The following is a 55,622-nucleotide window of genomic DNA, read 5'->3' on the forward strand; positions in this document are numbered from 1 at the left end:
GGGCGCCGGTGTCGCTGTCGCGGTACTCCGAGGCGCGCGCGAGCCTGAGGATGATCTCCTCCTCCAGGAGCACCATCTCGTGGGTGGCCTTGCGCACCTCCGCGGACAGCCAGTCGGCCTTGTCGCGAAGCTTGTTCTGCATGTCCCGGAGGGCGGCGAGGTTGCGCACCCGCGCCTTCACCTCGGCCATGTCCACCGGTTTGGTGAGGAAGTCCGTCGCCCCGGCCTCCAGGGCGTCGTAGCAGACCTGCTTCTGGTCCACCGTGGTCACCATCACGATGGGCACGTCCGCGTAGTCCGTGAGGGCCCGGAGCGCGCGCACCACCTGCAGACCGTCGAGGCCCGGCATCATGTAGTCGCAGAGCACCATGTCGAACTGGACGACCTTCGCTTCCGCGAGGGCGGCGACGGGGTCGCGGAACGACACCACGTCGGCGATGCCTGCGTTCTGGACCAGCTTGCTCAGCATGAACAGGTTGGTCGGATTGTCGTCGATCAGAAGTGCTTTCATGGGGAACTGCCTGCCGTGTGGGCGACGTGACGTAATATGCATCAACAACAATGAAACAATACCCAAGAGGCTTGGCAAACCGATGCTTGAACACGATCGGCTGAATCTGGCGCGTCCTCTTCACACGTTCTCAACCATCGGGGCGAAAACGCGTCCTTGCGATCCGGATGGTGAAGGAAGTCCGACCGGTCCCCGCTGTTCTGCCGGGGCCGGGGCGGAAGCGTTCGCCAGCCGGCGCGATCGGTCCGGCGCCCGTCAATTTGGGTGTTTCGCCCCGGCCCCACGCTGGCTAGAAGCTTTCCTCGACAGCAGGGACCGCAATACCAAGATCAATCTCCTGCGAACCGACAGAAGCGGGTGCGAACGCCAGCACGCCACCCGACGACAACAACAGACCTGATCGCGGGCGGCGGAGTGAACGGCTCCGCCGCCCGCTTTTTTTTATCGTGTCATCCCCCTCATTCCATCACGCGGCCGAACGGAGCGCTGCGCTGCATCACGATTCCTAAACCTCGAGCGTCCATGAAGGGTCGATATCGAGGAGACGAGTGATGGAGTGGGTGTTGCGGCCGCCCCAGGTGCGCTGGCCTGTCCGGATGGGCCGTGGCCGCCTCGCGGGCGTTTCGGCCGCGGTCTTGCTGGTGATCGCCCTCTTTGCCGAAGCGGGCGGCGTGCTCGCCCATCGGGCCGCCGCCGCCCAGGCTGCCTCCGACGCCGCCCTTGCCGCTGCCCGGTCCGTGCGCGATGCCCGGCCCGCGGCCCTGGCGGCCCTCGCCGAGGCCGGCGTCGCGGCGTCCGATCTTGCCGTCACGGTCAGCGGACCGGGCGACACCGGCGGCCTGGAGCTCGGCCAGCCGGTCACCCGGATCGATCTCCGGCTGAAGACCCGGGCGCCTTCCGCGCTCCTCGGCTGGCTGCCGCTCGGTCTTTCCTGGCCGGCGACTACGCGCGCCGCCGCCGAGACCGTCGGGCAAGTGGCCCTCACCGTGCCGACCGATCTTGCCGCCGCGTCCGCGCCGCTGCGGGCCGCCCTCCTGGAAGCTCTCTACGGCCTCGATGCCGCCGACAGCGAGATCGTCGTCTCCGGACTGGCCGGCACGGCCGTGCCCCTCGACGACCTCCTCGCCCTCCTGGCGGACCAGGGCTCGCCGGGGGACGCGGAGGCCACGTCGGCGCCCGGCGATGGTCTGGAGCCGCCCTCCATCGGCGTGGAGGCGCTCTTCACCGGCCTTGCGGCGCGCGCCTCCCTGCCGCGCACCCGGATCGCCTTCATGCGCCTTGCCGCCCGCGCCGGCCTGTCGGAGGATCGCCTGCCCGTCGCCGGCCTGGTGGAACCGGGCCTTGCCGGCACCGGCTTCACCCCGTCCGTCTGGTCGATCGACGCGCTCGACCTCGTCGTCGGCGCCGGCCTGCGCGCCGCCGCCGCAACGCCGATCGACCTCACCGTGCCGAACGGGGGCCATCAGATCAGCCTGTCGCTCAGCCTGCCCGACGGCTTTGCCGCCACGCCGGTGGTGCGCCGGGTGGTGCTCGGCGACACGCTCCGGCTGCCGCGCATCAGGATCGGCCTTTCGGTCGGCATCGGCGGCGCGCTTCTGGCCGCCATCCCGTCGCTCACCTTGCCGATCGACGTGGATGCGGGGGGCGGCACCATCACGCCGCGCCGGATCGACTGCCGGGCCCGGGGCGGCGAAACCCTCGCGGCCCTCATGATGGCGCCCGGCCCGGTCGGGGTCCGCTTCGGCGGCGGAGAGGGCGGAGGGGAGGACGGCGGGGACGACGGCATCGCCACCTTCGACGCGTTCGACGGGCTCGTCCTGAAGGCGATCGGCAGCCGCGCCCTGGCGGCGCCGGATCCGCAGCCCGTCGCCTTCTCCGCCGTCGCCGCCGTCGCCCGGCGGGCCGAGGCGGCCCAGGGCACCGCCGAGATGGGCCCGGCGCTCCGCACCCTGCTCGCCACGGCCGACATCCGCCTCCGGATTGCCGCCACGGCGCCGGAGCCGCTGCTCCAGACCGGCGACGCCCGCGTCCGCGCTGCCGCCGCGCAGCTGCTCGCCGAGGCCGGCGCGCCGGCCGCCGCCGTGCTCGACCAGGTCACCGACGCCCTCGGCCTCGATCCGGACCGCGTCACCGCCATCGTGCTCGGGGTGGACTGCCGCGGCGCCCGCCTCGTCTCCGGCTGACGGGCGCCGCAGCCCGTCGGCCGCCCGATGATCGGCCGGGTGGCCCGAAGAAAACCCCGTGCTTGGCCCCGCGGCCCGGTTCGGGCTATCACCGGCGGGCCATGACGCCCGATCTCCTCGCCGACCGCCTCCTTTACCGCGACGCCCTGATGCTGGTCATCGACAAGCCGGCCGGCATCGCCGTGCACGCCGGCCCGAAGGGCGGCGAGACCCTGGACGACCACCTGGACGCGCTCCGCTTCGGCCTGCCCCGGCGCCCGTCGCTCGCCCACCGGCTCGACAAGGACACGTCCGGCTGCCTGGTGCTCGGCCGCCACCGGCGGTCCACCGCGGAACTCGGCGCTCTCTTCGCCGCCCAGAAGGTGCGGAAGACCTATTGGGCCGTGGTCTGCGGGGTGTTGGACGCCGACGCCGGCACCATCGAAGCCCCCCTCGGCCGGGTCGGCCACGACAGCCGCTCCTGGTGGATGCAGGTGGATCCCGCCGGCCAGGCGGCGGTGACGGACTTTCAAGTCCTCGGCCGCGGCGAGACGCTCACCTTCGTCGGCCTCAGCCCGCGCACCGGGCGCACCCACCAGCTCCGCGTCCACATGGCCCACCTCGGCCACCCGATCATCGGCGACGGCGTCTACGGCGGCGACCGGGCGCGCGGCGTCGACAAGCGGCTTCACCTCCATGCCCGCGCCATCGAGGTGCCGCTCTACCGCAAGAAGCCGCCCGTGAAGGTCGAGGCGCCGGTCCCCGCCCACATGATGCGGCTGATGACCCGCTGCGGCTTCCTCGGCGAGGCTCCGCCCGCCGCCGACGCGCGCGCCGAGCCGACGGGCCCGGGCGCGCCGCCGTCCGCATGACTGGGATCACCGTAAGCCGCGAGAAGGTCTCTTGCGCGCCGTCCTAAACTTGAGTATCAAACTCATGTTATCCGAAACCCCAGCCGGAGATGGATGCCATGAGCGCTGTCGCCACCTTGCCGAACCGCACCGCCCTCCTGCCCGACGTCGCCACCGCCGCGCGCGTGCTCACCAGCGCCGACATCCTGGACGGCTCAACCGAGGTGATGATCACCCACCGGGGCGAGATCTACCGGCTCCGCCAGACCAAGCTCGGCAAGCTCATCCTCACCAAGTGAACCGCCGCGCCACCGCCGCGCAAGGCACGTCGTGCGCCTGACGCGTGGATGGGGCAAGATGCGCCGGGAGCGATTCGACCGGCCGTCGCGTTGACGGTCGACATCACTCCAGGAGACAAGGCACGATGTTCACGCTCGAGATCGACGGCACTCCGATCGCGGTGACCGACGCAGACGAGGCCGGCGCCCAGGAGATCTTCGCCAGCGAGGATTTCCAGGAGGATCTGCGGACCCTCACCACCGACGGCAAGCCGCTCTGGAACGGCACCTCGGCCTTCACGGTCCGCGCCGCGTCCGCCGACGAGTCCGATCTCTTCGAGGAGGCGGTCGTCGAGGAGGACGAGGACGAGGACGACGAGGAGCCCGGCTTCGAGGTCATGTTCCTGGTGCCGGTCGACCAGTTCGGCGAGGACGACGAGGACGACGACGCCTGACGGCCCGTCGCCGCACCGTCGACGCGACGACCGTCCCCGGACGCGAAAAGGCTCCAGAGTCCGCACTCTGGAGCCTTCCACCCCGGCCTTCGCCGGCTTCCGCACCCGCCGGCCTTCGCCGGCTTTCACACCCGCCGGCCTTCGCCGTCAACCCGCCCCGCCGGCGGCCGCCGTCAGAAGAGGCCCGCGGGCGCGATGTCGGCGAGCCGCACCGATCCGCCCTCGCGCGCGCTCTTCAGCGCCGCCAGCCCCGTCAGCACCGACATGGCGCCCGCCCGCGAGCCGGCCCGCTGGCCGAGCGGATCCGCCTGCGCCCCCTTGAAGATCATGTCGCGCATCCGGTTGTCGCCGCCATAGTGGCCGCCCGCCTCGTGCGGCATCTCGATCCGCTCCACGCCGCCGCCGAAGCTCTTCACCACCAGGATCTCGTCGGCCCGCGGCATCTCCCACGGCTGCTTCTCGTACTGCCGTAGCTCGATCCGCCCCAGGTGCCCGTTGAAGGCGATGTGGTGGCCCTCCACCGGCATGTAGGTATTCAGCGAATAGCTCACCTGCGCGCCGCTTCCGTAGCGGATCACCGCCGTCATGGTGTCCGGGATGTCGATGTCCTCGCGGAACACGCAGGCATCGCGCACATAGCCGTCCTCCGCGGACGGGTCCTCGTAGAGCGCGTCGAGAAACGGATCGGCTTCCAGATCCAGAAAATAGGGGCACTCCGCCTTGTGCGGGCAGACCTTGCAGCGCGGCCCGCGGAACGGCCCCTTGGCGCCATAGTGGAGAAGCTCGCCGAAGGCCTTCACCTCCACCGGGTCGGAGCCCAGATACCAGTTCAAGAGATCGAAATGGTGCGTCGCCTTGTGGACGAACAGGCTGCCGGAGTTCTTCGTGTAGGCGTGCCAGCGGCGGAAGTAGTCGGCCCCGTGCCGGTTGTCCAGGTACCAGTGGAAGTCCACCGAGGTCACGGCCCCGATGGTGCCGGCGTCGATCAGTGCCTTCATCTTCGCCGCCGTCGGGGCGAAGCGATAGTTGAACGACACGTCCACCCGCCGCCCGGTGCGGGCCTCCGCTTCGCGGATGCGGGCGATCTTCTCCACCGTGGTGGTCAGCGGCTTCTCGCTGATCACGTCGGCGCCGGCCTCCAGCGCCTGCACGATCAGGTCGTCGTGGTTGTGGTCCGGCGTGCAGACGATCACCAGCGACGGCCGCTGCTCGGCGAGCAGCGTGGCGAAGTCCCGGTAGAGCGGCGCCTCGCCGCCGATCATGCCGCGCGCCCGCTCGGCCCGCATCCGGTTGAGGTCGCAGATGCCGACGAGCTCCACATGGTCGCTCCAGCCGGCAAGGAGCTCCGCGCCCCACATGGTCGTGCCGCGATTGCCTGTCCCGACCAGCGCGTAGCGGGTCCGGTTATGGGTGTTCGACATCAGATCCACTCCTCCGCCCGCCCGGTAGGACGGGTCCTCCACGCCGCCGCGCCGTATCCTGTCCGGCGCGCATGTCCCTATGCCTGCGGACGCGCCCTCCCATCCTTCCCCTCAGGGGAAGCCGGCGCGAGCCGGCCGGAAGGGGTCGTTTTTTCCTCTTGCCGAAGCGCGGTCCGCATCGTCGCCGAAAGGAAGGAACACAACCCCTTCCGGCCCTTACGGGCCACCTTCCCCTGAGGGGAAGGATCCCGCCCAGGCTCCGGCCCCACCTCCATCAGCACGCCGTCCGGAACCGCTCCACGCAGGTCGCCAGCACCTCGTCGCCCGGCTTCGCCCCCCAGACCTCGGAGAAGATCTCCACCTCCTGGGCGCCGTGGAAGCCGGCCGCTTCGATCATGGCCCGGAAGCGCTTCAGGTCGATGACCCCGTCGCCCATCATGCCGCGATCGTTCAGCACGTGGACGGTCGGCACCAGCCAGTCGCAGATGTGATGGGCGAGGATGCGTCCGCCGGCGCCGGCCCGGGCGATCTCGGCGTCCAGATCCGGATCCCACCACACGTGATAGACGTCGATGGCGACGCCGATGCCGTCCCCGAGCGCGTCGCAGAGGTCGAGCGCCTGGCCGAGCATGTTCACGCAGGCCCGGTCGGCCGCGTAGAAGGGATGCAGCGGCTCGATGGCGATCGGCACCCCCGCCGCCCGCGCGTGCGGCAGGATGGCGGCAAGCCCGTCCGCCACCATCGCCCGCGCGCCCTTGATGTCCTTGGAGCCCTTCGGCAATCCGCCCACCACCATCACCAGGCAGTCGGCGCCGAGCGCCGCCGCCTCGTCGATGCACCGGAGGTTCTCGTCGATCGCCGCCCGCCGGCCGGTCTCGTCCGGCGCCGGGAAGAAGCCGCCGCGGCAGACGCCGGTGACGGTGAGGCCGTTCGCCTTCACGATCCGGGCCGCCTCGTCGAGGCCGACCGCGTGGATGTGCTCCCGCCAGGGCGAAATGGCCGTGATGCCGTGCTTCAGGCAGCCGTCCACGATGGCGCCGAAGTCGCCGAGCTGGCGCACGGTGGCGAAGTTGATGGAAAGTCCGGGTACGGACATGGACGCTCCTCCGTCGTTTCTTGTCTCGATGCGCGGGGCGGCGGTCCGTCCCGCGTCGGCCATGCGCCCGATGAGGCGGATGCCGCGATCAGCCTTCCAGCGCCGCGAAGGTCGCGGCCGCCGCGGCTTCGGCGACGCCGATCCCGGGCGCCCGAAGCGCGCTGCCGAGACCGATCCGCCCGCTGTCGATCACGAGCCGCGGCCGGTTGTCCGGCCCCGCCCGGTAGAGGTCGCCGTGGGCGCCGAGCCAGGCCTTCGCTTCCGCCGGCGCCGCCCCTTGCATCCCGTCCACATAGTGGTGGCCGTTCCGCTCCACGTGGCCGGCGCCGACCAGCGCGGCCAGCACCAGATCCTGCTGCACGGCGATGCCGGCCTGGGTGGTCAGGTCCTCGGCGGAAAGGAAGAAGCGTCCCGCGCCCGCCTCCGCCGTCCAGGCCGCCACCCGCGCGGCGTTGAGGATCGCCCGGTAGAAGCCCTTGCAGGACTTGGAGGAAACGCCGGTGTAGCCAAGCGACCGGGCGGTCCGGAAGGCCTCCATGGTGCCGTCGCTCTCGTCGATCTCCAGCGCCACCCGGGCCGCCGCCGCCGTCACCGGCTGGGAGAGCGCCACCTTGCGGGCGATCGGCTGCTCCACGAAGAGGAGGGCGCCGCGAAGCCGGGCGAGCCTTGGCTCCAAGGCCATGCGGTCGAGAAGGTTCAGAAGCGTCTCCGCGTCCGGATACTGCTCGTTGCCGTCGAGCGTCACCCGGTAGTCCGGCAGACGGTCCAGCACGGCCGCGATGGCTGTCACACGTGAAACGTCCCTGGCCGGATCGCCGGTCAGCTTCAGCTTGAAGCGATCGAGGCCGTAGGTTGCGATCGCCCCTTCCAGGCTCTCCGGCAGGCCATCGTCCAGCCGATCGGCCGGGTCGATCTCCGCCTCGGTCAGCGCGTCGGCGAATCCCACCGTATGGCGGGCCCGGATGGTCTCGGCCGGCTCCAGCTTGCCGAGGAAGCGGGCAATGTCGAAGCCGGCGAGATCCGGCGCCGTCGCGGCATGGATGCCGGGCAGGTTGGCGCGAAGCGCCGCCGCCACCGGCACTCCGTCGAGGCGGCAGAGCGCGTCCAGCAGGGCCCGGTCCACCAGAGCGAGGCCGAAGCTCGCCACCAGCGGCGGCAGGCCCTCGGCGGCCGCCGCCGCGTGCACGGCCGGCTCCACGGCCGCGTGCAGGCCGAAGGCCGTTCCGCTTCCGGCCGCCGACATGGCCGCGAGGGCGAGGGCCAGCGACCGGCGCAGCTGCGCCTCGTTGTCGGCGTTGGAAAGGTCCGGCGATTTGTCGAACCACTTCGGCACCATCAGCTCTGCCGCATGGCCGACGCCGGAGCGCCCGGCGCCGTCCGTGATGCGCACCCGCAGGAACACCTGCCGGGCTTCGCGCAGCGTCACCGCGCCGAAGCGGAAGGGCAGGCGCAGGCGAACCGGCCGCTCGAACACGGCCGCCTCCGTCAGCCGCAGCGTGGGGGTGTCGGCGCCCATCAGCCGATCCCGTGCACGGCGAGGAACCGGCCCATGCGGGCGGCGGCAAGCTCCGGGTCCGTCAGGGCGTTGGCCTGGTCGGCGAGGCGGAACAGCTCGGCGACATGCTGCACCGAGCGGGCGCTTTCCTGCCCGCCCACCATCACGAAGTGGTCCTGCAGGCCGTTGAGCCAGGCGAGGAACACGACGCCGGTCTTGTAGAAGCGGGTCGGCGCCTTGAAGATGTGCCGCGACAAAGGCACGGTCGGCTCCAGAATGTCGAAGAAGGCCTTTTCGTCGCCGCGCCCGAGGGCCGCGAGCCCGGCGGAGGCGGCGGGCGCGATGGCGTCGAAGATGCCGAGAAGCGCGTCCGAATGGCCCACCGCGTCGCCGCGGATCAGCTCCGCGTAGTTGAAGTCGTCGCCGGTGTACATGCGCACGCCCGCCGGCAGCCGGCGGCGCATGGAGATCTCCTTTTCCTTGGAGAGGAGCGAGATCTTGATGCCGTCCACCTTAGACGCGTGCTCGGTCAGGATGGCGAGACAGGTGTCCATGGCGACGTCGTGGTCGGCCGAGCCCCAATAGCCCTGGAGCGCGGGGTCGAACATCTCGCCGAGCCAATGGATGATCACCGGCTGCTGGACCTGGCGGAGGATCCGCCCGTAGACGCGCGCATAGTCGTCCGGCCCCTTGGCGGCGGCCGCGAGCGCCCGGCTCGCCATCAGGATGATGCGCCCGCCGTGTCCTTCGACGAAGGCCACCTGCTCCTCGTAGGCGCGGATCACGTCGTCGACGGAAACGGCAGGGGAGGGTGCCAGATGGTCGGTGCCGGCGCCGCAGGCGATCAGCGCGTCGTCGCGGGTCTTCGCCTCGGCAAGCGCACGGCGGATCAGGTCCTGGGCGTCCGTCCAGGAAAGGCCCATGCCGCGCTGGGCGGTGTCCATGGCCTCGGCGACGCCGAGGCCGAGGTCCCACAGCCGGTGCCGGAAGGCGAGGGTGCGGTCCCAGTCGATGGCCGGCTCCAGCCACGGGTCGTAGGCGGCGAGGGGGTCCGCCACCACATGGGCGGCCGCATAGGCGATGCGCGGGAAGTCCGCCGCCTTCCGCCGGGCCAGGGCCGGCGGCCGGCCCGTCAGGGTGTAGATCTCGACCGTGCGGTCGGCGGTGGGCAGGCGGACCGTCGCCATGAGGTCAGCCCTCCAGCGCCGGCACGTCGAGCCAGCGGCGCTCGGCCCAGGATTTGAGGCCGAGCTCGGCGAGCTGCACGCCCTTCACGCCTTCCATCAGGTCGAACCGCCAGGGGGCGTCCTCCACGATGTGCTTCAGGAACATCTCCCACTGGATCTTGAAGCCGTTCTCCGCCGGCCAGTTGTCCGGCACCTCGTCCCAGGTCTGGAAAAAATCGATCGTCTGCGGCTGGTCCGGGTTCCACACCGGCTTCGGGGTGTTCACCCGGTGCTGGGTCCAGCACTTGGTGAGACCCGCCACGGCCGAACCGTGGGTGCCGTCCACCTGGAAGGTGACGAGGTCGTCGCGGCGCACCCGCACCGCCCAGGACGAGTTGATCTGCGCGATCACGCCGCCTTCCAGCTCGAAGGTCGCATAGGCGGCGTCGTCCGCGTCGGCCGCGTAGGGCTTGCCCGCCTCATCCACGCGGGTGGGGATGTGGGTGGCGCCGAGGCAGCTCACCGCCTTCACGGGGCCGAACAGATTGTCGAGCACGTAGCGCCAGTGGCAGAGCATGTCGAGGATGATGCCGCCGCCGTCCTTGGCCCGGTAGTTCCACGACGGCCGCTGCGCCGGCTGCCAGTCGCCCTCGAACACCCAGTAGCCGAATTCGCCGCGCACCGAGAGGATCTGGCCGAAGAAGCCGCTGTCGCGCAGCATCTTCAGCTTCATCAGGCCCGGCAGGAAGAGCTTGTCCTGGACGACGCCGTTCTTCACGCCGCGCCGGCGGGCGAGCCGGGCCACGGCGAGCGCTGTCTCCACATTCTCGGCGATCGGCTTCTCGCAGTAGACGTGCTTGCCGGCCTCGATCGCCTTCGTCAGCAGTTCGGCGCGCATCTGCGTGGTGCCGGCGTCGAAGAAGAGCACATCGTCCGGGTTCTTCAGCGCCGCGTCGAGGTCGTCGGTCCAGCGCTCGATGCCGTGGGCCTTGGCGATCGCCCCCACCTTCTCCAGGTTGCGGCCGACCAGGATCGGGTCCGGCATCAGCCGTTCGCCGTTGGCGAGCAGCACGCCGCCCTGGCGACGGATGGCCACGATGGAGCGGATCAGGTGCTGGTTCAGCCCCATCCGGCCGGTGATGCCGTGCATGATCAGTCCGATGCGGACCATGGCGTCTCTCCTCCCTTGTCGTGTCGTCCGGCCGTGGCGTCTTCTCGGTCGCGAACGCCGGTCCGACCCGGCCGCTGCGGTGCACCACTTGTAACCAGATGGTTATAAACTGACGCGGATCGGACGGCCTTGTCAACGGTCATCGCGCCGGCCGATGACGGACGGGGAGCGGATCTCGTCCGAAAGGGCGATGCATCTGTCGGAAGTCAGAAGGGTGGTGCCGATGCTGCGAAGGCGCGCCGGCGGCATCGGCGACAAGGCCGCTACGGGCCGCAACAAGCCGGCTACGAAGGCCGCTTTTCGCGACTTCAAGGCGCTACCAAGCCGCGACAGACCCGCTGCAAACCCGCTACAAACCGCGACGTCGCGGCCGTACCGGGCCGAACCCCGCCGGCCCGCTCAGGCCTTCACGGCGGCGAGCGTCGTGGCCACCACGTGCTCGCCCCAGTGGTGGATCTGGTCCGGCGCTTCCAGGTCGCGGCGGAAGATGGTCGACAGGGTATGCCGGTTGGAGAGGTAGAAGAAGCCGAGTGCCGCAATCGTCAGATAGACGTCGATCGGGTCGAGACCCTTCTTGAACACACCCATGCTTTCGCCGCGCTGCAACACGGCGGACAGTTCGGTGATGAAATTGGAGTGCATCGCCGAAATGGTCGCCGACCTCTTCAGGTGGCGGGCCTTCATCAGGTTCTCCGTGCCGAGGAGGCTCAAAAACTCCGGGTGGTCGACGAAATAGTGCCAGGTGAAGAGCGCCAGCTCGCGGATGCCCTCCTCCGGATCCCGCCGGGCAAGGTCCAGCCGGCGCTCGGCGAAGCGGATCGACCCGTAGGCCTCCTCCAGCACCCGAAGGTAGAGCGCTTCCTTGTCCCCGTAGTAGTGGTAGAGCATCCGCTTGTTGGTGCCCGCCCGCCGGGCGATCACGTCCACCCGCGCCCCGTCGAAGCCCTTCTCGGCGAACTCCCGGATCGCCGCCGCCAGGATGGAGGCCGCCGTCCGCTCCGGGTTGCGCGGCGCCGACCGGCCACGCGGCCGCGCCGCCGTTTCCGCGGCTTTCGCCGGATTTCCGCCGTCCGCCGACGCGCTCGAAGGGTCGATCCCCTCCGGGTCCGCCGCTGCCCCGCCCCGCTCGTCCTGCCTCACGTCCGCCTGTCCCCCCTTGCCGGGGGCCATGCTATCCTGATCGAGCCGCGCCTCCAACGCCGCTCCGGGCGATGATCGGACGCCATCAAGCCCGGTCTCCGGGTCCGTGCCGGCGCGCAGATCCGCTGTCGCGGCCAGGAGCGCGGGCCGATCGTCGTCGGGTCCGTCGGTGTCCTCGGTCACGGCCATCCCCCTCTGCCCCCTGGGCCCGGCGCGGTGTCATAGTCGGACTCCACGATGCCACTCCTTGACAAGCGTTCTCGTCGGTGTCCTACTTGTAACCGAATGGTTATAAACCGGCAACCAGACCGGTCCGAGGACGAAGGCGGAATACCGCCCCAGCCACATTCCTTGTCAGGGAGGAATCATCCATGTCAGACATCCGCCTCAACCGCCGTACCTTCATCCAGTCGACCACCGCCGCCCTCGCGCTCTCGGCCTTCGGCGGCGGCGCCGCGTTCGCCCAGGACCAGCGCCTGCGCTTCATCTGGTGGGGCTCCCAGGAGCGCGCCGACCGCACCAACAAGGCGGTCGCCGCCTATCTGGAGGCCAATCCCGGCCTCACCGTCGACGGCGAGTTCGTCGGCTGGTCCGACTACTGGACCCGCCTCGCCACCCAGGTCGCCGGCCGCAACGCGCCCGACCTGATCCAGATGGACTACCGTTATATCTTCGAATACGCCCGCCGCGGCGCGCTGCTGCCCCTCGACGAATACTTGGGCGGCGCGCTCTCCATCGCGGATTTCGGCGAGAACAACATCAACGCCGGCAAGGTGGACGGCAAGCTCTACGGCATCAATCTCGGCGTGAACTCCTCCGCGGCGCTCTACGACGCCGCCGCCTGGGAGGCCGCCGGCGCCACGCCGCCGAGCCAGGCCATCACCTGGGACCAGTTCGCCGCCAACTGCGAGGCCTTCGCCAAGGCCAACACCAGGGCGAACTTCTATGCCACCGCCGATGCCAGCGGCCTGGAGCCCTCGTTCGAGCTCTGGCTGCGCCAGCAGGGCAAGGCCCTCTACAATGACGACGGCAAGGTCGGCTACGAGCCAGCGGACGCCGCCGCCTGGTTCACCTACTGGGCCGAGATCCGCAAGGCGGGCGGCTGCGTGCCGCCGGATGTGCAGGCCCTCGACACCCTCACCATCGAGACCAACCCGCTCACCACCGGCTACGCCGCCACGGGCTTTGCCCACTCCAACCAGTTCGTCGGCTACCAGAAGCTCAACAAGGCCAAGCTCGTCATCTCGGCCTATCCGGTCCGCGAGGGCGGCCAGCCGGGCCACTACTACAAGCCGTCCATGCTGCTCTCCCTGTCGGCGGGCACCCAGGCGGCCGAGGCGGCGGTCAAGCTTGCCAATTTCTTCGTCGCCGATCCGACGGGCGTGAACATCCTCGGGGTGGAGCGCGGCGTGCCGGCGTCCGACGCCATGCGGGCGCAGCTCGGCACGACGCTGGACGACACCAGCCAGCAGATGGTCACCTACATCGCCGACATCGAGGACGTGGTTGGCGCCCTGCCGCCGCCGCCGCCGAAGGGCGCCGGCGAGATCGCCTTCACCCTCACCCGAATCAGCCAGGAGGTCGCCTTCGAGGCCAAGTCCGCGGAAGAGGGCGGCGAGCAGCTCGTCAGCGAAGCGACGTCCATCCTCGAGCGGGCCTGATCCGATGACCTCCCAGACATCCCTGGGAGCGGCCGTCCCGGCCGGAGGACGCATCGCGTCCCCCGGCCGGATCCGGCGGGCGCTCGGCCGGAACGCCCCCGGCTACCTGTTCCTGCTGCCCTGGCTGCTCGGCTTCTTCGGCCTCACGCTCGGGCCGGCCATCGCGTCCTTGTGGCTTTCCTTCACCAACTACGACCTGTTGCAGTCGCCCACCTTCGTCGGCACCGCCAACTATGTGCGGATCGCCACGGCGGACCCGAAGTTCGCCGCCGCCATGAAGGTCACCTTCCTCTACGTGGTGCTGTCGGTGCCGCTGAAGCTCGCCTTCGCGCTCCTCGTCGCCATGGCGTTCAACCGCGGCATCCGCGGCCTGCCGCTCTACCGGGCGATCTTCTACCTGCCGTCCCTCCTCGGCACGTCGGTCGCCATCGCGGTGCTGTGGCGCCAGCTGTTCGCCGCCGACGGCCTCGTCAACGCGGCGCTCGCCAACTTCGGCATCATCGGGCCGAGCTGGATCTCCAACCCGAACTATTCGCTCTACACCCTCGTCATCCTCTCGGTGTGGCAGTTCGGGTCGCCGATGATCATCTTCCTCGCCGGTCTGCGCCAGATCCCGACCGACATGTACGAGGCGGCGAGCCTCGACGGCGCCTCCAAGACGCGGCAGTTCTTCAAGATCACCTTGCCGCTCCTGACGCCGGTCATCTTCTTCAACTTCGTCATCCAGACCATCGACGCCTTCAAGGCGTTCACGCCCGCCTTCATCATCTCCGAAGGCACCGGCGGCCCGATCAATTCGACACTCTTCTACACGCTCTACCTCTACCAGGAGGCCTTCGGCTTCTTCCGGATGGGCTACGCGTCGGCGCTGGCCTGGGTGCTGGTGGTAATCATCGCCATCTTCACCGCCTTCTCATTCCTCAGCGCGCGCTACTGGGTGCACTACGATGACTGACGTCCCCTTCCACGGCGCCGCCCGGTCGTCCGTCAGCCGGTCGGTCCTCATCCACACGGCGCTCGTCGTCGCCTCCATCCTGATGCTCTACCCGCTGCTCTGGATGCTGTCCGGGTCGATCCGCCCGTCCGAGGAGATCTTCGGCTCGTCGTCGCTCATCCCCTCCACGGTCGACCTTGGCGCCTACTGGCGTGGCTGGTTCGGCCTGCCGGTGAGCTTCGGCACTTTCTTCTGGAACTCGCTGGTCATCGCGGTGCTGTCCACCATCGGCAACGTGATGGCCTGCTCGCTCACGGCCTTCGCCTTCGCGCGGCTGGAGTTCCGCGGCCGGAATTTCTGGTTCGCCATCATGCTGGGCACGCTCATGCTGCCCTACCACGTGACGCTGATCCCCCAGTACATCCTCTTCCTCAACCTCGACTGGGTGAACAGCTTCCTGCCGCTCGTGGTGCCGAAGTTCTTCGCCGTCGATGCCTTCTTCATCTTCCTGATGGTGCAGTTCTTCCGCGGCATCCCGCGCGAGCTGGACGAGGCGGCGATGATGGACGGCTGCAGCCCCTGGCGCATCTACTGGAAGATCATGCTGCCGCTCTCCATGCCGGTGCTGGCCACGGCGGCGATCTTCTCCTTCCTTTGGACCTGGGAAGACTTCTTCGGGCCGCTCATCTACCTCAACGACATCAACACCTACACGGTCCAGATCGGCCTCCGCTCCTTCGTGGACTCAACCGGCTCGTCCGACTGGAGCGCCCTCTTCGCCATGTCGGTGCTGTCGCTGATCCCGATCTTCCTGGTCTTCCTCTTCTTCCAGCGCCTGCTGATCGAGGGGATCGCCACCACGGGCATGAAGCGCTGATGCCGCCGACGCGCCGGCCGTCCCGAGGCGACACCGCCCGGGCGGCCGGCCCTTTCATCCGCCCCGCCCGGCGGCCTCGCGGCGCCGGTTCCAAGAGGGCGCCAGCTTAAGGATCCACACCATGGCCTCGCTCCGCTTCGCGGTGATCGGCATCAACCACGACCACATCCACGGCCAGGTCGGCGTTCTTCTCGCCGCCGGGGCGGACTTCGTCGGCTTCCACGCGGCTGAGGACGATCTCGCCGCCGCCTTCGCGGACCGCTACGCCGTGCCCCGGGTCGACGACCCGCGCCGGCTCCTGGAGGACGGCTCCATTGCGATGATCGTCAGCGCCGCCATCCCGGGCGACCGGGCCGACATCGCCATCGCGGCCATGCGGCACGGCAAGGACGTGATGCTGGACAAGCCCGGCATGACCTCCCTCGACCAGCTGGAGGCGGTGAAGGCCGTGCAGGCGGAGACGAAGCGCATCGTCTCCATCCTCTATTCGGAGCATTTCGAGACCGCCGTCACCGTGAAGGCCGGCGAGCTCGTCCAGGCCGGGGCGATCGGCGCGGTCGTCAACACCGTCGGGCTCGGCCCGCACCGGCTGCGCAAGCCCCAGCGGCCCGGCTGGTTCTTCGAGCGGCACCGCTATGGCGGCATCCTCACCGACATTGCCTCGCACCAGTGCGAGCAGTTCCTGTTCTTCACCGGCGCGGAGGATGCCCGCATCCTCTCCGCCATGGTGGGCAACCGGGCGAACGCCGACACGCCGGGCCTGCAGGACCTCGGCGACATGCATCTTGCGACCGACGCCGGCCAGACCGGCTACATCCGGGTCGACTGGTTCACCCCGGACGGCCTGCCCACCTGGGGCGACGGCCGGCTCACCATCATCGGCACCGAAGGCTATATCGAGCTTCGCAAGTACGTCGACATCGCCGGGCGACCGGGCAAGGACCACCTCTTCCTCGTCGACCGCAAGGGCGTCCACCACATCGACTGCGAGGGCATGGACCTGCCCTTCGGCCGGCAGCTCGTCGCCGACGCGCGCGATCGCACCGAGACCGCCATGCCGCAGGCCCGCTGCTTCAAGGCCATGGAGCTGGCGCTCCGCGCCCAGGCCCTCGCCGAGTCCACCCACACCGGGAGCCTGTCCAAGTGAACACCCCCGTGACCATGCCAGGGAACACCGAGGTGAAGACCGTCGCCGTCGTCGGCTGCGGCATCGGCCGCTCGCACATCGTGGAAGCCTACGCCGCCGATCCGGCCCGCTGGCGCATCCTGGCCATCTGCGACCTCGACCAGGCGCGGCTCGACGCGGTCGCCGACGAGTTTGCCGTGCCCCGGCGCACCCGGGCGTTCGCCGATCTCCTCGCCATGGACGACCTCGACGTCATCGACGTCTGCACCCCGCCGGCGACTCACAAGGACCTCGTCATCCAGGCGCTCCAGGCCGGCAAGCACGTGGTCTGCGAAAAGCCGCTGGTCGGATCGCTCAAGGACACCGACGACGTCATCGCGGTGGAGAAGGAGAGCCGCGGCCTCCTGATGCCCATCTTCCAGTACCGCTGGGGCGACGGCGTCCAGAAGGCCAAGCGCATCATCGACGCCGGCATCGCCGGCAAGCCCTATCTCGGCACGGTGGAGACGCTCTGGAAGCGGACGGCCGACTATTACGACGTGCCCTGGCGCGGCAAGTGGGCGACCGAACTCGGCGGCGCGCTGATGACCCACGCCATCCACCAGCACGACATGATGACCTTCCTGATGGGCGACGTCTCGGCGCTGTTCGCCCGCGTGGCCACCCGCGTCAACGCCATCGAGGTGGAGGACTGCGTCTCCGCCTCCTGGCTGATGGCGAACGGCGCGCTCGTCTCGGCGAGCGTCACCCTCGGGTCGCAGGACGAGATCAGCCGGCTCCGGCTCGCGTTCCAGAACGTCACCTTCGAAAGCGGCGGCGGCTGCTATTCGCCGGGCGACGACCCGTGGGTCATCCTGCCGGCCAACGACGACGTGGCCGCCCGCATCGCCGAGGTCCTCAAGGACTACGAGCCCGTCGGCCGGCGCTTCGGCGGCCAGATGCGGGCCTTCCACGACGCGCTCTGCGGCCGCGGCCCGCTGCCGGTGACGAGCGCCGACGCGCGCCGGTCGCTGGAGCTTGCCACCGCCTTCTACACGTCCGCCGAGACCGGCCTCGACGTAAGGCTGCCGATCGGCGCCGACCACCCCAGATACAGGAGCTGGCGACCGGACGCGGCCTGACGGCCGCCGCCCGCAACGCCCCGCCTTCCGGAGGAGACACCCCATGGCGACGACCATCGTCCTCAACAAGATCCTGAAGCGCTACGGGTCCGCGGAGGTCATCCACGGCATCGACCTGAAGATCGAGCCGGGCGAGTTCACCGTCTTCGTCGGCCCGTCCGGCTGCGGCAAGTCGACCTTGCTGCGGATGATCGCCGGCCTGGAGGCCATCTCCGGCGGCGACCTCCTGATCGACGGCGAGCGGATGAACGACGTGGCGGCCTCCAAGCGCGGCATCGCCATGGTGTTCCAGTCCTACGCCCTCTATCCGCACATGTCGGTCTACAAGAACCTCGCCTTCGGCTTGGAGACGGCCGGCTACAAGAAGGCCGAGATCGACCGGCGCGTGCGCGACGTGGCGAAGATCCTGAAGATCGAGGACTATCTGCAGCGCAAGCCGAAGGCGCTCTCCGGCGGCCAGCGCCAGCGCGTCGCCATCGGCCGGGCGATCGTGCGCGAGCCGAAGATCTTCCTCTTCGACGAGCCGCTCTCCAACCTCGACGCGGAGCTCCGCGTCGCCATGCGGGTGGAGATCGCCAAGCTCCACCAGGAGCTCGGCAACACCATGATCTACGTCACCCACGACCAGGTGGAGGCGATGACCATGGCGGACAAGATCGTGGTCCTGAAGGACGGCAACGTCATGCAGGTCGGCGCGCCGCTCGACCTCTACAACCGCCCGGCGACCCAGTTCGTCGCCGGCTTCATCGGCTCGCCGAAGATGAACTTCATCGCCGCCACCGTGGAGAGCGCGGACGAGCGCGGCGCGGTGCTGTCGATCGCCGGCCGCAGCGTCCGCCTGCCGGGGCTGAAGGTCGCCGCCGCGCCGGGCGCCGCGGTCACCTTCGGGGTCCGGCCGGAGCACCTCACGGTCGGCGCCGAGGGCGGCGAGCGGCTCGGTGAGGTGACGGTGCAGCTCGTCGAGCACCTCGGCGGCGAGACGGTGCTCTACACGGTCAACCACGCCGGCGACACCCTGAACGCCTCCGTCGACGGTCAGCTCAAGGTTTCCCACGGCGAGCGGGTGACGCTGATGGTCGATCCCCTGGTCTGCCACGTGTTCGACGCCAACGGGCGGGCCATCGCCACCCCGGCGATCCCGGCGGCCCAGCGGGTCGCCTGACCCGCCAGGTAAAAAACCAGGGTCGCCTGACCCGCAGCTGAAAGGACCAGGGTCGCCTGACCCGCAGCTGAAAGGACCAGGGTCGCCTGACCCACTGAAGAGACGCGGGCCGCCCGTCAGCGGCCCGCCGCTTCTCCGCCTACGCCGGCAGCAGCGCGTCCACCGCCGTCATCACGCCGCGGAGTTCCGCCAAGCCCTTCAGACGGCCGATCAGCGAATAGCCCGGGTTGGTGGTCTTGCCGATGTCGTCGGCGAGCAGATGGCCGTGGTCCGGCCGCATGGGGATGACCGCGTCGGCCCGGCCGTCCGCTGCCCGGCGCCGCTCCTCCGTCATCAGCACCTTGATCAGCGCCACCATGTCCACGTCACCGTCAAGGTGATCGGACTCCGTGAAGGAGCCGTCCTGGTCCTTCGTCACGTTGCGCAGGTGCGCGAAGTGGATGCGGTCCGCGAAGGCCTCGGCCATCGCCACCGCGTCGTTGTCGGCCCGTGAGCCGTAGGACCCGGCGCAGAGCGTCAGCCCGTTGGCCGGCCGGTCCACGGCTTTGAGGACCGCGCGGGCGTCCTCCGCGGTGGAGACGATGCGCGGCAGGCCGAACAGCGAGAACGGCGGATCGTCCGGGTGGATGGCGAGGCGGACGCCCACGTCCTCGGCCACCGGCACCACCTCTTTCAGGAACTCCAGCAGGTTCTCGCGCATCTCGTGCTGGCCGATGTCGTCGAAGGCGGCGATCCGCTCGGCGATGCCCTGGCGGGTGTAGCTGTCCTCGCCGCCCGGCAGGCCGGCGATGATGGTGGTCTCCAGGGTGGCGATCGCCGCCTCGTCCATGGCCTCGAACCGCTCCAGGGCGGCGTCCACCAGGGTCTGCGGATAGTCCGTCTCGGCCCGGTTGCGCTTCAGCACGAACACGTCGTAGGCGACGAAGTCCACCATCTCGAAGCGCAGCGCATAGCCCGTGGAGGGCATGCGGTGGCGAAGGTTGGTGCGCGTCCAGTCCACCACCGGCATGAAATTGTAGCAGACCACCGGAATGCCGGCCCGGCCGAGGTTGGCGAGGCTGTCCTTCCAGTTGTCCAGGTAGCGCCGCCACGGCCCCGCGCGGAGCTTCAGGGAGGTGTGCACCGGAATGCTCTCGCACACCGACCAGGCAAGCCCCGCCGCCTCGACCATCCCCTTGCGGGTCTCGATGTCGGCGGGGGTCCAGACACGGCCGTCGTAGATGTGGTGGAGGGCGGTCACGACCCCGCTGGCGCCGGCCTGGCGCACATGGTCGAGGGGGATCGGGTCCTCGGGCCCGAACCAGCGCCACGTCTGAAGCATCGTCTGTCTCCCGTCGCCGGATCGCCGAACCCCACCGGCCTTCGTGGCGACAGTCTTTGCCCCGTCAACCCGCGCGCGTCCAGAGCGGAGGCGCCCGCAGCGGCCTCCGTTGGCGGATTTTTCCCGGCAAAGGGCCGGACATGCCCGTAAATCAGGCGGCCGGATCAGACCGACAGGGCGCTCATGGATGCCGGTTCGCCCGGCGGCGCGATCCGGTCGGGGTCGTCCACCGGATCCTGAAGCGGCCGGTCGTCCGGCATCGGGTCTCCCACCGGCGCGCCGGGGAAGGGGTCGTCCGGCGGTTGACGGATCTCGTCCGGCATACCGTCGGGATCATCAGGCGGCACAATCGGGTGGCCGGGCTCGTCGATGGGTGGCGGGAAAGGCAGGCGCGGCGGCACGGCCGGTCCGGTCGGCGGGGCAGGATCCGGCCCCGGCATCGGGTCCGACAGGCGCGCGGCCCCGGAGCCATGGTCCGATCGGGTCTTCCGGCCGATCGGCGCCGGCGAAAGCCCGGGCCATGCCCCGGCGGCGGGCCGGTCCTTCAGGTGGCGGGGGTCGACGTGGGCCGTCATGGCGGGCTCCTCTTCCCGGTCGGGTCGCGTCGCCGCGGGGCGACGGCGTCGAGACCCAACCGGGAAGGGCGCCGGGCGTTCCCGGACCCGCCGCGCAGCGCGGACCGTCCGCTACTGCGCGGCGATGGCCATGGCCTCCCGGTCGGCGCGGGCGGCCGGCCCGGTGCCCGGGAAGGTCACCAGGGTTCCGGCGGTCCGCATCGCCTCGCGGCGGCGGCTCTCGCGGATGATCCGCGGCCGCACGGCGAAATCCTGCGTCACGGTCGCGCCGTAGCGTTCCGGCGCCTGCGGGTCGCGGCGCGGCTTGTCGACGGCGATCACCCGGGTGCCGAGAAAGAAGGCCTCCGGCAGGTCGTGGGTCACCATCACGATGGTCATGGCGTTCTCCTCCCACAGCTCCTGCACCAGCACGTGCATCAGCTTGCGGGTGCCTGGATCGAGCGCGCCGAACGGCTCGTCGAGGAGCAGCACCTTCGGCTCCATGATCAGCGCCTGGGCGATGGCGAGGCGCTGCTGCATGCCACCGCTGAGCTGGGCCGGATACTTGTCCCGCGCCGCGCCGAGGCCGACCCGCTCCAGGAGCGCGTCCGCCCGCTCGACGAGCTTGCGCCTGGCCGCGCCGAACAGCTTGCCGAACACGGGCGAGGCCATCCACTGGGGCCCGGCCATCACGTTCTGCAGGACGGTCATGTGCGGGAAGACGGAGTAACGCTGGAACACCACGCCCCGGTCCCGCATGGGCTCCGGCGCGATCGGCTTGCCGTCGATCAGGATGCGGCCGCGGGTGGGGATCTCCTGGCTGATCAGCATGCGCAGGAGGGTCGACTTGCCGGCACCGCTCGGCCCCACGATGACGAGGAACTCGTTGTCGTCGAGCTTCAGGTTGATCCGCTCCAGGATGATGCTGTCGCCGTATTCCTTCCAGACGTCCTCGAGCAGGATCTCGGCCATCATGTCTCTCCCGGTCAGGCGCCGCGGACACGCCGTCCGTAACTGTCCGTACGGGAAAGCAAGGAGCGGACCAGACGCCGAACCGGGCGGCCCTGCCCCCGATCCGGGCCCGATGCCTCTCTGGCGACCGCCCGGCGCCGTCCAGTGCCCGCCAAATGCCCATGAAGGCGCCGGAGCCCGTTTGTCCCAAGGGCGATGCACCCGGCCGTCGCGGCTCCGCCGCCCGATCCCCGCCGCCCATCCCGGGCTGCCGCGCCGACCTGTCTCCTCCTTGCAAGCCTCGACAGGTCGGCCGGCAGGCCGTAGACCGCACGGGATCGGGCGGCGGGCGTCTCCGCCGCCCCGCAGAAGGGACCGCCCCCATGGATGATCTGCCGCTGTCGCTCTACCGCCGTGTCGGCGACCTCGTCTTCCTCGCCGGCGAGGTGCCGGCCGACACCGACGACCAGGTGCCGGCCGACGTCGGCGCCCAGGTGGACCTGGTGATCGACCGCATCGCCGAAACCCTCGCCGAGATCGGCGGCACCCTCGACGACGTGGTCTCGGCCACGGTCTACCTGTCGAGCCCGGACCACTTCGACGCCTACAACGCCGTCTATCGCCGCCGATTCAAGGCGCCCTTCCCGGCCCGCACCACCGTGGCCGCGCCCCTGATGATGAAGGCCGACGTGGAGATCACCGTCGTCGCCGCCGTCCCGGCGCGGTAGGCGACGCTTGGGCCGGCCGGGGGCCGGTCTCACGCACTTTGCAAGATGCATACGTCCAGGCATGGTGGCCGTCTTGATGCGTCTGTCGACGGACGAGGCCGCCCATGCCGAACATGCTCCCGCCGCCCGAGCGGCTCTTCGCGCGACCCGCTCCGCGGCCGGCGGAGCAGGCCCGATGAGCGCCCGGCCGACCGAGGACCGCGCCCGCATCGTCGCCGCCGTTCCGCTGTTTTCCGGCCTCGACCCGGCGGCGCTCGCCGCCGTGGCCGGGCGGGTGCGGGTCGACCGGCACGAGGCCGGCCAGTGGATCGTCGCCCACGGGGACGACGACCGAGACGTCTACGTGATCCGCGACGGGCGCGTGCGGGTGATGCTGTTCGGCGAGACGCGGGAGCTCATCCTCGGCGATCTCGGTGCGGGCGCCCTTTTCGGCGACATGTCGGCCATCGACGGCCGGCCCCGGTCGGCGAGCGTCATCGCGCTTTCGCCGGTCACCGCCCTCGTCTTCTCGCCGGCGGTCTTCCTCGATCTGGTCCACCGCTATCCGCCGGTCTGCGACGCGGTGCTCCGCGTCCTGGTCGGGCGCATCCGCCACCTGGACGACCGGGTGCACGAGTTCGCCAGCCTCACCATCGCCGAGCGGGTGCGGACGGAGTTGCTGCGGCTCGCCGTCCCGGCCCCCGGCCGGGCGTCCCGCCGCGCGGTGGTGACGCCGGACCTCACCCATGCGGAGATCGCCGCCCGCATCGGCGCCCACCGGGAGGCGGTGACGCGCGAACTCGGCGCACTCGCCCGCGCCGGCCTCGTGGAGAAGGCGGACGGCCGGCTGGTGCTGACCGACGTCCTCGCCCTCGGCGCCGGCCTGCCCTCGGTGCCCGAGGGCGCCGCGCCGGACGGGGAGGGCGCCTGATCGCGGGCGCGCAAAGGCCCGGCCCCTCGCCTCCGTGCAAGGCGAAGGCCGGCCTGTCGATGCGTCCGTTCAGAGCAGCGGGTCGCGGTAGTAGACGGCCGGCCGGTCGTCGTCCGGGCTGACGGGGATCGACACCGTGGGGCAGTCGCTGCCGTCGCCGTCGGCGAGCAGCCAGACCATGGCGCTGAGGCGCGCCGGCCCCATCGTCCAGGTGGTGGCCGTGGTGGAGGCGCGTCGGACAGGCCGGCGCGGAGCGCGCGCCGCATAGAAGCCGCAGGAGAACATCATCCATCCCTCTTCGTCTCTGGACCAGCCCGCGGACGCCGGAAGGCGCGCCCGCAAGGGCCGATGAGGAGGGGACGGTCGCCCATCGGCGCGCCGGCGACTGTGACGAAACGCACAAGGAGCGGTCGAAAGGGGCCGGGCCGAGGCGGCGGGGATCAGAGCCCGCGCACGGGTCCGGGGAGGGGCTCCACAACCACCGTGACGCCATGGAGCGCCCGGCTGTGCGGCCCGACCAGGAGACGGTAGGGCCCGGGCGCCACCCATTCGGCCGCATCGCCCACGGTCTCCGCCGCCGAGGCCGCGAAATCCGCGTGGGAGAGGCGAAAGCGCGCCACCGCCTCGGCCTCGCGCCGAAGCTGGAGCTTGACGAACCGCCGGAGGATCAGCCGCGGGCGGGCGATCGGCCCCGGCGGCGGCGAGAGATAGAGCTGCACCACCTCCCGGCCGGCGCGCGGCCCCACGTTGCGCACCGCCACGCTCACCTCCACGCTCTCCCCCGGCCGCAGCACCGCCCGGTCCGCGCGGGCGGGCCCATAGGCGAAGCGGGTGTAGGAGAGACCGAAGCCGAACGGGAAGAGGCCGTCGTCGTGGGGAACCCGGTCGGGCATGTCCACATAGCCGGTGCGGAATTTCTCGAACCGGTCGCGGAAGGGTCGGCCGGTCGGCGGCTCCCCGTAGGCGACCGTGATCTGGCCCTCGTGGAAGGGGAAGGTCGCCGGCAGACGGCCGGCCGGCTCGGCCTCGCCGAAGAGCACGTCCGCAAGGCCGTTGCCGGCCTCGGTGCCTGGAAACCAGGCGACCAGCAGCGCGTCGGCGAGTCCGGCCTCCTCCACCAGCACCAGCGGGCGGCCAGTCAGCACCACCACGGCCAGCGGCCGGCCGCTCGCCTTCAAGGCGCGGAGCAGCCGCAGCTGCGGCGCCGGCAGGCGGAGGTCGAGGCGGGAGGCGCCCTCGCCCGAATAGTCCTTGGCCTCCCCCACCACCGCCACCACCACGTCGGCCCGCCGGGCCGCCGCCAGGGCCTCCTCCAGCAGCGCCTCCGCCGACCGCGGATCGTCCGGCACCGACTTCTCCTGGCCGTCGTGCACGTTGAGCCGGGCGGCGAGGACGGCGTCCTCCACCAGGTGGCAGCCCTTGGCGTGGATGAGGCGGCCTGTCCCCTGGAGCGCGCGCGCTATCCCGGCGCGGATCGTCACCACGTCGGACGGGCGGCTCGACACCGCCCAGGTGCCGCTCATGTTGACCCGATCGTCGGCGAGCGGGCCGATTAGCGCGACCGTCGATCGGGGCGACAGCGGCAGGAGACCGGCCCCGTTCGACAACAACACGCTACAATCGGCGACAGTCGCCCGCGCCACCCGCCGGTTCGCCCGGGTGACGAGGCGTTGTCCGGCCGGGTCCCGGTCGATGCGCCGGAACGGATCCTCGAGGAGGCCGAGCCGGGCCTTGGCCCGGAGCACACGCCGACAGGCCTGATCCACAAGGCCTTCTTCGATCTCGCCGGCCGCCACGGCGGCTTCCAGGGTGTCGAGGAAGAGCTCCGACACCATGTCGAGATCGATCCCGGCGCCAAGCGCCAGCCGCGCGGCGGCGGCGCCGTCGACCGCTACATGATGCGCTACAAGCTCGGCTACACCGGTATAATCGGCTACAAGTAATCCGTCGAACCCGAGCGTATCCCGAAGCCAGCCCGCGATCAGCCGCCGGTGCGCGTGCATCGGGATGCCGTTCAAGGCATGGAAAGCCGCCATCACGCTGCCGGCGCCGGCCGCCACCCCGGCGCGGAACGGCGGCAGGTAGACGTCGTGGAGCCGGGCCGGGCTCATGTCGGCGCCGGCATAGTCGCGCCCGCCGGCGGGGGCGCCATAGCCGGCGAAATGCTTCAGGCAGGCCATCACGGCGTCGGCCCGGGTCAGGTCATCTCGTTGAAATCCTTCGACCATTGCGGCCGCGTAGCGGCTCGCCAGATAGGGGTCTTCGCCGGGGCTTTCGGCGATCCGGCCCCAGCGCGGGTCGCGGCAGACGTCCACCATGGGGGCGTAGACCTGATCGATGCCGCAGGCGCTCGCCTCGTCGGCGGCGATCCGGGCGGTCCGGCGGATAAGGTCCGGGTCGAAGCTTGCCGCAAGGCCAATGGGCAGGGGAAAGATCGTCCGGTGGCCATGGATGACGTCCTCGGCAAAAAGCAGAGGGATTCCAAGGCGAGACTGCAAGGCCAGGGTCTGGAACCCCCTGGCCGCCGCCACCGATTTCACCCCGAAGATGCTGCCGATCCGGCCGGTCCGCACCTTCTCGGCCACATCCGAATTGACCACGGCGCCGGTCAGCGTATCGCCGCCCGGCGTCACCAGGTTAAGCTGGCCGATCTTCTCGGCGAGCGTCATGCGGGCGAGAAGGGCGTCGATGGCTGCCGCGTCCGCCATGCCGGGATCCGCCAAGTCGTTGAAAACGCAATCAGACCAGCGGGCGCCGGTCCGGCTGGAGCCAGGGGCGGGCGGCCTCGAAGGCAAGGCCGATCTCGAAAACCGACACGTCGTCGAAGGTCCGGCCGACGATCTGGATGCCGGTCGGCACCCCGTTCGGGTGGAAGCCGCTCGGCACCGCCAGCACCGGGCAGCGGCTGAGGGTGTTGAACGGCGAAGTCATGCCCCATTCGTCGTCGGTCAGCATCCGCTCCGTGCCGTTCACCACCACCGGCACCCGGCCGGGCACGAAGTCCGCGGCGACGCTCGGCACCGAGAGGGTCGGGCAGACGAAGGCGTCGAACCGCTCCATGAGCGGGCCGAAGCTGGCGTACATCATGGATTCAGTCCGCTTGGAGGCGTGGTAGTCGGCCACCGTCGCCTTCAGGGCCATCTCAACATAATCAACGGCATAGTCGGTCATCAAGGCCCGGTCCGCCGCGAAGTTCGCCGCCATGGTGTTGCCCCAGCCGTGCGCGAAATGCTTCTCCGCCGCCCGGATGATGTCGGTGGTCCAGCCGAGGTCGACCTCTTCTAGCGTAGCGCCGAGGTCGCGCAGGAGCGACAGCGCATCGAGCGTCGCCGCCCGCACGCCCTCGTCCACCTCGTAGGCGCCAAGATCCATCGAATAGGCGATGCGCCGCCCCTTCAGCCCATCCGGCGCCGCGGTCGGCACAACCACGGTCTCGGCCACGGTGGCGATGTCCTCCGGATGCCGGCCGGAGACGACGTTCTGCATGATCGCCACGTCCGCCACCGTCCGGGCCATCACCCCATAATGCCCGTAGGTGTCGAGGTTCGACCCGCGCGGGGCCGGATTGCGGCCGTAGGGCGCCTTGTAGCCGACCACCCCGCAGGCGGACGCCGGGATGCGGATGGACCCGCCGATGTCGGACCCGGTCGCGAGCGTCGCCCCGCCGGTCGCCAGCACCACGCCGGACCCACCCGACGATCCGCCGGGCCCGAAGGCCGGATTCCAGGGATTCCGGGTGACGCCGTAGAGCCGCGAATGGGTGGCGCCGAGGATGCAGAACTCCGGCACCGTGGTCTTCATGTGGGGGATGGCGCCGGCGTCGACGAGCCGCTCGACCACTGGGGCACTCCGCTGGTCCACCCTGTCCTTGTGGAGCAGCGACCCGTTCGGCCGGCGGGTGCCGGCGAGCTTGTCGGCCTCCTTGACGGCGAGCGGCAGCCCTTCGAGCGGCCGCGTGGCGCCGCCCGACCGGTAAAGGGCGTCGGCGGCGGCCGCCGCCGCGCGGGCCGCGTCGTAATAGCGCTCCGCGATGGCGTTGACCGTGGGCTCCACCGCCTCGGCCCGCGCGATCACCGCCTCCATGAGATCGATCGGCGACAGGCTGCCGTCGCGGAACCGGCCAAGGGCCTCTGCGCCGGACAGATAGGCAAGCGCGACGAGATCGGTCATGGAAATGCTCCGGCTTCGGGCGGACCCGGTCGCGGGCCGCTCTGATCGCCCGCAGCATAGCAACCTTTGGGCCGTCGCGGGCCGGCGGCCACGAGGCGGGCCTCACCGCGGTCGACGCACCCACGCCCCTGGCCTTCACACCTCAAACCGGCCGAACGGGCGCGCCGCGGCCTTGAAGGGCGGTCGCCATGCCAGGGTTCGGCATGGAAAAGGGCGGGCCTTGGCCCGCCCTTTCGGCGTTTCGACAGTCGATGTCCGGCCGCTCAGGCGGCGGTCTTCTTGCGCCCGCGGGTGGCGGCCACCTTCGGCTCCGGCGCGCGCTTGCGCTGCTGGCCGAGGCCCATGCTCTTGGCGAGCTCCGACCGCGCCGCCGCATAGTTCGGCGCCACCATCGGATAATCGGCCGGCAGGTTCCACTTGGAGCGATATTCGTCGGGCGACAGATTGTAGTGCGTGCGCAGATGACGCTTGAGCGACTTGAACTTCTTGCCGTCTTCCAGGCACACGATGTAGTCGGGCGTGACGGACTTCTTGATGGAGACCGCGGGAGCGAGCGGCTGCGGTTCTGGTTCCACCTCTTTACGCCCCGCCTTCGACAGAGCCTGATAGACGCTGCCAATCAGACCGGTCAACTCGGAGACCGGTACTGAATTGTTGCTCACATAGGCTGCAACGATGTCGGCCGCCAGGGCGATCGACATGGAATTGGGCTCTTCCGTCATTATGGGGTGTCCGTAGCTATATTGCGCGCGAAGCAGGGCCTTCGAACAGCAATACAGCACGGAAGAGTAATTCGACAAGCCCGCGTCGAATTTTTTGTGATTGGCTAGACGCATCCGAATGTGGATGACCTCAGGTGGTTGATTGTTTTTTGGCGACGCGTGCCGAATTGGGCGGGAACCTTCCCTGTGGCGACCATTGTCCTCAGCGATTACGCCCCCGACACCCGGTCCGACGCGATCTGACAGGTGAATCGCGCAACGGTGCAGTCGGATCGCGGCGGGAGGTCGAAAACTCCAGTCTGCGTCAGGACCCGCCGGATCGAAACCGAAGCTCTCGCTGCCTCATGTATTCGCAATTGAGCGAATACTCGGCAAAGAAGCGATTTTCGCCCGTGCCCCGTCCGAAGTCTCCATTTTTCGATTGCTCGTGTTCCTAAGCGAGTGCTTAATAAAATGACCTTGCCTCGGCCGACGTCGGACAGTAACCGGCGCCTGAGAGGTCATCCATATTTGCCGTCATGGCGCGTATCGCACGGCCATGGACTGCCGCTTTTCCTTCCAGGAGACCGGAATGCGCCTCATGTCTCGGATGTCGACTGCTTTGGCCGCCGCCGCCTTGCTGGTATCCTCGCTCATGACGGCGCCTGCCGCCGCCCAGCAGAAGGACTTCAAGATCGCGTTCGCCACCTACATTGGCTACGAGCCGCTGCGTTGGATGAACCACTCGGGCGTCCTGAAGAAGTGGGCCGACAAGTACGGCATCACGATCGAGGTCATGATCGTGAACGACTACGTGGCCGGCATGACCCAGTTCACCGCCGGCGAGATCGACGCCTACGCCACCACCAGCCTCGACGCATTGACCATGCCGGCGGCCGGTGGGGTGGAGACCTCCATCTTCCTGACCACCAGCTTCTCCGACGGCAACGACCAGATCATCTCCAAGACCGCCAAGACCATGAAGGATCTGGCGGGCCAGACCGTCTGGGTGATGCAGTTCACCATCCAGCACTATCTTCTCCAGCGCGCGCTTTCGATCAACGGCATGCCGCTCGATTCGATCACGGCAAGCAACCTCTCCGACGCGGACCAGTCGGCCGCCTATGTGGCCCGGCCGGAGATCGAGCATATCGTCACCTACAAGCCGGTGTCGCAGGCGATGATGGAGAGCGTGCCGTCCTCCACCGAGGTGTTCAACTCCGCCTCCATTCCGGAGGAGATCATGGACATCCTGATCGCCCGCACGGAGACGCTGGAAGCCTCGCCCGAGTTCGCCAAGGCGGTGACCGGCGCCTGGTACGAGACCATGGCTCTCCTGAAGGACCCGGCGAAGGCCGGCGAGGTGAAGACCTTCATGGCGAGCGCCCTTGCCACCGACCTGCCGGGCCTGGAAAGCCAGTTCGCCACCACGCGCTTCATGCTGCCGGCGGAGGCCCACACGGCGCTGACCAATGCCAAGCTGAAGGAGACGTTCACCTACATCCGTGACTTCGCCTTCGAGAGCGGCCTCTTCGGCCAGAGCGCCCGCACCATCGACGACATCGTCGGCACCAAGTTCGCCGACGGCAGCGTGCTCGGCGACGACGCCAACGTGATGCTCCACGTGGACGACCGCTTCACCAAGATGGCGATGGACGGCGCGCTCTAGGCTCCCCTCCGACCGACGCCCACCGGAACCGGCGAGGGCCGGGATGGACCGGCGGGCGCCACCGCCCCTCGTCCCTTCACGACGCGCGCACCGGCCCGCCTCCTGGCGGACCGCAACAATCTCCGACGTCTCAATCTCCAAGAGGATACGCCATGGCCAAGCCGTTTCACCTTGCCTGGTTCATGAACTTCTCCGTCGACGAATGGAACACGCCGTTCGCGTCCGGCGGAAAACCCTGGACCGGCCAGTTCTACATCGACATGGCCAAGAGCATGGAGCGGGCCTGCTTCGACTACATCATGATCGAAGACACGCTGATGATCTCCGATGCCTACGGCGGCTCGATGGAGGCCTACCTCAAGTATGCCCTGATGGGACCGAAGGGCGACCCGGCGCCGCTCGCGGCGCTGATCGCCAACCACACGTCCAAGATGGGCGTGGTGGCGACGCTCTCCACCATGGCCTACCCGCCCTTCATGCTCGCACGGCTCTGCGCCACCCTCGACAACATCGCCGAGGGCCGGTTCGGCTGGAACATCGTGACGAGCGGCGAGAACCACGCCGCCCAGAACTTCGGCATGGACGAACTGCCGCCGCGCCAGGCGCGCTACGACATGGCCGACGAGTATGTGCAGCTGGTCAAGCAGCTGTGGGGCAGCTGGGAGCCCGGCGCCGTGGTGCTGGACCGCGAGACCGACACCTACGCGGACTACACCAAGGTCAAGCCGATCAACTTCGAGGGCAAGTATTTCAAGTCGCGCGGTCCGCTCAACTGCGTGCCGCCGGTGCAGGGCCGGCCGGCCTTCGTGCAGGCGGGCGGCTCGCCCCGCGGCCGGCAGTTCGCCGCCGAGACCGCCGACTCCATCATCGCCGCGGCGAGCGGCGTGGAGGCCATGAAGGAGTACCGCGACGACATCCGCAAGCGCGCGGCCGCCTCCGGCCGCGACCCGGACGAGGTGAAGGTCTTCTTCATCGTGCAGCCCATCCTCGGCGAGACAGACGCGGAGGCGAAGGAGAAGTTCGACCGCTACGTGGGCTCGCCCTCCTACATCGCCAAGACGCTGTCGGTGATCGCCTCGGTGACCGACATCGACTTCTCCCAGTTCGACCTCGACAAGGAATTGCCGCCGCTCACCACCAACGGCGAGCAGGGCTCCCTCAATGCCTTCGCCCAGTGGGGCAGCGGCAAGACGTTGCGCCAACTGACGATCGAGAACGCCACCTGGGGCCTTGAAGGCGTGGTCGGCACGCCGGAGACCGTGGCGGACCGCATGGCCGGCGTGATGGAGGAGGTGGGCGGCGACGGTTTCCTGATCACCTCGCCCTTCCAGCGCGTCAGCCGGCAATACATCAACGAGGTCTGCGAGGGCCTTGTCCCCGCCCTGCAGCGCCGCGGCGTGACGCGCACCGCCTACACCAAGTCGACCCTCCGCGACACGCTGAAGGAGTTCTGACCGGCGAAGGCCACGGTCGCCGGTGCGCCCGGCGGCCGTGGCCCGGTTCATGCAAAGTCACCGAACGTGCAGAGCCAACGGCACGGACGGGGTTCCGGCCGGCGTGCGGTTCGGAACCCGCACGGGGTCCGTCGGGGTAAGGAGAACGCATGCGGCGCATCATCAACCACCACCCGAGCCGGGCCGGTGCCGTCGTGGCCGGGATCGTTCCGATCGTGGTCATGCTCGCGCTCTACTTCTCCGCCTCGGCCGAGCGGCTGGCGGAGAATCCGCGCGACAAGCTGATGCCGGGCCTTTCCCAGATCTGGGACGCCATCCTGCTGATGGCCGTGCAGGTGGATGTGGCGACCGGACAGATCCTCCTCTGGTCCGACACGCTGGTCAGCCTCGGGCGGCTCCTGTCCAGCATGGCCATCTCCACCGCCATCGGCCTGGTGGTCGGCGTGCTCGTCGGCTTCATCCCGCACCTGAGGGCGGCCTTCTCGCCGCTTCTCAGCATCCTGTCGCTCATCCCGCCGCTCGCCATCCTGCCCATCCTCTTCATCGTGTTCGGGCTCGGCGAGGTCTCCAAGGTGGTGCTGATCGTGATCGGCATCGCGCCCTATCTGGTCCGCGACGTGGCGCTCCAGGTGGTCCAGATCCCGCGCGAGCAGATCATCAAGGCGCAGACCCTCGGGGCCTCCACCTGGCACATGATCATGCACGTGGTGGTGCCCCAGGTGATGCCGCGGCTCCTGGCCTCGCTGCGCCTGTCGCTCGGGGGCGGCTGGCTCTTCCTCATCTCGGCGGAGGCCATCGCCAGCGACAGCGGGCTCGGCTACCGGCTGTTCCTGGTGCGGCGGTATCTCGCCATGGACATCATCCTGACCTATGTGGCCTGGATCACCCTGCTGGCCTTCCTGGCGGACTATGGGCTGAAATACCTGACCGCCCGGTGGTATCCCTGGTCGACCCAGACCGAGGGTTGACCGCGACGCGGCGGGATGTGGAGATCTCCGCCCCCGCCGCATTCGGCCGGCGCCGGACCCGACGAGCAGGAAACGATCGTGGCTGATCCTTCGCGTGCCTCCCCTCTTCGCAAGCCGCCCGCCGGACCGCCGGATCCGGCGGAGCCCATCTCCTTGCGAAAGCCGCGTGGCCGCAAGCCGAAGCCCTCGGAGGGCAGCGACCCCGGACCGCCGTCCACCAGCGCCGCCGCCATTCTGGACGCCGCGCTCGGGCTGATCGCGTCGCGGACCTATTCCACCGTGACCGTGAAGGACATCGCCGCGGCGGCCGACGTCAACGTGGCGCTGATCTACTACTACTACGCCAGCAAGGAGAACCTCTTCCTCTCCATTCTCAACGCCATGCTGGGGCAGGCTGCCGATCGGTTCCGCGGCCTGACCGCGGAGGGCATCGCCCCCGACCGGGCGCTGGCGCTCTGGGCGGACGTGCACGCGGACCAGTTCGTCAACATCCAGCGCTTCCTGAAGCTTTGCCTCGACTATGCCAACAGCCTGGAGCGCACCCCCGTGGTGGACCGAGTGATCAACGGCTACTACGAGCACGAGGAGAGCATCCTGCGCTCCATCATCCAGGCGGGGATCCAGCAGGGTGTGTTCCGCAAGGTGGACGTCTACCAGGCGGTTCGGCTGGCCTCCGCCATGATCGACGGCATCCTGATCCGCCAAGTGGTAACGCCGGGCGGCGACCCGCGCCGCGAGATCGCGGCCGCCTACCGTTTCCTTCTCGACCACCTGACCCGACCGGACGACGCCAACGGTTGAACGGCCGCGTGCGGCGTCAGGCGGCGACCGGCGCACCGTCGGCGCGCGCGAGCGCGGCCTCCAGGGCGGCAAAGCACGCCGGGTCGATGGCCATGCCCACGTCGGCGCGCATGATCGAAAGGGCGGCGGACACCGGCATGGCGGCGCGGTAGGGCCGGTCGGCGGTGAGGGCGTCGAAAATGTCCGCCACCATCAGGATGCGGCTCTCCAGGCTGATCGCCGTGCCGGCAAGGCCCTTCGGATAGCCCGTTCCGTCCAGCCGCTCGTGGTGGGCCGCGGCCACGTCGGCCATGTCCCGGAACGCGCCGATCCGGCCGAGTATGGCCTCCGTCAGCGCCGCGTGCCGCTTCAGCGCCGCCCATTCATCCGCGTCGGGGCGCCCCGGCTTATCCAGGATGCTGTTGCTGACGCCGAGCTTGCCGATGTCGTGCAGAAGCGCGGCGCGCCGCAGCCAGCGCCGGTGGGCCGTGCCGAGCCCGAGCGCCTCGCCCACAAGGTCGGCGAATACGGCCACGCGCCGGCTGTGGCCGTGGGTAAAGGGGCTCTTGCTGTCGATGACCTCGGCGAAGGCATCGGCGATGTCGTCCAGATAGGCCTCGTCCACCACCCGCACGGCGGTGACGGGGGCGAGCGCCCTGACCCGGCGCTCGATGTCCGGCGCGTCGAGTGCTTCGAAGAAGCCCGTGTCCACCGCCACCGCGCAGGCGGCATCCACCACGGCGGGATCGAACCAGGTGCCGCGCCGGGCCTTTATCTCCCGCAAGGCCGCTTCCGGCCCGGCGCTCACCCGGAACACGTCCACCACCTGGGCGAGGAGCGCGATGCGCGCGGTGATCGGAATGGCGTCGCCGGCCAGACCGTCCGGCCGTCCGGCGCCGTTCCAGTGTTCGTCGAGCGCCTGGATGCCCGCCGCCACCGCTTCGGAGAAGTGCATCTGTCGGGCGATCTTGGCACCGCGCTGGCAGCGGGTCTCGATCAGCTCGCGGGCGATCTCGCCGCCGTTCTGCAGGATGGTCACGATGGCCCGGAATCGTTGGGCGAGGCTGACCGACAGGCCGGTGTGGTTGATCACGAAGCGCAGCGCCGCCGGCAGACTGCCGTCGATGGTCTTGAAGTCCCGCTTGAAGGCAAGATCGTCGGTCAGGTAGAGCGTGCAGATCCGCGCCGCGTTGCTGCTGCAGCCAAGGTCCTTCAGGATGAGCGTGTAGTAGAGATCGCCGAGCGTGCGCTGGTCCAGACCGAGGGCGCGGCCGACGTGCATGCCGATCCAGCAGACCCGGACGCAGTGGCCCGGCGGCTGACCTTCCGTCAGGTCGAGGGCGTGGCTGAGCGCGGCGAGCAGTTCCGCAAGGTCGACCGCGATTGCGCCGGCTGCCGCTTCGCGCTCCAGGAACCGGGATGTGGACATCGGGCACCATCTGCTTCGCCGCGCGCACCATCCATCGCGCGCCGCACCGATCACGCCAGACCATCGGTAAAGGTTCGGTTCCGATCGGGAACGAACGCGGGGCGGGAACCCCACGTCGCGCCGAAACGCCGCCCCGCCGGCGCGTTCGACTGCTGGGCGGACCGCCTGCGGCCCGGCGGCACCCCGCCGCCCCGTCCGCCATCGTCGTTCACGGGCCACCACCACCCGGCCCCGGCCGATCCGGCTTCGATCATCACCGTCCCGTAGACTTCCCCCTTTGCGATCCGTCCAAGACGCGTTATACGGAACCCATCCGCCGATGCGCCCCATCGGTCCGCGCTGCACCCGTAGCTCAGCTGGATAGAGTGCTGCCCTCCGAAGGCAGAGGTCACAGGTTCGAATCCTGTCGGGTGCGCCAAATTCCGATGACTTAGCAGAACCGTCCGCCTCCGAACGCATAACGGCCGATGGAGGCTATGCCCTCATTGTTCCCGTCTCGCGTTCCGCTGCGCGTTCGGCGACAGGCGCAGGCGGAAAGGCCCTGGCGCGCCCGCCTCACACGCACCTCGGCGGTGTTCCTGAGGACGGCGGTTTGTGCGCGCGGGGCACTTTCGGTGCCCGCGCCGCGGTCCCGGCCGGTGGCTCACACGGTCGGAACGGTGCCGCCGTCGATGACGTGCTCGGTCCCGGTGATTGAGGCGGCGAGGTCGGAGGCCAGGAAGGCGATCAGGTTCGCCACCTCCTCCGGCTTCGACGGGCGGCCGAGCGGGATGCCGCCGAGAGCGTCCATGATGATCTGCTTGCCGCCCGCAACATCGGTTCCGGCTTCCGCGGCAAGCCGTTCGGCCAGCTTCACGGACGCTTCGGTCTCGATCCAGCCGGGAGCCACACGCACCACCCGGACGCCCCTGGGCGAGACCTCCTTGGAGAGGCTCTTGCTGTAGGCGGACAGCGCGGCCTTTGCCGCCGCGTAGGCGGTCGTCGCCTCCGGCAGCGGCAGGAGGCGCTGGATGGACGTCACGTGGACGACCACGCCGCCGCCCTTTGCGACCATGTCGGGCAGCAGCGTCCGGTCGAGCCGAACGGCCGGGAAGAGGTTGAGGTCGAGTTCGGCCCGCCAGACGTCCTCCGTCAGGGCGGCGAAGCCGCCGGCGGGGGCGGACGATCCGCCCAGCATGTGGACGACGATGTCGACGCCGCCGAGTTCCGCGCGAACCGCCTCGGCGACGGCAGCGCAGCCCTCCGCCGTGGTCAGGTCGGCGGCGACGAAGCCCTGCTCGGCGACGCCTTCGGGCCGCGACCGCGCAGTCGTCAGCACACGGGCCCCGAGATCCCGGAAGAGACGAACCGTCGCCGCGCCCGCCCCCCGCGTGCCGGAGGTGACGAGGGCGCGCTTTCCGTCAAGCGTCAGAAGCGGAGCCATCAGCCGATCCTCAGGTGGGTGATGTGGTCGCCGTCGAGCGTGAAGGCAAAGCCGAGCATCGCCGGGCTGGTCGGGAAGTCGCCGCGTACCGTTGCGCGAACATGGACCCGGTCCCCTTGCCGTTCGGCCGTCACCGGTTCGGCGACGTGGCGGTACTTCGCCTTGGCGGCCAGCCACCAGGCGCAAATCGCCTCCCGCCCGTGGTGCCGGGCTCCCTCGTCCTCCACGACAGCGTCGGCCGCAAAGGCGCGCACGATCGTGTCGGGGTCCGCGCCCGCGTCGGCATGAAAATAGGCTTGAACGGCATTCGGAAGGTCCATGGGTCCGCTCCATCGGAAGAGGTCGTGCCTGATTGATTTGGCGGTGAACGCCCGGTCCGATAAGCAGGATAAAGGTGCACGTGGCATCCTGGATTCAAGGACAATGCGAAAGCCCGCCCTGAAGGACATCGAAGCCGCCCTTGCCGTCGCGCGGCGGGGCTCGTTCCGTGCGGCCGCCCTGGACCTCGGCATGTCCACCACAGCCCTCAGCAGCGCGGTCGCGAAGCTGGAAGCGAGCCTTGGCGTGCAGCTGTTCAACCGGACCACGCGCAGCGTCTCCCTCACGGAGGCGGGGCGGGCCTTCGTCGAACGAGCCACGCCGGCCCTCAAGGACATCGAGGACGCGATGGCGGCGGCGCGCGCCAAGCAGGCGGAGCCGGCCGGGACGCTGCGCATCAACGCCTTCGCCAGCGCGGCGCGCGACGTGCTGGCGCCTCTCGTCTTCGCCTTCCTGCGCCGCTGGCCGCGCGTTGCGGTGGATATCGTCACGGAGGAACGGCTGGTGGACATCGTCGCCGAGGGTTTCGATCTCGGCCTTCGGTCGGCCGACCTCGTGCCCGTGGACATGATCGCGATCCCCGTCGGAGCGCCGCGGCGGCACGCCGTGGTGGGGGCGCCGGCCTATTTCGAGCGCCATGGCCGGCCACGCGTGCCGACGGACCTGTTGCGGCACGCCTGCATCCGTGTCCGACTGCCGAACGGAGCGCTGTTCCGGTGGCCGTTCGAAAAGGACGGCGAGGCCGCCCTGGTGGATGTTGCCGGCCCGATCACCCTCGACGAGGCGGGCCTCGCCCGCGCCGCGGCGGTCGAGGGCGTGGGGATCGGCTTTCTGATGGAAGAGGACGTCCGCGACGACCTGGCGACAGGGCGCCTGGAACGGGTGCTGGAGGACTGGACGCCCCCTCGGCCCCCGGTCTGCCTCTATTACCCCGGGCGGCGGAATCAATCGGCGGCCCTGAAGAGCTTCCTCGACCTCGCCCGGGCGAGCGGACCACGACGGGGGTAGGGACGGGGGTCGGCTCGTCCGGACCTTGCGATCGCCGCGCCTTCGCCGGAGACCACCGTGGCCGGGCGGGTGTATGTTGATTTCACAAGGCCAGGCGCGCGTGAGCGTCCACACCGGCGCATACGCCGTCGTTTGTCTCCCGACGATCCGTTATGGTTCGGGCGTTCCGGCGCACGTGAAGGTCGGACGAGACCGAGCTTCACGTGCCGGAAGAGAGATCCTTTATCGCCTGCGACACGAGCCCGGCATGATCACGGACATCGAGCAGTACTTCGTAAACGGGTGCGGGCGGTGCGACCGGTTTGCGACGCCGGACTGCTCCACCCGGCAATGGGCCAAGGGTCTCCTCGACCTTCGACGTCTCTGTCTTCAGGCGGGATTGGCCGAGACCGTGAAGTGGGGGCACCCGTGCTACAGGCACGCGGACCGGAACATCGCCATCATCGGCGCGTTCCGCGGCGACTTCCGCCTGAGCTTCTTCGATGCCGCGTTGATGACGGACAGAGAGGGCATTCTGGAGAGGCAGGGCCCGAACACGCGGTTTCCGGACATGGTGCGCTTCACCGACAATGCGCGCGTGGAGGCCATGGCACCGACGATCACGGACTATCTGAAGGAGGCGATGGGCTATGCGGAGGCAGGTCTTCGCCCGCCGAAGATCGAGACCGAGGTCACGCTGCCCGACGAACTCGTGGACGCCTTGGATGCTGACCCCGAGCTTGCCGAAGCCTTTCGACACCTGACCCCCGGACGGCAGCGAAGCTACGTCATCAGTCTGGCATCGGCGAAGACCTCCGCGACCCGCACGTCCCGGATCATGGCGTTCCGGGACAAGATCCTGGCCGGAAAAGGCGCCAACGAGCGATAGGCGCTGTTTCACGTGAAAACCGTGTGCGGCTTTGGCCGTCAGGCGCGACGGCGGAGCGGGTCCGGTCGGCATCCTGTGCGACTGAAACGGGTCGAGCCGCAGCGGCCTCGACCCGGCCGGCGCCGTCCGCATCGCGACGCGCGGACGTCCGAGCGCGCGGCGCGCATTTTTCGAACCGGGTGGCCGCAGCCCAGGGCCTGGCAGGCGCTCAGGCCGTTCGCGCGCCTCCCACAAGGCTTATCGTCGACCCGTATCCGCTGGAGAGCGCCAGCACCGATCGGGCGAGGGCCTCGCGGTCGAGGCCGAAGTGCCGGTAGAGGTCGCCGATGGTGCCGGTCTGGCCGAAATGCTCCACCCCGTGCGAGACGGTCCGGTGGCCGGCCACCGCGCCGAGCCAGGCGAGGGTCGCCGGATGGCCGTCGATGGCGGTGACGATCAGGCAGTCGCGCGGCAGGTCGCGGAAGAGCGTCTCGATATGGCTCCGTGCGTGGGGGTTGCCGCGGGCGCGGGCGCGCTGGGCGGCGGTCCAGCCGGCGTTCAGGCGGTCGGCGGAGGTGACGGCCAGCACGCCCACGTCGCGGCGGTGCTCGCCGATCAGCCCGGCGGCCGCGATCGCCTCGGGGGCGACCGCCCCCTGGTAGGCGATCACCGCGTCGCAATTCGGTCCCGGGCGACGGAGCCAGTAGGCGCCGTCGATGGCGCCCTGGCGGAATGCGTCGTCCACCCGCTTGCCCGGCTGTTCCAGCGGGTTGGTGGTCAGACGCAGATAGACCGAGCCGCCGGTCTCGTCGCGCAGCCACGTGCGTTCGCTCGGATCGCCGCCGCCGTCCCGCTGCAGATAGTCGAAGGCCCATTCCATGATCACCGCCAGTTCGTCGGCGAAGGCCGGCTCGAAGGCCGCCAGCCCGTCCTGCGACAGGCCGATCAGCGGCGTGCCGATGGACTGGTGGGCGCCGCCCTCCGGGGCGAGCGTCACCCCCGAAGGGGTGCCGACGATCATGAACCGGGCGTCCTGGTAGCAGGCGTAGTTGAGCGCATCGAGGCCGCGGGAGACGAAGGGATCGTAGACCGTCCCGATCGGAAACAGCCGCTTGCCGAACAGGCTGTGCGACAGGCCGGCGGCGCCGAGCAGCAGGAAGAGGTTCATCTCGGCGATGCCGAGTTCGATGTGCTGGCCCTCGGGCGTGAATTCCCACTTGGCGGTGGAGGGGATGCGATGGTCGATGAAGGCGTCGGCCTGCGCCGTGCGGGCGAACAGCTTGCGGCGGTTGACCCAGGGGCCGAGGCTGGTGGTGCCGGTCACGTCGGGCGACGTGGTGACGATCCTTGCGGCGAGCGCGCTGTCGGTCTTGGAGATCTCGTCCAGGATCTTGCCGAAGGCGGCCTGGGTGGAGATCTCCCGGTCGGTTTCAAAGGCGATCGGCGGCACCTGGACCTTGCTGTCGGAATAGCGCCGGGGCCCCTTGGCGAAGAAGGGCACGCGGGCGAGGAAGGCGCGCAGGCCCGCCTCGTCCTCGACGGCGGCGAAGGGCTCCCACTCCTTGCCCGGCGCCACGCCCATGTGGCGCTGCCAGGCCGCGAACTGGGTCGGATTCATCAGCCCGCCGTGGTTGTCCTTGTGGCCGGCGATGGGGGTTCCCCACCCCTTGATGGTGTAGGCGAGGAAGCAGACCGGCCGGTCGTGGTCGACGGCCGCGAAGGCGTCCGCCATGGTCGTCACGCAGTTGCCGCCGAGGTTTTCCATGAGCGCGGCGAGCTCCGCGTCGGTGCGCCGGTCGATCAGGGCCGACACGGCACCCTGGTCGCCGAGGTCCTCCATCAGGCGTTTGCGCCAGACCGCGCCGCCCATGAAGGTGAGGGCGGAATAGTCCTGGTTGGGACAGCGGTCGATCCAGTCACGCAGGGCCGTGCCGCCCGGCTCGTCGAAAGCGGCGCGTTGGAGGGCGCCGTACTTGACCCGCACCACGTCCCAGCCGAAGGCGTCGAAGATCTTCTCGACCCGGGCGAACAGACCCTCCCGGACGATGCCGTCCAGGGACTGCCGGTTGTAGTCGATGATCCACCAGCACTTGCGCAGGTCATTCTTCCAGCCTTCCTGCAGCGCCTCGTAGATGTTGCCCTCGTCGAGCTCGGCGTCGCCGACCAGCGCAACCATGCGGCCGAGCGGGATGTCCTCTCCCCAGGTCTTGGCGGCGATATAGTCCTGGACGAGCGACGCGAAGGCGGTGACCGCCACGCCGAGCCCGACCGAGCCGGTGGAGAAGTCGACGTCGTCGATGTCCTTGGTCCGAGACGGGTAGGACTGGGCGCCGCCGAGGCCGCGGAAGGCCTCCATCTTGGCGCGGGTCTGCTGCCCCATCAGGTACTGGATCGCGTGGAAGACCGGCGAGGCGTGCGGCTTGACCGCCACCCGGTCCTCCGGCCGCAGGGCCGAGAAGTAGAGCGCCGTCAGGATCGACACCATGGAGGCCGAGGACGCCTGGTGCCCACCGATCTTGATCCCGTCCACCTTGGGGCGGACGTGGTTGGCGTGATGGATCATCCAGTGCGACAGCCAGAGCAGCCGCTGTTCGATCGTCTTCAGGTGGGCGGTGTCGGTCGGCATGGCGGGCTCCGCGTCGGCTGCGGCCGGGTGTGGCCGCCGGTGCAACGGGCTGCACCGACGGCCCGAAAGCTACGTCAGGATCAGCCGTCTTTGTAGTGGTAGCTGTAGCCGTTGATCGCCGGCGTGCCGCCGAGGTGGGCGTAGAGCACGCGCGCGCCGTCCGGGAAGAAGCCCTTTTGGACGAGGTCGATCATCCCCTGCATCGACTTGCCCTCATAGACCGGGTCCGTGATCATCGCTTCCGTCCGGGCGGCAAGGCGGATGGCCGCGTTCGTCTCCTCCGACGGCACCCCATAGGCCGGATAGGCATAGTCGGGGTTGATGACGATCTCGTCGTCGCGGACGGCGCGCCCGAGCTCCACCAGCGCGGCGGCGTTGTCGACGATCTGGCGCACTTGCGCGCGGGTCTGGTCGGGCGTGCCGGACGCGTCGATACCGATCACCCGGTCGGCGCGATCCTGGGCCGCGAAGCCGACGATCATGCCCGCCTGGGTCGATCCGGTGACGACACAGACCACGATGTAGTCGAACCTGTAGCCGAGCGCCTTCTCCTGTGCGGCGACCTCCTCGGCAAAGCCTATGTAGCCGAGGGCGCCGTACCTGTGGACGCTGGCCCCAGCCGGGATGGCATAGGGGACGCCGCCCGCGTCCCTGACCGACTGGACCGCGTTCTCCCAGCTCTTGCGGATGCCGATGTCGAAGCCGTCGTCGACCAGCCGGGAATCCGCCCCCATCAGCCGGGTCATCAGGATGTTGCCCACCCGGTCGTAGACCGCGTCATAGTGGGGCACCCACTTCTCCTGCACCACCACGCACTTCATGCCGATCTTGGCCGCGGTCGCCGCCACCATGCGCGTGTGGTTCGACTGCACGCCGCCGATCGAGACCAGCGTGTCGGCGCCCGACGCGATGGCGTCCGGGACGATGTATTCCAGCTTGCGCAGCTTGTTGCCGCCCATGGCGAGTCCGGAATTGCAGTCGTCGCGCTTGGCGTAGATCTGGACCTTGCCGCCGAGTGCCGCAGTCAGTCGCGGCAGGTGCTCGATGGGCGTCGGCCCGAAGGTGAGTGGGTAGCGCTCGAATTTGGCCAGCAGTGACATGCGGTCGTATCCCTCTTTTTGTAATGACTTCAGCGTAGCAGCGGCACTGCAATATGGGCTTTCAAAATGGTGCCTGAACTCGATTGAAGCTTCGGCAAGCGGGCGGTAACGTCGAGATTACCAGTCACCGTGGAGCCCAATATGAAAGAATCTTCCACCTACGAATTGGACCGCATTGATCGGAGTATGCTGCGGGCGTTGCAGAAGGATGGGCGCCTCGCCAACGCCGATCTCGCCAAGATGGTCAATGTCAGCGCCGCCACTTGCCACCGCCGCACGCAGCGCCTGTTCGAGGAGGGCTTTATCGCGTCCGTCCGCGCGCAGGTCGCTCCCGCGGCCGTGGGGCTGGGCGCCCTCGTCATGGTGGGCGTGGTGCTGGACCGCTCCACGCCCGAGAGCTTCGCCGAGTTCGAGAAGGCGGTGGGCGCCATGAAGGAGGTGCTGGACTGCAACCTCGTCGCCGGGGACTTCGACTACCTCTTGAAGATCCGGGTCCGCGACACTGCCGGATTCAGTCTGCTGCACGGGCGGCAGTTGATCACGCTGCCCGGTGTCCGCCAGATCCGGACCTTCTTCGTCCTGAAGGAGGTCAAGGACAACGCCCCCCTCCCGATCTGAGGCGGGAGGCGTCGGCAGCTTTCGCTCTCGATGCCGCCCGTGCGGTCAGCGGGCGCCGACCTCTCGCGCCGCTTCGTCGATGGCGTCCGCCACCGCCTGCGGCTGGGTCAGGAAGGGCACGTGGCTGGCGGGCACTTCGACGATCGAAGCCCCGATCCGCTCGGCCGTGTGGCGGAGAAGCTTCGGATCGATGGCCTTGTCCTCGGTGGCGATCACCGCCCAGCTGGGCTTGTCCTTCCAGGCCGCGGCGCCGACCGGCTCGGCGAAGATGGCCATGTTGATGGGCACTTGGGAATCGCGGAGAAAGGCGGCATCCATGTCCGACGTGTCGCCAGCAAAGCCGATCTTGAACGTCTCCAGATTGACGAAGCCGAACCCGTCCTCGCCAGTCTCGATCACGAACTCCGGCGGCGGCGGGATCTCGGCGAACTGGTCGCCCGTGGATTCGCCCACGTCCGGCGCGAGGGCCGAGACATAGACGAGCCCTGCCACCTTGGGGTCCGCACCCGCCACGGTGATCACGGTCCCGCCATAGGAGTGGCCGACGAGGATCGTCGGGCCGTCCTGCCGGTCGAGGATGCGCCGGGTGGCGGCCACGTCGTCCGAGAGCGAGGTGAGCGGGTTCTGCACGATGCTGACGCGGTACCCGCGCTTGGTGAGAATGTCATAGACTCCGCGCCAGCCGGACCCGTCCGCAAAGGCGCCGTGCACGAGCACGACATTCCTGACGGCCTGATCCGGCGGGATGCTCTCCTGCGCCTGAGATCCGGTGACGGCGATGCCTGCCGCAGCGGCGGCAGCCGTCACGAGGGTGCTGATCCTGGTGGTCATGGTGCTGCTCCTATGTTGCGTCTGGTGTCCGAGAGGGGGGCCAGACAGGCGCTTCGGGGAGGCCGCATGCGCTTCCGACCCATTCCAAGCGTAGCCGGGAACCTCGGAGGGGTGCTTTCATAGTGAAGGGCCGAAACGGAAGGAAATCTAACCTCCAGGCAAAAAGGATGCCTACATGCATCATGAAAACGGCAGTATGCGGTAGATTCTTTCAACCATCATTCCGGTTTGGTCGGCTGCAGTGGGACCGGTCATGCCGCGATGGGGCTCATGACGAGCCAGCAAGGTATCGCTGCCGCTTGGCGAGCCGCTTATCACCAGCCTGTCGGACACCGTTGCGGGCCTTGCGGCGGAGGATCCGAAGACTTGGCGGCGGATCGAACAGGCCGTCGTCCGGCTGGTCCGCGGCGCCTACAGGACGGCCTGACCGAGCCGGGGATCGGGATCCGCCTCGCGGGCGATGCGGACCGGTCGCCGGTCTAGCGATGATGCGAAGGGGAAAGCCGCGTCCAAGCCGGGATCTCAGCCACGCCCGGAAGCACGCGGCTCCGCCAGGAGCCCCGATGCCAGCAGGCGGAACGCCTCGAGGGCCTTGGGCAGGCGCGCCTCGGGGCTGTCCGCGGCCGCCACCCAGAGCGCGGCGTTGAGGGCGGCGCCGCTGAGGAGCCGGGCGGCCGCTTCCGTGTCCACGGGCTTCAGCACGCCCGCGCCGACGAGCCGCTCCACCGTCCGCAGGGTCTCGGCCAGGCACGCGCTCTGGCTTGGCCACATGGACGGGTCCCCGAGCACCGCCGGCCCGTCGCGAAGAACGATCCGCTGCACCTCCGGGTCGAGCGCCATCTCGATATAGGCCGCGCCTTCGGAAAGGAGCGCGTCCCAGCCGCTGCCCGCACGGGCGCCGCTCGTCTTGGCGCGCGCCGCCATCTCGCCATCGATCTGGTTCACCACGGCGGCGAACAGACCGCGCTTGTCGCCGAAGCTGTGGTAGAGCGCGCCCCGAGTGAGCCCGGCGGCGGCCGTGAAGTCGTCCATGGAGGCATCGGCGAACCCCTTGTCCGCGAAGGCGATGCGCGCGGCGCGGAGGAGCCGGGCACGGTTCTCCTCCATGGTCTCTTTGCGGCTCTTGGCCATGGTGAAGGCCGACCTTTCGCCTACGGCACGTCTACGGATTGACATACGGAGCGTATGTCATAGGTTCGCATACGTCACGTATATCGAAACTCGTGGCGCCTTGTGAAGCCGAAAAGGCGGACGGCCATCACGCCGAGGCCCGACATCCCGCCAGCCAGGACACCCTCCCATGAGCAAACGCGACGCCGTCTTCCCCGAGCACCGGCATGCCCTCTACGAGGCGCACGGCTATTCCGCGGCGATCCGCTCCGGTGATCTCCTGTTCGTGTCGGGACAGGTCGGCAGCCTCCCGGACGGGAGCCCCGAGCCGGACTTCGGCCGCCAGGTCGAGCGCGCCTTCGACAACCTCGGCGCCACGCTCGCCGCCGCCGGCTGCGGCTTCGACGACATCGTCGATGTGACGTCCTTCCATACGGATCCGGAGGCGCAGCTTACAACCGTCATGGCCGTCAAGGCCCGGATCTTCGATCGGCCGCCCTATCCCGCCTGGACCGCCGTGGGTGTGACCTGGCTGGCCGGCTTCGCTTTCGAGATCAAGGTCGTCGCCCGGATCCCGCAGGCCTAGGCGGCGACTGGCGTCCGCGCAGGGACCTGCGGCCCGGCCGCCCCGGATGCGCTCATCGCGCACCCTCTCTGGTCTTCGCCCTGCGCCGGCGCGTCACCATGTTGAGCACCTCCACCAGGGCCGAGAAGGCCATGGCGCTGTAGATGTAGCCCTTCGGCACGTGGAAGCCGAAGCCTTCGGCGATCAGGGTCGTGCCGATCATCAGCAGGAAGCCGAGGGCGAGCATCACCACCGTGGGGTTCTTCTCGATGAAGTGCGCCAGCGGATCGGCGGCGATCAGCATCACGGTCACGGCCACCACCACGGCGATCACCATCACGGGCAGATGGTCGGTCATGCCGACCGCCGTGATGATGCTGTCGATCGAGAACACCAGGTCGAGGATCAGGATCTGCACGATGGCGGCGTTGAACGAGATGGAAGCGACGCCGCCGACCGGAGCCTCGTCCGCTTCGGTGTCCGGATCCACGTTGTGGTGGATCTCCCGGGTCGCCTTCCAGACCAGGAAGAGGCCGCCCGCGATCAGGATGAGGTCCTTCCACGAGAAGGGATGATCGAAGGCGGTGAAGATCGGCTCGGTGAGCTGGACGATGAAGGCGACCGTGCCGAGGAGGCCGAGCCGGAGGATGAGGGCAAGGCCGATGCCCACCCGGCGGGCGAGCGACCGCCGCTCCGGCGGCAGCTTGTTGGTCAGGATGGAGATGAAGATCAGGTTGTCGATGCCGAGCACCACCTCCATCACGATCAGCGTCGCCAGAGCCACCCAGACCGTCGGGTCCGCGGCAAGGTCCATCCATCCGTCCATGTGGTCTTCCCCGCTCCGGGCGATCCGACGGAGTGCCGCCTCGCCACGCTCGCCCCTCCTGAATGAGGAGGCCGAGGTCAAGGTTCCGACCGTCCGCCGTTTCCAAGAGCCGCCGCCGGGGACGGCTCCGCTACAGAGGCCGCCGTCCGGCCCTGCGGCGGCCGCAAGAACGGGGCCGGCGGCAGCCGGAACCCGGCCGGCGCTTCAGGGGTTCTCGGTCATGCTGCAGGGCAGCACGCGCCACCGGCTCAAGCCGGCCGGCACCGCTTTCGATCGGAGACTGATCATGCCCACGTCCAAGCCGCCCCGGATCCTGCTCGGACACGAGATCGATGCGTCCGCAACCGGCACCCCGGAAGGTGCCGCCGCCGCTGCCGAGGCTCGCCTGCCCGACGCGCTTCCGGACGGAGATACCGCCGCCGATCAGCGGCTGGCGCTGGTGGACCCGGCCGTGGCCTTCATGCCCGCGCTGTCGGCCACGGATGGCGTCCGCGACCACATCGCCCCGGACCTCCCCGCCGCCCCCCTGCCGGATAGGGTGCCCGAGCCTGCCGCCGTGACGCCGGGCGCTCCGGCCTTCGCCAGCGCCCTGCCGGGCTTCGGCGGACCCTTGGCGATGGGCGAAGCGGGCCGGCTTTGGGGCGCCTTCGCCTATCGGCAGATGGCCCGGGCCCTGGAGGGCATCGTGGAAGGGACCCGCTGCCGCACGCCCGGCGACGTAATGGGGCTACACCAGCGCCTGATTCAGGAGACGCTGCAGGACTGCACCACGTTCGGGATCGATCTCGCGACCGTTCCGATGCGGTCGATGACGGCGCCGACCACCGTCTGCGCGCCGGTCCCGTCGGCCGCCTGACGGATCGGCTGCCGCCTCGGCGGGCTCCGGATCGTCCTCTCGTGTCGCTGCCGGAGCCGGCGGCGACCCATGCGGTGCCGGGATCGGCGCGCGCGCCCCCGCATGGCGGGGGACCCAGCGGAGCACCCTCGATGACCCTCAGCCCCCGAACCCGCTACCTTCTCGCAGCCGCTGCCGTGGCCGCCGCCTCCGCCCTCGTGGTCCGGGCGGCGGCGCGGCGCGCTGAAAGACGCCACCCGCCGGCCGGCCGCTTCCTGGAGGTGGACGGCGTGCGGCTTCACTACACGGTGGAGGGGGACGGGCCGCCGCTGGTTCTCTTCCACGGCAACGGCAGCATGATCGCCGACTTCGCCGCCAGCCCCCTGGTGCGGGAAGCGGCGCTGCGCTGGCGCGTCTATGTCTTAGACCGGCCCGGCTACGGCTACTCCAGCCGGCCGCGCGGACGGCGTTTCACGCCGGAGGCCCAGGCCGATCTCTTCGCCAAGGCGTTCGCGGCGCTCGGGCTGAAGCAGCCCCTGGTGCTCGGTCATTCCTATGGGGCGCTGGTCGCCGCGGCTCTCGGCATCCGCCATCCGGACGCGGTGCGGGCGCTGGTGCTGGTGTCCGGTGCCTATTTCCCGACGCCGCGCCCTGAAGCGATCATGTTCGGCCTGCCCGCCGTACCGGTCCTCGGCGACCTTCTGCGCCACACGGTGTCACCCCTGGTCGGCCGTCTGATCTGGCCCGCGTTGATGCGGGTGATCTTCGGCCCGCGGCCCGAGCCGGAAAGCTTTCGCGTCGGCTTCTCGAAAGGGCTTGCGCTCCGGCCCGGTGCCCTTCGGGCCAGCGCGGCGGAAACGCTGAACCTGGTGCCCGCCGCTGCCGCGCTCGCCTCGCGTTACAAAGCCCTGAGGATGCCGGTGGTGCTCGTCGCCGGTGCCGACGACCGGATGGTGGACACCACGACGCACTCGGGCGGCCTTCACCGTCTGGTGCCGGGCAGCCGGCTCGTGGTTCTGCCGGGCTTCGGCCACATGGTCCACCACGGCGCGTCGGCGGCCGTCGCCGCGGCGGTTCTGGAAGCCGAGCGCCTCGCCGACGACCAGCGCGCGGCCGCCGCGTGAGCTTTCGCCGGTTTTTGCCTATTGGGCCGTGAGTTCGAGCCTGAGCAAGTCGGGGAGATCCTGCGGCGCGGTCTCCAGCTTGTCGCGGATGGCCTCCAGGGCCACAGGTTCGCTGCGGCCCGACATGAGGCGGAGGGTCGAGGGGTTGTTGATGAAGCTGGCAAGGGCGAAGGCGAAGCGGCTGCGGGTGATCTTGTCCGGAATGGATTCGAACACGAAGGGAACGGTGCTGATGATGCGCTCCTTCAACGTGCGCGAATCAAGGCCGGCATCGGCGGCGATGCTGTCGATGATCGCCACCGTGAGACCCTTGTCGGTGTAGAGGAGGGAGAGGTTGCGCAGGCCCGGCCGGACCTCCCCGACCATGCCGGCATAGTCCTCCAGGAGCCCTCGCGGGATGCCCGTGAGAACGGCGCCGATCGCCAGATCGCCGAACCCGTCCACCCGGAACTCCGTCCCGTCGATGGAGATCTCCTCCTGCACGTCCTGCCAGGAAAGATTGAGCGTGGCCGACGCGGTCAGCGCGTCCCGGCCGGATGCGGTGAGAACCGACCGCAGGCCGTCCGGCAGCAGGGTTGGCCAGAGGCTGAGCCGGCCGACGGATGCGCGGAAGATGGTGGGGAAGTTGCCGACCGGATAGCGCATGCTGAGGTCGGCGTCGGCGAGATCGAAACCCGGTCCGGTCGGCCCCTCGGAGGCCAGACGGCCCACCACGAGCTTTTCCACCTTGAACCCGGAGTAGAGGATCTGGCCGTCGCCGGCGGGTTCCGTGCTGTTGCCGAAGTCCACGTCGTCGGCCTGGAAGCGTTCCAGGGTCAGCTTGGTCCCTGGTTCGTCGACGACCACACGGGCGACCGCCAGGCTGTCGAAACCCGTGTAGGCAAGCCCCTTCAGGGCCATGTCCGAGGCCACGATGGTGCCGACGCTGCCCTTGAACGTCATCGTGGCAAGGTCGGCGCTCTCAAGCGCCAGGTCGCGAAAGCGAACCGGAATGTTCAGCCGGTCCGCAAGGCTGGCGGCGCCGGCATCTCCGGAAAGACGTGGCTTGTGCGCAAGGGCGTTGAGACGGATCCTGTCGAGGCGGGTCGAACTGTCGCCGATCTCCTGCTCCACGCCCTCGATCTCGGCCTTGGCGACGAGCACCCCCGACTTGGCCCGGTCGACGGGCACCGGCGCCCCGTCGGCGAGCCGCTGCAGGAGATCCACGTCGAACCCCTGGAGCGTCACCCGGTCGATGCCGGTCTGCGTGCCGTCGGGCGTCCGATGGGTCAGCGCCTCGGCCACAAGGCTCTGGACCACCCGCCTCACGACACCGGACGTCGCGACGGTGCGGGCGCCGACGGTCATGCCGACCGCCTCGGCGGCGAGCCCCTCGATCCGAGCCTCCGACCAGCCGATGTCGACACCGGGATGTCGGCTGATCGGCGCGCCGGGCAGGGCGGCGTCGAGCCGAAATCCGGTCAGGCTTCGGAAGTCCGCGCGGGCGATCGCGATGGAGACGGGCTGCCCGGCGGCCGTGCCGCGGAGAGCCGCGTTGCTGAGCGCAAGGTCGAGCCGGCTGGCCGCCGCGCCGGAGCCGGGCTTCACGTCGATCGCCTCAACCGTCACAACAAGGCTGCGCGCCGGTCTTTGCGGATCCTCCCAGCGGAGCATGACGGACCCGAGGCCGAGCGTTCCGTCCGGCTGCCGTTCGGATCGGCCGACCGTGAGGGAGGGGGTCTGCCGCAGCAGGGCGTCCACATCGGTCAACAGGGTCAGCAGCGGATCGGTCGGCTCAGGGGCGGTGGTCTGAGGATCAGTCGGCTGAGGCGCTGTGGGAGCGACGACGGGCTGCGCGGCCGGGCTCTGGGACGGCGTCTGGGCGAGGGCGGACTGCACCGGCGCGAGGCCGACGAGCGCCGAGATCGCCAGAACGGACGCACCCGCCCGGACGGAGCGGGCCAGCACACGCGCTCTCCGGCTGGCGGACGCCGAGGTGGCGGCTTGGCGACGGCCGTGAAGCGGGGGCACCAGGATCGATCGCATGAAAATGAACAGCTCCTTGAACCGGTGATCGGCGAACCATCGATCGGGGAACCATCGATCGGGCGAGCCCCGCGGGGGTGCGGGCTCGTCAGGCGATGGGCTTGTAATAGCGGGCCGCCTCCTTGGTGTAGGAATAGGCGCTGGCGTCGGATCCATAGAGCGAGAGCGACTGCAGGGCGCATTTGTTGAGGACGATGCCCTCGACCTTGGCCGTGATCTCCGGATAGGCGCCGAGGATCTCGCGGATCACCCGGCGCGGGGTCATGCCCCACTCGACCACGATGACGAACACATCCACGAGGCCCGCGTGCTCGACGGCGTCGTGAAGGAGGGCAAGGGGCGGAAAATCGACCACGATGGTGCCGTAGCGGTTGCCCGCGCGCGCAACGATGTCCGGCAGGGCGGACGGTCCGTCGCCTTGCCGCCCCGCCGCGTCGTCGTCCGCAGCGGGACGACCCACGAAGGCGAGGCCCGTGGTGGGTTCGACGCCGGCGAGGAAACCGGCCGGCTGGATGCCAAGGTCGGCCGGATCGAGCGCCCCCGGGTGGTCGGTGAAGAACCGGGTCAAGGTCGGATGCCGGGCATCTGCGTCGATCAGGAGGGTCGGCTTGCCGATCCGCGCCATGTGCGAGGCGACATTCTTCGACACGGTCGACTTGCCCTCGCCGGCCAGGATGGACACCACGCCGATCACATGGGCGCGACCGGTGGGGCGGTTGCGTTCCGCGGTGATCTGGATCGCGCGGATCCCCTCGGCAAAGCGGGAGAGCGGCTGCTCCACGGTCAGGTTCATCGGGCTCCCGGCCGCCTTCAGGCCGAAGATCCGACGGCGCCCGCCGCGCCCGGAGGCGACGTCCGGCAGATAGGCGATGAGCGCGGTGCCGAGGTCGTCCTGGATCTGCTCGCGGGTCCGGTAGCCGCGCTCCCGGAACTCCAGCAGCACGACGGTGGCACCGGCCAGAAGGGACGCGAGCACGATCGTGATCACCCCGGCCCTTGGAATGTTCGGGCTCGACGGCCGGATCGGCGTGGTGGCGGGCGAGATGATCCGCGCGTCGCCGACCGGGAAGGTCTCCTGCTCGGCCGTCTCCTGGTAGCGCTGGAGAAAGCTCGCGTAGAGCGCGTTGTAGGTGCTCGCCTCCTGCATCAGCGAATTCAGCTTGGCGAGGGCCTTTCCGTCGTCGGCGTTGCCGGCCACCTGCAGGGCCGATTCCCGCTCCAGCCGCTGGACCCGGTCGCGGCTGATTTCCACGTCGCTCCGATAAGCTTCCAGCGATCGTTTGAGTTCGCTGAAGATGAGCTTCTCGTACTGGGTGACCTGGTCGCGGGCGAGGGCGATCTGGTCGTGGCCGGGTGCCAGCCTCTGCTCCAGTTCCGACAGACGCTTCTGGGCCGCCAGGAACCGGCTCCGCAGGTCGGCCACGACCGAGCTGTCGAGCTCTCCGGACATGGCGCCGGACAGTTGGCGCTCCGAGACGAGCTTCTGCAGCCGCGCATAGCGGGCCTCCGCGTCGGCCAGGGCTCCCCGTGCCGAGCTCAGCTGCACGTTGATGTCCGTGAGGGCGCGCTCGGATACCAGCTGTCCGGACGCGAAGGTCAGGTTGTTCTCGGCCCGGTAGCGCTGCACGGCATCGTCCGCCGCGATCGCCTTGGTGCGGATGTCGCGAAGCCGCTCGTCCATCCAGGCCGAGGCGCGGCGGGCCGCGTCGAACTTTGATTCCAGCTGGTCGGTCAGATAGACGTCCGCATAGGCGTTCGCCACCAGGCTCGCCGTCGCCGGATCGTGGTGGGTGAACTCGATCGCCAGCACGTAGGTCCGGCCGACCCGGCGCACCGACAGCCCCAACTGCAGCAGCCGCACCACGTATTCGCGCCGGACGCTGTCCGGATAGTCCTCGATCCGGTCCGGCGGCTCGATCATGGATGCCAGCTTCGCCACGGCACGGCCGACGAGCGACTTGGGTTCGTTGAGGAAGGTGGTCTGATTGTGGAGATCGAGCCGGCGGCCGACGCCGTCCGCGATCGCGTCGGACTGCAGGAGCTGAACCTGACTGTCGACGGCGCCCGTGTCGAACGCGAGGGACCCTTCCAGCGCGCTCAGCGCCGTCAGGCCCACCTTGCGGGCGTCGATCATCACGGCGACGGACGCGGTGTAGCGCGGGACGGATTGGAGCGTGAGCGCCACGCCGAGCGCCATCGTGCCGCTGAACACCAGGACCATGGCCAGCCAGTGACGGCGGGCGCGCCTGACGAGTTCGCCGATGCCGTGTTGGGGCGATAGCCTTGGCAGCGGGCGCGGCGGGGGGGCGTCGGTCGAGGTCGTCGACAGGCGAGGCGTTGTCAGCATCGGTTGCACCGTCCCGCGAATGAGCCCTCGAGGGAGACGAGGGCGGGTGTACTGCTGCCCGTTGGCCGGTCGGAGCGCCGTCGCACCTGAACGCCGGCTGCGCAAACGCCCGCTTCGCGAGGCCGACTTGACCGTTCCGCAGGCCGCGAACCAGTCGACCGGAAACGCCCGCATGCGCCGGGTCTCGTCAAAGACCGGACGCTCAAGGGTTCGGCGCCCATCTCCGAAGTCCGGTTCGGCGCGTGACCGGAGCCGCGACCACGGCGTCAGTCACGGGTTTGAATGGCATGCGAACAGCACCATGAAATGATTTGTATTCAATTCGATGAGGACTGTATTGAAGGACCATCCATCGGTCAAAAACATATTGAATATAGAATAATACAAGTAAACAGGGTACGGCCTCTCTCTCCTTGTGGGTAGGTCGAAACTGACTATCCGCCCCCCTCGGGAATCGTCCGTCCCGGGTGGTCGGCTCGGCGAAGACCGATGTTTTCGGAAGGCATTTGCCTAGGCGGATTGCCCAATCACACGCCCTTCAGACGGCGTCGGACCGTCGCGGCTCACCGGACCTTGTACGAACCTGAGCAAGTTCCGCCGGAATGCCATGTCCGGACATTGGCACAAGGTTTGCGACCGGCTGGTGGATCGACCCGGTGGCGCGGTTCGCGCGGTCCCACGGGGGCGGGGCAATCCTTCATCCGTGGACCGGGAACTGGAACCCATGCGCCAAATCCTCGTGCGTCTTCCCCTCCGAAGCCTCTTCACCCGGGCGCTTTTCGCCGCCTTCTCCGCGCTGCCCTTCGCCGCGCCCTCGCTGGCGGGCCCGATGGAGGACGCGGAGGCCATCATCGCGGCCCACAAGGCCATGCCGGCCTTCACGGCGCCGGGCGAGGCGTTCGACGCCCGGGCGTGCATGAAGGACAAGAAGATGTTCGTCATTCCGCTGACGATGACGAACCCCTTTAACGTGCAGGTCTCCAAGGCCATGGAGGAGGCGGCCGCCACCGTCGGCTTCCCGCTCACCAACTGGGACAACCAGTTGAAGGTCGACCAGTGGATCCAGGGCATGGCCCAGGCGACCGCCGACGGTTATGCGCTGATCGACCTGCAGGGCGGCATTCCGCCGGAAGCGCTCATGCCGCAGATCGCCGCCGCCCGCGAAAAAGGCATCAAGGTCACCACCACGCATCTCTACGACGTGACCCAGGAGAAGTCCGACAGTCTCGATGCTTCGGCGCGCACCAACTACAGTCAGGCGGGCAAGATTCTCGCCGCCTGGGCCTTCAAGAAGACGGAAGGTAAGCCGAACGTCGTCATCATCGGCTCCGACGAGATCATTCCGACCGCCCCGTTCGTGAAGAGCATCCAGGAGACGCTGGCGGCGCTCTGCCCGGACTGCAAGCAGAAGTACGTGAACGTGCCGGTGCCGGAGTGGGGCACCAAGATCCAGTCCAGCGTGCAGTCCGCCCTGGTGGCCGACCCGGGCATCAACTTCATCCTGCCGATCTACGACAGCATGTCCCAATTCGTTGTGCCGGCGCTTCGCCTCACCGGCCGGGCCGGCCTCGTGAAGATCGCCAGCTACAACGGCACGCCCTTCGTGATCGACATGGTCCGCACCGGCGAGGTGGACATGAACATCGGCGAGAGCCTCGGCTGGGTCGGCTATGCGGCGATCGACGTGAACATGCGCGCGCTCTGCGGCCTGCCGCCGGTCGAAAACCTCAACTCGCCCCTCTACATCTTCGACGCGGAGAATGCCGCCACCGCCGGCGTGCCGGCGACCTTCAACGACGGCTACGGCGACAGCCATATCGCCGGGTTCAAGGCCTTGTGGGGCATCGAGTGATGGACGCGCCCGGCCCGGCCGTCCCGGCGGGCGCGCCGCGCCGGGCCGCCGCTCTCGTGGCGACCAACCTCGGCAAGACCTTCGGCGGGGCGAGGGCCCTCGACGGGGTCGACTTCACGGTCGGTTTCGGCGAGGTCCACGGCCTCCTCGGCACCAACGGGTCGGGCAAGTCGACCCTCATCAAGATCCTGGCCGGCTACCACGTGCCCGACCCCGGCGGGACGCTGCGCCTGTTCGGCGACGCCGTGCCGCTGCCGCTGCCCGCCGCGGAGGCGAAGCGCCAGGGCCTTGCCTTCGTGCACCAGCATCTCGGCCTCGTGCCGTCGCTGAGCGTCCTTGAAAACCTCCGCATCGGCGACTTCGCCGCCGAGCGGCGCTGGCGGATCGACTGGCGCAAGGAGGCCCGGGCGGCCGAGGAGACCTTCGCGCGCTTCAATCTCGCCATCGACCCGCGGGCCGAGGTAGCGCGCCTCAGCCAGGTGGAGCGGGCCCTGCTCGCCATCGTGCGCGCCTTCGAGGACGTCCGCCGCACCCAGACCGAGCGCGGCGGCGGTCTCCTGGTGCTGGACGAGCCGACGCCCTTCCTGCCCAAGGCCGGCGTCGACACGCTCTTTGCCCTGGTGCGGGGCATCGTGGCGGCGGGGGCGAGCGTGGTCTTCGTCTCGCACGACATTGACGAGGTGCGCGAGATCACCAGCCGCGCCACCATCCTCCGCGACGGCCGCCTCGCCGGCACGGTGGACACCGCCACCACGCCGCGCCAGGAGCTCGTCGACCTCATCATCGGCCGCAAGGTGCGCGCCTATCAGGTGGCCAAGCCGGCGGCCGATACGGGCGCCCCGGCGCCGCCGGCCGTGCGCATCGAGGGGTTGGCCGGCGGCGGCGTCGCGCATCTCGATCTTGCGATCGGACCAGGCGAGATCGTCGGGCTGGCCGGCCTGATCGGCTCCGGCTTCTCCGACGTCCCCTATCTGGTAGCCGGTGCCGGCGGCGCCACCGCCGGCCGTGTGACGCTGAAGGGGCGCACCCTGCCGCTCGCCGGGGCGGATCCGCGCCGGGCGCTCGCGGCGGGAGTCGCGCTCCTGCCGGCGGACCGGCTGGGCGCGGCCGGGGTCGGCAGCCTCTCGATCACCGACAACATCACCTTGCCGGTGCTGCCCGGCTTCCGGCGTTTTCTCGGCCTCGACCGAGGCGCCATGGCCCGGAGCGCGGCGGCGCTCGGCACGGCGCACGAGGTGCGGCCGAACCGGCCGGCGCTGCCGCTGGAGGCCTTGTCGGGAGGAAACCAGCAGAAGGTGCTCCTCGCCAAGTGGCTGCAGACGGCACCGGCACTCCTGGCGCTGGACGAACCGACGCAAGGCGTCGACGTCGGCGCCCGCCAGCAGATCTTCGCCGCGCTCGACGCCGCCTCCAAGGCCGGCACGGCCATCCTTCTTGCCAGCACCGACGCGGAGCAGCTCGCCCAGGTGGCGCACCGGGTGCTGGTGTTCGCCAAGGGGCGGGTGGTGGAGACGCTCGCGGGCGCGGACGTCACCAAGGATCGCATCGTCGAGGCCTGCTACCGCAGCGCCCAGCCCGCCGAGGAGGCCGCCTGATGACCGCCGTGGAGACCGCGTCGCCCCCGCCCGCCGCCGACGGTTCCGGCTTTTCGATCAAGGCCTTCGCCGAACGCTTCGGCCTCCTCGGGGCCTGGGCCGGCGTGATCGTGCTGTTCGGCGCGATCAATCCGGACGCCTACCTGACCTGGATCAACTTCTCCACCATGTTCTCCTCCCAGGCCATCCTGGTGGTGCTGACGCTCGGCCTTCTCATCCCGCTGACCGCCGGCGACTTCGATCTTTCGGTCGCCTCCACCATGGTGCTCTCCGCCATGATGGTGGCGGTGCTGAACGCCCTCAACGGCTG

General features: G+C 69.4%; 49 protein-coding genes and 1 tRNA gene (2 of these 50 running past the window's edge). 26 read left to right on the plus strand and 24 right to left on the minus strand.

The features are described from left to right. Positions 1-511 carry the 5' portion of an HD domain-containing phosphohydrolase gene (locus BUQ68_RS01905; protein ID WP_075214222.1) on the minus strand. The gene continues 542 nt to the left of window position 1, outside the view, so 511 of the gene's 1,053 nt are visible here — the first part of the coding sequence; it begins with the start codon at positions 509-511; its stop codon lies off the left edge, out of view. A gap of 551 nt (positions 512-1,062) precedes the next feature. On the opposite strand from BUQ68_RS01905, the gene BUQ68_RS01910 reads away from it, so the two are divergent. From BUQ68_RS01910 to BUQ68_RS01925, 4 genes are all read left to right on the plus strand, one after another. After that, positions 1,063-2,694 (plus strand): Tad domain-containing protein, encoded by a 1,632-nt coding sequence (locus BUQ68_RS01910; protein WP_075214223.1) that lies wholly within the window; start codon positions 1,063-1,065, stop codon positions 2,692-2,694. A 101-nt stretch (positions 2,695-2,795) separates the two neighbouring features. Further along, positions 2,796-3,545, plus strand: coding sequence for an RluA family pseudouridine synthase (locus BUQ68_RS01915; protein WP_075214359.1), 750 nt, complete (start codon positions 2,796-2,798; stop codon positions 3,543-3,545). Between the two features lie 98 nt (positions 3,546-3,643). Beyond that, positions 3,644-3,823, plus strand: coding sequence for a hemin uptake protein HemP (gene hemP / locus BUQ68_RS01920; RefSeq protein ID WP_210215570.1), 180 nt, complete (start codon positions 3,644-3,646; stop codon positions 3,821-3,823). A gap of 125 nt (positions 3,824-3,948) precedes the next feature. Further along, positions 3,949-4,257, plus strand: a complete 309-nt coding sequence (locus BUQ68_RS01925) for a hypothetical protein (RefSeq protein WP_075214224.1) — start codon at positions 3,949-3,951, stop codon at positions 4,255-4,257. A 173-nt stretch (positions 4,258-4,430) separates the two neighbouring features. On the opposite strand, the gene BUQ68_RS01930 is transcribed toward BUQ68_RS01925, so the two are convergent. The 6 genes from BUQ68_RS01930 to BUQ68_RS01955 all read right to left on the minus strand — a co-directional run bounded on the left by BUQ68_RS01930 (position 4,431) and on the right by BUQ68_RS01955 (position 11,701). After that, positions 4,431-5,678, minus strand: a complete 1,248-nt coding sequence (locus tag BUQ68_RS01930; protein ID WP_075214225.1) for a Gfo/Idh/MocA family protein — start codon at positions 5,676-5,678, stop codon at positions 4,431-4,433. A gap of 274 nt (positions 5,679-5,952) precedes the next feature. Continuing rightward, a complete protein-coding gene (locus BUQ68_RS01935; RefSeq protein WP_075214226.1) occupies positions 5,953-6,774 on the minus strand; it encodes a sugar phosphate isomerase/epimerase family protein in 822 nt (273 codons plus the stop codon). Positions 6,775-6,862: 88 nt separating this feature from the next. Then, complete coding sequence (locus BUQ68_RS01940) at positions 6,863-8,290, minus strand: enolase-like domain-containing protein (protein WP_075214227.1); 1,428 nt, start codon at positions 8,288-8,290, stop codon at positions 6,863-6,865. Continuing rightward, on the minus strand, positions 8,290-9,456 hold the full coding sequence (locus BUQ68_RS01945) for a dihydrodipicolinate synthase family protein (RefSeq protein WP_075214228.1): 1,167 nt from the start codon (positions 9,454-9,456) through the stop codon (positions 8,290-8,292). The genes BUQ68_RS01940 and BUQ68_RS01945 overlap by 1 nt, the downstream gene beginning before the upstream one ends. A gap of 4 nt (positions 9,457-9,460) precedes the next feature. Further along, positions 9,461-10,606 carry a Gfo/Idh/MocA family protein gene (locus BUQ68_RS01950; protein WP_075214229.1) on the minus strand — a complete coding sequence of 382 codons (1,146 nt, stop codon included), beginning with the start codon at positions 10,604-10,606 and terminating at the stop codon, positions 9,461-9,463. Positions 10,607-11,005: 399 nt separating this feature from the next. Beyond that, complete coding sequence (locus tag BUQ68_RS01955; protein ID WP_075214361.1) at positions 11,006-11,701, minus strand: TetR/AcrR family transcriptional regulator; 696 nt, start codon at positions 11,699-11,701, stop codon at positions 11,006-11,008. A gap of 416 nt (positions 11,702-12,117) precedes the next feature. On the opposite strand from BUQ68_RS01955, the gene BUQ68_RS01960 reads away from it, so the two are divergent. From BUQ68_RS01960 to BUQ68_RS01985, 6 genes are all read left to right on the plus strand, one after another. Next, complete coding sequence (locus BUQ68_RS01960; protein ID WP_075214230.1) at positions 12,118-13,407, plus strand: ABC transporter substrate-binding protein; 1,290 nt, start codon at positions 12,118-12,120, stop codon at positions 13,405-13,407. Positions 13,408-13,411: 4 nt separating this feature from the next. After that, positions 13,412-14,362 (plus strand): carbohydrate ABC transporter permease, encoded by a 951-nt coding sequence (locus BUQ68_RS01965; protein WP_075214231.1) that lies wholly within the window; start codon positions 13,412-13,414, stop codon positions 14,360-14,362. Beyond that, entirely contained in the window at positions 14,355-15,218 is an 864-nt protein-coding gene (locus BUQ68_RS01970; protein WP_075214232.1) for a carbohydrate ABC transporter permease, read from the plus strand. Before BUQ68_RS01965 ends, BUQ68_RS01970 begins: the two co-directional genes overlap by 8 nt. 121 nt (positions 15,219-15,339) lie before the next feature. Then, complete coding sequence (locus tag BUQ68_RS01975) at positions 15,340-16,365, plus strand: Gfo/Idh/MocA family protein (protein ID WP_075214233.1); 1,026 nt, start codon at positions 15,340-15,342, stop codon at positions 16,363-16,365. Between the two features lie 14 nt (positions 16,366-16,379). Further along, positions 16,380-17,465 (plus strand): Gfo/Idh/MocA family protein, encoded by a 1,086-nt coding sequence (locus BUQ68_RS01980; protein WP_075214362.1) that lies wholly within the window; start codon positions 16,380-16,382, stop codon positions 17,463-17,465. Positions 17,466-17,508: 43 nt separating this feature from the next. Further along, complete coding sequence (locus BUQ68_RS01985) at positions 17,509-18,627, plus strand: ABC transporter ATP-binding protein (protein WP_075214234.1); 1,119 nt, start codon at positions 17,509-17,511, stop codon at positions 18,625-18,627. A 139-nt stretch (positions 18,628-18,766) separates the two neighbouring features. Here the strand turns inward: BUQ68_RS01985 and uxuA are convergent, their stop codons facing one another. From uxuA to BUQ68_RS02000, 3 genes are all read right to left on the minus strand, one after another. Then, positions 18,767-19,948, minus strand: coding sequence for a mannonate dehydratase (uxuA, locus tag BUQ68_RS01990; RefSeq protein ID WP_075214235.1), 1,182 nt, complete (start codon positions 19,946-19,948; stop codon positions 18,767-18,769). Between the two features lie 164 nt (positions 19,949-20,112). Beyond that, positions 20,113-20,523: a hypothetical protein gene (locus BUQ68_RS01995; protein WP_075214236.1), complete on the minus strand. Its 411-nt coding sequence runs from the start codon at positions 20,521-20,523 to the stop codon at positions 20,113-20,115. Positions 20,524-20,634: 111 nt separating this feature from the next. Next, positions 20,635-21,474: an ABC transporter ATP-binding protein gene (locus tag BUQ68_RS02000; protein ID WP_083656165.1), complete on the minus strand. Its 840-nt coding sequence runs from the start codon at positions 21,472-21,474 to the stop codon at positions 20,635-20,637. A gap of 362 nt (positions 21,475-21,836) precedes the next feature. Between BUQ68_RS02000 and BUQ68_RS02005 the strand changes: the two genes are divergently transcribed. After that, positions 21,837-22,181 carry a RidA family protein gene (locus BUQ68_RS02005; RefSeq protein ID WP_075214237.1) on the plus strand — a complete coding sequence of 115 codons (345 nt, stop codon included), beginning with the start codon at positions 21,837-21,839 and terminating at the stop codon, positions 22,179-22,181. 175 nt (positions 22,182-22,356) lie between these two features. Next, positions 22,357-23,091, plus strand: coding sequence for a Crp/Fnr family transcriptional regulator (locus BUQ68_RS02010; protein WP_075214238.1), 735 nt, complete (start codon positions 22,357-22,359; stop codon positions 23,089-23,091). A gap of 69 nt (positions 23,092-23,160) precedes the next feature. On the opposite strand, the gene BUQ68_RS02015 is transcribed toward BUQ68_RS02010, so the two are convergent. The 4 genes from BUQ68_RS02015 to BUQ68_RS02030 form a co-directional block, all read right to left on the minus strand. After that, the gene (locus BUQ68_RS02015; protein WP_075214239.1) at positions 23,161-23,379 is read right to left on the minus strand and encodes a hypothetical protein; all 219 of its coding nucleotides are present in this window, start codon (positions 23,377-23,379) and stop codon (positions 23,161-23,163) included. A gap of 152 nt (positions 23,380-23,531) precedes the next feature. Continuing rightward, positions 23,532-25,799 carry a beta-glucosidase BglX gene (bglX, locus tag BUQ68_RS02020; RefSeq protein ID WP_075214240.1) on the minus strand — a complete coding sequence of 756 codons (2,268 nt, stop codon included), beginning with the start codon at positions 25,797-25,799 and terminating at the stop codon, positions 23,532-23,534. Positions 25,800-25,830: 31 nt separating this feature from the next. Next, complete coding sequence (locus tag BUQ68_RS02025; protein ID WP_075214241.1) at positions 25,831-27,261, minus strand: amidase; 1,431 nt, start codon at positions 27,259-27,261, stop codon at positions 25,831-25,833. Between the two features lie 263 nt (positions 27,262-27,524). Beyond that, positions 27,525-27,983, minus strand: a complete 459-nt coding sequence (locus tag BUQ68_RS02030; RefSeq protein ID WP_075214242.1) for a Ros/MucR family transcriptional regulator — start codon at positions 27,981-27,983, stop codon at positions 27,525-27,527. A gap of 571 nt (positions 27,984-28,554) precedes the next feature. Here BUQ68_RS02030 and BUQ68_RS02035 point away from each other — a divergent pair. The 4 genes from BUQ68_RS02035 to BUQ68_RS02050 all read left to right on the plus strand — a co-directional run bounded on the left by BUQ68_RS02035 (position 28,555) and on the right by BUQ68_RS02050 (position 32,854). Then, positions 28,555-29,631, plus strand: coding sequence for a putative urea ABC transporter substrate-binding protein (locus BUQ68_RS02035; protein WP_175577707.1), 1,077 nt, complete (start codon positions 28,555-28,557; stop codon positions 29,629-29,631). A gap of 152 nt (positions 29,632-29,783) precedes the next feature. Further along, positions 29,784-31,085, plus strand: a complete 1,302-nt coding sequence (locus tag BUQ68_RS02040; RefSeq protein ID WP_075214243.1) for an NtaA/DmoA family FMN-dependent monooxygenase — start codon at positions 29,784-29,786, stop codon at positions 31,083-31,085. Positions 31,086-31,234: 149 nt separating this feature from the next. Continuing rightward, positions 31,235-32,053, plus strand: a complete 819-nt coding sequence (locus BUQ68_RS02045) for an ABC transporter permease (RefSeq protein ID WP_075214244.1) — start codon at positions 31,235-31,237, stop codon at positions 32,051-32,053. A gap of 153 nt (positions 32,054-32,206) precedes the next feature. Continuing rightward, positions 32,207-32,854, plus strand: coding sequence for a TetR/AcrR family transcriptional regulator (locus BUQ68_RS02050; protein WP_075214245.1), 648 nt, complete (start codon positions 32,207-32,209; stop codon positions 32,852-32,854). A 16-nt stretch (positions 32,855-32,870) separates the two neighbouring features. On the opposite strand, the gene BUQ68_RS02055 is transcribed toward BUQ68_RS02050, so the two are convergent. After that, a complete protein-coding gene (locus BUQ68_RS02055; RefSeq protein ID WP_075214246.1) occupies positions 32,871-34,262 on the minus strand; it encodes an HD-GYP domain-containing protein in 1,392 nt (463 codons plus the stop codon). 341 nt (positions 34,263-34,603) lie between these two features. On the opposite strand from BUQ68_RS02055, the gene BUQ68_RS02060 reads away from it, so the two are divergent. Further along, positions 34,604-34,680 (plus strand) — tRNA-Arg (locus tag BUQ68_RS02060). Between the two features lie 225 nt (positions 34,681-34,905). Here BUQ68_RS02060 and BUQ68_RS02065 read toward each other — a convergent pair. Together BUQ68_RS02065 and BUQ68_RS02070 are read right to left on the minus strand one after the other, a co-directional pair. Next, positions 34,906-35,685 carry an SDR family oxidoreductase gene (locus BUQ68_RS02065; protein ID WP_075214247.1) on the minus strand — a complete coding sequence of 260 codons (780 nt, stop codon included), beginning with the start codon at positions 35,683-35,685 and terminating at the stop codon, positions 34,906-34,908. Then, on the minus strand, positions 35,685-36,005 hold the full coding sequence (locus BUQ68_RS02070) for a nuclear transport factor 2 family protein (protein WP_075214248.1): 321 nt from the start codon (positions 36,003-36,005) through the stop codon (positions 35,685-35,687). Before BUQ68_RS02070 ends, BUQ68_RS02065 begins: the two co-directional genes overlap by 1 nt. Before the next feature lie 103 nt (positions 36,006-36,108). On the opposite strand from BUQ68_RS02070, the gene BUQ68_RS02075 reads away from it, so the two are divergent. Both BUQ68_RS02075 and BUQ68_RS02080 read left to right on the plus strand, forming a co-directional pair. Further along, positions 36,109-37,011 (plus strand): LysR family transcriptional regulator, encoded by a 903-nt coding sequence (locus BUQ68_RS02075; protein ID WP_075214249.1) that lies wholly within the window; start codon positions 36,109-36,111, stop codon positions 37,009-37,011. A gap of 247 nt (positions 37,012-37,258) precedes the next feature. Next, positions 37,259-37,879 (plus strand): YdeI/OmpD-associated family protein, encoded by a 621-nt coding sequence (locus BUQ68_RS02080; protein WP_075214250.1) that lies wholly within the window; start codon positions 37,259-37,261, stop codon positions 37,877-37,879. A 208-nt stretch (positions 37,880-38,087) separates the two neighbouring features. Here the strand turns inward: BUQ68_RS02080 and BUQ68_RS02085 are convergent, their stop codons facing one another. Both BUQ68_RS02085 and BUQ68_RS02090 read right to left on the minus strand, forming a co-directional pair. After that, positions 38,088-40,484 (minus strand): transketolase, encoded by a 2,397-nt coding sequence (locus BUQ68_RS02085; protein ID WP_075214251.1) that lies wholly within the window; start codon positions 40,482-40,484, stop codon positions 38,088-38,090. Positions 40,485-40,564: 80 nt separating this feature from the next. Then, positions 40,565-41,584: a 1-aminocyclopropane-1-carboxylate deaminase gene (locus BUQ68_RS02090; RefSeq protein ID WP_075214252.1), complete on the minus strand. Its 1,020-nt coding sequence runs from the start codon at positions 41,582-41,584 to the stop codon at positions 40,565-40,567. A gap of 141 nt (positions 41,585-41,725) precedes the next feature. Between BUQ68_RS02090 and BUQ68_RS02095 the strand changes: the two genes are divergently transcribed. Next, positions 41,726-42,202, plus strand: a complete 477-nt coding sequence (locus BUQ68_RS02095) for an Lrp/AsnC family transcriptional regulator (protein ID WP_075214253.1) — start codon at positions 41,726-41,728, stop codon at positions 42,200-42,202. 45 nt (positions 42,203-42,247) lie between these two features. On the opposite strand, the gene BUQ68_RS02100 is transcribed toward BUQ68_RS02095, so the two are convergent. Both BUQ68_RS02100 and BUQ68_RS02105 read right to left on the minus strand, forming a co-directional pair. Next, positions 42,248-43,033 (minus strand): alpha/beta fold hydrolase, encoded by a 786-nt coding sequence (locus BUQ68_RS02100; RefSeq protein ID WP_075214254.1) that lies wholly within the window; start codon positions 43,031-43,033, stop codon positions 42,248-42,250. A 522-nt stretch (positions 43,034-43,555) separates the two neighbouring features. Next, a complete protein-coding gene (locus BUQ68_RS02105) occupies positions 43,556-44,164 on the minus strand; it encodes a TetR/AcrR family transcriptional regulator (RefSeq protein ID WP_075214255.1) in 609 nt (202 codons plus the stop codon). Positions 44,165-44,333: 169 nt separating this feature from the next. On the opposite strand from BUQ68_RS02105, the gene BUQ68_RS02110 reads away from it, so the two are divergent. Beyond that, complete coding sequence (locus tag BUQ68_RS02110; RefSeq protein ID WP_075214256.1) at positions 44,334-44,729, plus strand: RidA family protein; 396 nt, start codon at positions 44,334-44,336, stop codon at positions 44,727-44,729. Between the two features lie 52 nt (positions 44,730-44,781). Here BUQ68_RS02110 and BUQ68_RS02115 read toward each other — a convergent pair whose 3' ends face one another. Then, positions 44,782-45,534 carry a TerC family protein gene (locus BUQ68_RS02115; RefSeq protein WP_075214257.1) on the minus strand — a complete coding sequence of 251 codons (753 nt, stop codon included), beginning with the start codon at positions 45,532-45,534 and terminating at the stop codon, positions 44,782-44,784. A 286-nt stretch (positions 45,535-45,820) separates the two neighbouring features. Here BUQ68_RS02115 and BUQ68_RS02120 point away from each other — a divergent pair, with 286 nt between their 5' ends. Together BUQ68_RS02120 and BUQ68_RS02125 are read left to right on the plus strand one after the other, a co-directional pair. Beyond that, the gene (locus tag BUQ68_RS02120; protein WP_139315124.1) at positions 45,821-46,390 is read left to right on the plus strand and encodes a hypothetical protein; all 570 of its coding nucleotides are present in this window, start codon (positions 45,821-45,823) and stop codon (positions 46,388-46,390) included. Between the two features lie 131 nt (positions 46,391-46,521). Next, positions 46,522-47,493 carry an alpha/beta fold hydrolase gene (locus BUQ68_RS02125; RefSeq protein WP_075214259.1) on the plus strand — a complete coding sequence of 324 codons (972 nt, stop codon included), beginning with the start codon at positions 46,522-46,524 and terminating at the stop codon, positions 47,491-47,493. Positions 47,494-47,511: 18 nt separating this feature from the next. On the opposite strand, the gene BUQ68_RS02130 is transcribed toward BUQ68_RS02125, so the two are convergent. Further along, positions 47,512-49,440 carry a hypothetical protein gene (locus tag BUQ68_RS02130; RefSeq protein WP_075214260.1) on the minus strand — a complete coding sequence of 643 codons (1,929 nt, stop codon included), beginning with the start codon at positions 49,438-49,440 and terminating at the stop codon, positions 47,512-47,514. A 166-nt stretch (positions 49,441-49,606) separates the two neighbouring features. After that, a complete protein-coding gene (locus BUQ68_RS02135; protein WP_075214261.1) occupies positions 49,607-51,865 on the minus strand; it encodes a GumC family protein in 2,259 nt (752 codons plus the stop codon). A gap of 724 nt (positions 51,866-52,589) precedes the next feature. Between BUQ68_RS02135 and BUQ68_RS02140 the strand changes: the two genes are divergently transcribed. The 3 genes in view from BUQ68_RS02140 to BUQ68_RS02150 are tightly spaced (each overlapping or abutting the next) and all read left to right on the plus strand, a layout consistent with a single transcriptional unit that may run on beyond the window. Then, positions 52,590-53,717, plus strand: a complete 1,128-nt coding sequence (locus BUQ68_RS02140) for a sugar ABC transporter substrate-binding protein (RefSeq protein ID WP_075214262.1) — start codon at positions 52,590-52,592, stop codon at positions 53,715-53,717. Then, positions 53,717-55,312 (plus strand): sugar ABC transporter ATP-binding protein, encoded by a 1,596-nt coding sequence (locus BUQ68_RS02145; protein WP_083656115.1) that lies wholly within the window; start codon positions 53,717-53,719, stop codon positions 55,310-55,312. Before BUQ68_RS02140 ends, BUQ68_RS02145 begins: the two co-directional genes overlap by 1 nt. Continuing rightward, positions 55,312-55,622 carry the start of an ABC transporter permease gene (locus BUQ68_RS02150; protein WP_075214263.1) on the plus strand. It continues 697 nt past the right edge of the window, so 311 of the gene's 1,008 nt are visible here — the first part of the coding sequence; it begins with the start codon at positions 55,312-55,314; the stop codon falls past the right edge of the window. Before BUQ68_RS02145 ends, BUQ68_RS02150 begins: the two co-directional genes overlap by 1 nt.

The sequence above is a fragment of the Mongoliimonas terrestris genome (assembly GCF_001927285.1).
GTDB lineage: Bacteria > Pseudomonadota > Alphaproteobacteria > Rhizobiales > Pleomorphomonadaceae > Chthonobacter > Chthonobacter terrestris.

What these genes read in the sequence shown, in the direction of transcription:
- BUQ68_RS02075 (WP_075214249.1), top strand. Translation starts at nt 36,109, where the DNA reads ATGCGAAAGCCCGCCCTGAAGGACATCGAAGCCGCCCTTGCCGTCGCG.
- BUQ68_RS01915 (WP_075214359.1), top strand. Translation starts at nt 2,796, where the DNA reads ATGACGCCCGATCTCCTCGCCGACCGCCTCCTTTACCGCGACGCCCTG.
- BUQ68_RS01930 (WP_075214225.1), bottom strand. Translation starts at nt 5,678, where the DNA reads ATGTCGAACACCCATAACCGGACCCGCTACGCGCTGGTCGGGACAGGC.
- BUQ68_RS02085 (WP_075214251.1), bottom strand. Translation starts at nt 40,484, where the DNA reads ATGCCGACCGACACCGCCCACCTGAAGACGATCGAACAGCGGCTGCTC.
- BUQ68_RS02045 (WP_075214244.1), top strand. Translation starts at nt 31,235, where the DNA reads ATGCGGCGCATCATCAACCACCACCCGAGCCGGGCCGGTGCCGTCGTG.
- BUQ68_RS02000 (WP_083656165.1), bottom strand. Translation starts at nt 21,474, where the DNA reads ATGGCCGAGATCCTGCTCGAGGACGTCTGGAAGGAATACGGCGACAGC.
- BUQ68_RS02115 (WP_075214257.1), bottom strand. Translation starts at nt 45,534, where the DNA reads ATGGACGGATGGATGGACCTTGCCGCGGACCCGACGGTCTGGGTGGCT.
- BUQ68_RS02055 (WP_075214246.1), bottom strand. Translation starts at nt 34,262, where the DNA reads ATGTCCACATCCCGGTTCCTGGAGCGCGAAGCGGCAGCCGGCGCAATC.
- BUQ68_RS02090 (WP_075214252.1), bottom strand. Translation starts at nt 41,584, where the DNA reads ATGTCACTGCTGGCCAAATTCGAGCGCTACCCACTCACCTTCGGGCCG.
- BUQ68_RS02065 (WP_075214247.1), bottom strand. Translation starts at nt 35,685, where the DNA reads ATGGCTCCGCTTCTGACGCTTGACGGAAAGCGCGCCCTCGTCACCTCC.
- hemP (WP_210215570.1), top strand. Translation starts at nt 3,644, where the DNA reads ATGAGCGCTGTCGCCACCTTGCCGAACCGCACCGCCCTCCTGCCCGAC.
- BUQ68_RS02135 (WP_075214261.1), bottom strand. Translation starts at nt 51,865, where the DNA reads ATGCTGACAACGCCTCGCCTGTCGACGACCTCGACCGACGCCCCCCCG.
- BUQ68_RS01925 (WP_075214224.1), top strand. Translation starts at nt 3,949, where the DNA reads ATGTTCACGCTCGAGATCGACGGCACTCCGATCGCGGTGACCGACGCA.
- BUQ68_RS02080 (WP_075214250.1), top strand. Translation starts at nt 37,259, where the DNA reads ATGATCACGGACATCGAGCAGTACTTCGTAAACGGGTGCGGGCGGTGC.
- BUQ68_RS02125 (WP_075214259.1), top strand. Translation starts at nt 46,522, where the DNA reads ATGACCCTCAGCCCCCGAACCCGCTACCTTCTCGCAGCCGCTGCCGTG.
- BUQ68_RS02120 (WP_139315124.1), top strand. Translation starts at nt 45,821, where the DNA reads ATGCCCACGTCCAAGCCGCCCCGGATCCTGCTCGGACACGAGATCGAT.
- BUQ68_RS02145 (WP_083656115.1), top strand. Translation starts at nt 53,717, where the DNA reads ATGGACGCGCCCGGCCCGGCCGTCCCGGCGGGCGCGCCGCGCCGGGCC.
- BUQ68_RS01965 (WP_075214231.1), top strand. Translation starts at nt 13,412, where the DNA reads ATGACCTCCCAGACATCCCTGGGAGCGGCCGTCCCGGCCGGAGGACGC.
- BUQ68_RS01970 (WP_075214232.1), top strand. Translation starts at nt 14,355, where the DNA reads ATGACTGACGTCCCCTTCCACGGCGCCGCCCGGTCGTCCGTCAGCCGG.
- uxuA (WP_075214235.1), bottom strand. Translation starts at nt 19,948, where the DNA reads ATGCTTCAGACGTGGCGCTGGTTCGGGCCCGAGGACCCGATCCCCCTC.
- BUQ68_RS01995 (WP_075214236.1), bottom strand. Translation starts at nt 20,523, where the DNA reads ATGACGGCCCACGTCGACCCCCGCCACCTGAAGGACCGGCCCGCCGCC.
- BUQ68_RS01910 (WP_075214223.1), top strand. Translation starts at nt 1,063, where the DNA reads ATGGAGTGGGTGTTGCGGCCGCCCCAGGTGCGCTGGCCTGTCCGGATG.
- BUQ68_RS01960 (WP_075214230.1), top strand. Translation starts at nt 12,118, where the DNA reads ATGTCAGACATCCGCCTCAACCGCCGTACCTTCATCCAGTCGACCACC.
- BUQ68_RS01940 (WP_075214227.1), bottom strand. Translation starts at nt 8,290, where the DNA reads ATGGGCGCCGACACCCCCACGCTGCGGCTGACGGAGGCGGCCGTGTTC.
- BUQ68_RS02010 (WP_075214238.1), top strand. Translation starts at nt 22,357, where the DNA reads ATGAGCGCCCGGCCGACCGAGGACCGCGCCCGCATCGTCGCCGCCGTT.
- BUQ68_RS02025 (WP_075214241.1), bottom strand. Translation starts at nt 27,261, where the DNA reads ATGACCGATCTCGTCGCGCTTGCCTATCTGTCCGGCGCAGAGGCCCTT.
- BUQ68_RS01975 (WP_075214233.1), top strand. Translation starts at nt 15,340, where the DNA reads ATGGCCTCGCTCCGCTTCGCGGTGATCGGCATCAACCACGACCACATC.
- BUQ68_RS01985 (WP_075214234.1), top strand. Translation starts at nt 17,509, where the DNA reads ATGGCGACGACCATCGTCCTCAACAAGATCCTGAAGCGCTACGGGTCC.
- BUQ68_RS01935 (WP_075214226.1), bottom strand. Translation starts at nt 6,774, where the DNA reads ATGTCCGTACCCGGACTTTCCATCAACTTCGCCACCGTGCGCCAGCTC.
- BUQ68_RS02030 (WP_075214242.1), bottom strand. Translation starts at nt 27,983, where the DNA reads ATGACGGAAGAGCCCAATTCCATGTCGATCGCCCTGGCGGCCGACATC.
- BUQ68_RS02105 (WP_075214255.1), bottom strand. Translation starts at nt 44,164, where the DNA reads ATGGCCAAGAGCCGCAAAGAGACCATGGAGGAGAACCGTGCCCGGCTC.
- BUQ68_RS02040 (WP_075214243.1), top strand. Translation starts at nt 29,784, where the DNA reads ATGGCCAAGCCGTTTCACCTTGCCTGGTTCATGAACTTCTCCGTCGAC.
- BUQ68_RS02070 (WP_075214248.1), bottom strand. Translation starts at nt 36,005, where the DNA reads ATGGACCTTCCGAATGCCGTTCAAGCCTATTTTCATGCCGACGCGGGC.
- BUQ68_RS02035 (WP_175577707.1), top strand. Translation starts at nt 28,555, where the DNA reads ATGCGCCTCATGTCTCGGATGTCGACTGCTTTGGCCGCCGCCGCCTTG.
- BUQ68_RS02095 (WP_075214253.1), top strand. Translation starts at nt 41,726, where the DNA reads ATGAAAGAATCTTCCACCTACGAATTGGACCGCATTGATCGGAGTATG.
- BUQ68_RS02140 (WP_075214262.1), top strand. Translation starts at nt 52,590, where the DNA reads ATGCGCCAAATCCTCGTGCGTCTTCCCCTCCGAAGCCTCTTCACCCGG.
- BUQ68_RS01980 (WP_075214362.1), top strand. Translation starts at nt 16,380, where the DNA reads ATGCCAGGGAACACCGAGGTGAAGACCGTCGCCGTCGTCGGCTGCGGC.
- BUQ68_RS01950 (WP_075214229.1), bottom strand. Translation starts at nt 10,606, where the DNA reads ATGGTCCGCATCGGACTGATCATGCACGGCATCACCGGCCGGATGGGG.
- BUQ68_RS02015 (WP_075214239.1), bottom strand. Translation starts at nt 23,379, where the DNA reads ATGATGTTCTCCTGCGGCTTCTATGCGGCGCGCGCTCCGCGCCGGCCT.
- BUQ68_RS02005 (WP_075214237.1), top strand. Translation starts at nt 21,837, where the DNA reads ATGGATGATCTGCCGCTGTCGCTCTACCGCCGTGTCGGCGACCTCGTC.
- BUQ68_RS01945 (WP_075214228.1), bottom strand. Translation starts at nt 9,456, where the DNA reads ATGGCGACGGTCCGCCTGCCCACCGCCGACCGCACGGTCGAGATCTAC.
- BUQ68_RS02110 (WP_075214256.1), top strand. Translation starts at nt 44,334, where the DNA reads ATGAGCAAACGCGACGCCGTCTTCCCCGAGCACCGGCATGCCCTCTAC.
- BUQ68_RS02100 (WP_075214254.1), bottom strand. Translation starts at nt 43,033, where the DNA reads ATGACCACCAGGATCAGCACCCTCGTGACGGCTGCCGCCGCTGCGGCA.
- bglX (WP_075214240.1), bottom strand. Translation starts at nt 25,799, where the DNA reads ATGGCGGACGCGGCAGCCATCGACGCCCTTCTCGCCCGCATGACGCTC.